Annotated in this window: 51 protein-coding genes and 1 pseudogene (2 of these 52 running past the window's edge); 35 read left to right on the top strand and 17 right to left on the bottom strand. The window is 61.9% G+C overall.

Annotated features, from left to right (window positions below; genetic code table 11):
- Nucleotides 1-503 carry the 3' end of an NAD(+) synthase gene (gene nadE / locus NKH30_RS00765; protein WP_352470634.1) on the top strand. It extends 505 nt beyond the left edge of the window, so the window shows 503 of its 1,008 coding nt (coding positions 506-1,008); the start codon falls outside the window, past its left edge; the stop codon is at nucleotides 501-503.
- Between the two features lie 280 nt (nucleotides 504-783).
- Here nadE and NKH30_RS00760 read toward each other — a convergent pair whose 3' ends face one another.
- The 3 genes from NKH30_RS00760 to NKH30_RS00750 all read right to left on the bottom strand — a co-directional run bounded on the left by NKH30_RS00760 (nucleotide 784) and on the right by NKH30_RS00750 (nucleotide 5,922).
- Nucleotides 784-3,252, bottom strand: a complete 2,469-nt coding sequence (locus tag NKH30_RS00760) for an adenylate/guanylate cyclase domain-containing protein (protein WP_352470705.1) — start codon at nucleotides 3,250-3,252, stop codon at nucleotides 784-786.
- Between the two features lie 81 nt (nucleotides 3,253-3,333).
- Nucleotides 3,334-4,428 (bottom strand): branched-chain amino acid ABC transporter substrate-binding protein, encoded by a 1,095-nt coding sequence (locus NKH30_RS00755; protein WP_352470633.1) that lies wholly within the window; start codon nucleotides 4,426-4,428, stop codon nucleotides 3,334-3,336.
- Nucleotides 4,429-4,806: 378 nt separating this feature from the next.
- On the bottom strand, nucleotides 4,807-5,922 hold the full coding sequence (locus NKH30_RS00750; RefSeq protein WP_352470632.1) for a hypothetical protein: 1,116 nt from the start codon (nucleotides 5,920-5,922) through the stop codon (nucleotides 4,807-4,809).
- A gap of 522 nt (nucleotides 5,923-6,444) precedes the next feature.
- Between NKH30_RS00750 and NKH30_RS00745 the strand changes: the two genes are divergently transcribed.
- From NKH30_RS00745 to NKH30_RS00685, 13 genes are all read left to right on the top strand, one after another.
- Complete coding sequence (locus NKH30_RS00745) at nucleotides 6,445-7,572, top strand: transporter substrate-binding protein (protein ID WP_352470631.1); 1,128 nt, start codon at nucleotides 6,445-6,447, stop codon at nucleotides 7,570-7,572.
- Nucleotides 7,569-8,171, top strand: a complete 603-nt coding sequence (locus NKH30_RS00740; protein ID WP_352455770.1) for an ANTAR domain-containing response regulator — start codon at nucleotides 7,569-7,571, stop codon at nucleotides 8,169-8,171. The genes NKH30_RS00745 and NKH30_RS00740 overlap by 4 nt, the downstream gene beginning before the upstream one ends.
- A 19-nt stretch (nucleotides 8,172-8,190) precedes the next feature.
- Nucleotides 8,191-9,057 (top strand): ABC transporter permease, encoded by an 867-nt coding sequence (locus NKH30_RS00735; protein WP_352470704.1) that lies wholly within the window; start codon nucleotides 8,191-8,193, stop codon nucleotides 9,055-9,057.
- Entirely contained in the window at nucleotides 9,054-9,974 is a 921-nt protein-coding gene (locus NKH30_RS00730) for an ABC transporter permease (RefSeq protein WP_352470630.1), read from the top strand. The genes NKH30_RS00735 and NKH30_RS00730 overlap by 4 nt, the downstream gene beginning before the upstream one ends.
- A 32-nt stretch (nucleotides 9,975-10,006) precedes the next feature.
- Nucleotides 10,007-11,650: an ABC transporter substrate-binding protein gene (locus NKH30_RS00725; protein WP_352470629.1), complete on the top strand. Its 1,644-nt coding sequence runs from the start codon at nucleotides 10,007-10,009 to the stop codon at nucleotides 11,648-11,650.
- Entirely contained in the window at nucleotides 11,640-12,584 is a 945-nt protein-coding gene (locus NKH30_RS00720) for an acetamidase/formamidase family protein (protein ID WP_352470628.1), read from the top strand. The genes NKH30_RS00725 and NKH30_RS00720 overlap by 11 nt, the downstream gene beginning before the upstream one ends.
- Complete coding sequence (locus NKH30_RS00715) at nucleotides 12,581-14,377, top strand: ABC transporter ATP-binding protein (RefSeq protein ID WP_352470627.1); 1,797 nt, start codon at nucleotides 12,581-12,583, stop codon at nucleotides 14,375-14,377. The genes NKH30_RS00720 and NKH30_RS00715 overlap by 4 nt, the downstream gene beginning before the upstream one ends.
- A gap of 204 nt (nucleotides 14,378-14,581) precedes the next feature.
- The gene (locus tag NKH30_RS00710; protein WP_352612447.1) at nucleotides 14,582-15,466 is read left to right on the top strand and encodes a dihydrodipicolinate synthase family protein; all 885 of its coding nucleotides are present in this window, start codon (nucleotides 14,582-14,584) and stop codon (nucleotides 15,464-15,466) included.
- Between the two features lie 39 nt (nucleotides 15,467-15,505).
- Nucleotides 15,506-16,165, top strand: coding sequence for a GntR family transcriptional regulator (locus NKH30_RS00705; protein WP_352470625.1), 660 nt, complete (start codon nucleotides 15,506-15,508; stop codon nucleotides 16,163-16,165).
- Between the two features lie 61 nt (nucleotides 16,166-16,226).
- Nucleotides 16,227-17,564: an extracellular solute-binding protein gene (locus NKH30_RS00700; protein WP_352470624.1), complete on the top strand. Its 1,338-nt coding sequence runs from the start codon at nucleotides 16,227-16,229 to the stop codon at nucleotides 17,562-17,564.
- A 35-nt stretch (nucleotides 17,565-17,599) separates the two neighbouring features.
- On the top strand, nucleotides 17,600-18,502 hold the full coding sequence (locus tag NKH30_RS00695; RefSeq protein WP_245274609.1) for a carbohydrate ABC transporter permease: 903 nt from the start codon (nucleotides 17,600-17,602) through the stop codon (nucleotides 18,500-18,502).
- Entirely contained in the window at nucleotides 18,503-19,324 is an 822-nt protein-coding gene (locus NKH30_RS00690) for a carbohydrate ABC transporter permease (RefSeq protein ID WP_023674179.1), read from the top strand.
- Nucleotides 19,325-19,363: 39 nt separating this feature from the next.
- On the top strand, nucleotides 19,364-20,422 hold the full coding sequence (locus tag NKH30_RS00685) for an ABC transporter ATP-binding protein (protein WP_352612450.1): 1,059 nt from the start codon (nucleotides 19,364-19,366) through the stop codon (nucleotides 20,420-20,422).
- A 138-nt stretch (nucleotides 20,423-20,560) separates the two neighbouring features.
- Here NKH30_RS00685 and NKH30_RS00680 read toward each other — a convergent pair whose 3' ends face one another.
- Nucleotides 20,561-20,956: a hypothetical protein gene (locus NKH30_RS00680; RefSeq protein WP_352830687.1), complete on the bottom strand. Its 396-nt coding sequence runs from the start codon at nucleotides 20,954-20,956 to the stop codon at nucleotides 20,561-20,563.
- 303 nt (nucleotides 20,957-21,259) lie between these two features.
- Here NKH30_RS00680 and NKH30_RS00675 point away from each other — a divergent pair, with 303 nt between their 5' ends.
- The 10 genes from NKH30_RS00675 to NKH30_RS00630 all read left to right on the top strand — a co-directional run bounded on the left by NKH30_RS00675 (nucleotide 21,260) and on the right by NKH30_RS00630 (nucleotide 35,040).
- Entirely contained in the window at nucleotides 21,260-22,354 is a 1,095-nt protein-coding gene (locus NKH30_RS00675; RefSeq protein WP_352993810.1) for an HlyD family secretion protein, read from the top strand.
- Nucleotides 22,351-23,931 (top strand): MFS transporter, encoded by a 1,581-nt coding sequence (locus NKH30_RS00670; protein ID WP_352540091.1) that lies wholly within the window; start codon nucleotides 22,351-22,353, stop codon nucleotides 23,929-23,931. The genes NKH30_RS00675 and NKH30_RS00670 overlap by 4 nt, the downstream gene beginning before the upstream one ends.
- Nucleotides 23,932-24,335: 404 nt before the next feature.
- A complete protein-coding gene (locus NKH30_RS00665; protein ID WP_352830684.1) occupies nucleotides 24,336-27,464 on the top strand; it encodes a PAS domain-containing protein in 3,129 nt (1,042 codons plus the stop codon).
- Between the two features lie 372 nt (nucleotides 27,465-27,836).
- Nucleotides 27,837-30,674: a sensor histidine kinase gene (locus tag NKH30_RS00660; protein WP_352994050.1), complete on the top strand. Its 2,838-nt coding sequence runs from the start codon at nucleotides 27,837-27,839 to the stop codon at nucleotides 30,672-30,674.
- Complete coding sequence (locus tag NKH30_RS00655) at nucleotides 30,671-31,312, top strand: response regulator transcription factor (protein ID WP_352470618.1); 642 nt, start codon at nucleotides 30,671-30,673, stop codon at nucleotides 31,310-31,312. Before NKH30_RS00660 ends, NKH30_RS00655 begins: the two co-directional genes overlap by 4 nt.
- Before the next feature lie 2 nt (nucleotides 31,313-31,314).
- Nucleotides 31,315-31,704 carry a response regulator gene (locus NKH30_RS00650; protein ID WP_352470617.1) on the top strand — a complete coding sequence of 130 codons (390 nt, stop codon included), beginning with the start codon at nucleotides 31,315-31,317 and terminating at the stop codon, nucleotides 31,702-31,704.
- Nucleotides 31,694-32,377 (top strand): response regulator transcription factor, encoded by a 684-nt coding sequence (locus NKH30_RS00645; RefSeq protein ID WP_031211078.1) that lies wholly within the window; start codon nucleotides 31,694-31,696, stop codon nucleotides 32,375-32,377. Before NKH30_RS00650 ends, NKH30_RS00645 begins: the two co-directional genes overlap by 11 nt.
- 560 nt (nucleotides 32,378-32,937) lie before the next feature.
- A complete protein-coding gene (locus NKH30_RS00640) occupies nucleotides 32,938-33,918 on the top strand; it encodes an alpha/beta fold hydrolase (protein ID WP_502893737.1) in 981 nt (326 codons plus the stop codon).
- Between the two features lie 13 nt (nucleotides 33,919-33,931).
- Nucleotides 33,932-34,177, top strand: a complete 246-nt coding sequence (locus NKH30_RS00635; RefSeq protein ID WP_352993806.1) for a hypothetical protein — start codon at nucleotides 33,932-33,934, stop codon at nucleotides 34,175-34,177.
- A gap of 113 nt (nucleotides 34,178-34,290) precedes the next feature.
- Nucleotides 34,291-35,040, top strand: a complete 750-nt coding sequence (locus tag NKH30_RS00630) for a glucose 1-dehydrogenase (RefSeq protein ID WP_352993803.1) — start codon at nucleotides 34,291-34,293, stop codon at nucleotides 35,038-35,040.
- A gap of 266 nt (nucleotides 35,041-35,306) precedes the next feature.
- On the opposite strand, the gene NKH30_RS00625 is transcribed toward NKH30_RS00630, so the two are convergent.
- Entirely contained in the window at nucleotides 35,307-35,534 is a 228-nt protein-coding gene (locus NKH30_RS00625) for a DUF680 domain-containing protein (protein WP_352993800.1), read from the bottom strand.
- Between the two features lie 370 nt (nucleotides 35,535-35,904).
- Here NKH30_RS00625 and NKH30_RS00620 point away from each other — a divergent pair, with 370 nt between their 5' ends.
- From NKH30_RS00620 to NKH30_RS00580, 9 genes are all read left to right on the top strand, one after another.
- The gene (locus NKH30_RS00620; RefSeq protein WP_352592496.1) at nucleotides 35,905-36,696 is read left to right on the top strand and encodes an alpha/beta fold hydrolase; all 792 of its coding nucleotides are present in this window, start codon (nucleotides 35,905-35,907) and stop codon (nucleotides 36,694-36,696) included.
- Nucleotides 36,697-36,762: 66 nt separating this feature from the next.
- The gene (locus NKH30_RS00615) at nucleotides 36,763-37,521 is read left to right on the top strand and encodes an SDR family oxidoreductase (RefSeq protein WP_352470611.1); all 759 of its coding nucleotides are present in this window, start codon (nucleotides 36,763-36,765) and stop codon (nucleotides 37,519-37,521) included.
- Nucleotides 37,522-37,567: 46 nt separating this feature from the next.
- A complete protein-coding gene (locus NKH30_RS00610) occupies nucleotides 37,568-37,969 on the top strand; it encodes a cupin domain-containing protein (protein WP_352470610.1) in 402 nt (133 codons plus the stop codon).
- 51 nt (nucleotides 37,970-38,020) lie between these two features.
- Entirely contained in the window at nucleotides 38,021-38,668 is a 648-nt protein-coding gene (locus tag NKH30_RS00605) for an HD domain-containing protein (protein WP_352681194.1), read from the top strand.
- Nucleotides 38,669-38,934: 266 nt separating this feature from the next.
- On the top strand, nucleotides 38,935-39,456 hold the full coding sequence (locus NKH30_RS00600; protein WP_352449835.1) for a carboxymuconolactone decarboxylase family protein: 522 nt from the start codon (nucleotides 38,935-38,937) through the stop codon (nucleotides 39,454-39,456).
- A 137-nt stretch (nucleotides 39,457-39,593) separates the two neighbouring features.
- On the top strand, nucleotides 39,594-40,031 hold the full coding sequence (locus tag NKH30_RS00595; RefSeq protein WP_352612465.1) for a CBS domain-containing protein: 438 nt from the start codon (nucleotides 39,594-39,596) through the stop codon (nucleotides 40,029-40,031).
- Between the two features lie 127 nt (nucleotides 40,032-40,158).
- On the top strand, nucleotides 40,159-40,893 hold the full coding sequence (locus NKH30_RS00590) for a sensor histidine kinase (protein WP_352612467.1): 735 nt from the start codon (nucleotides 40,159-40,161) through the stop codon (nucleotides 40,891-40,893).
- Nucleotides 40,894-40,947: 54 nt separating this feature from the next.
- Nucleotides 40,948-41,229, top strand: a complete 282-nt coding sequence (locus NKH30_RS00585; RefSeq protein ID WP_352993797.1) for a GNAT family N-acetyltransferase — start codon at nucleotides 40,948-40,950, stop codon at nucleotides 41,227-41,229.
- Between the two features lie 42 nt (nucleotides 41,230-41,271).
- Nucleotides 41,272-41,703, top strand: a complete 432-nt coding sequence (locus NKH30_RS00580; protein ID WP_352612469.1) for a DUF1810 domain-containing protein — start codon at nucleotides 41,272-41,274, stop codon at nucleotides 41,701-41,703.
- A 67-nt stretch (nucleotides 41,704-41,770) separates the two neighbouring features.
- Here NKH30_RS00580 and NKH30_RS00575 read toward each other — a convergent pair whose 3' ends face one another.
- The 4 genes and pseudogenes from NKH30_RS00575 to petA all read right to left on the bottom strand — a co-directional run bounded on the left by NKH30_RS00575 (nucleotide 41,771) and on the right by petA (nucleotide 46,039).
- Complete coding sequence (locus NKH30_RS00575) at nucleotides 41,771-42,682, bottom strand: pirin family protein (protein ID WP_352612471.1); 912 nt, start codon at nucleotides 42,680-42,682, stop codon at nucleotides 41,771-41,773.
- A 26-nt stretch (nucleotides 42,683-42,708) separates the two neighbouring features.
- Nucleotides 42,709-44,226 carry a mechanosensitive ion channel family protein gene (locus tag NKH30_RS00570; RefSeq protein WP_352993794.1) on the bottom strand — a complete coding sequence of 506 codons (1,518 nt, stop codon included), beginning with the start codon at nucleotides 44,224-44,226 and terminating at the stop codon, nucleotides 42,709-42,711.
- Between the two features lie 23 nt (nucleotides 44,227-44,249).
- A complete protein-coding gene (locus NKH30_RS00565) occupies nucleotides 44,250-45,545 on the bottom strand; it encodes a cytochrome b (RefSeq protein WP_352993791.1) in 1,296 nt (431 codons plus the stop codon).
- Between the two features lie 16 nt (nucleotides 45,546-45,561).
- A pseudogene (gene petA, locus NKH30_RS33120) lies at nucleotides 45,562-46,039 on the bottom strand (ubiquinol-cytochrome c reductase iron-sulfur subunit).
- Nucleotides 46,040-46,501: 462 nt separating this feature from the next.
- On the opposite strand from petA, the gene NKH30_RS00550 reads away from it, so the two are divergent.
- Nucleotides 46,502-47,086: a glutathione binding-like protein gene (locus NKH30_RS00550; protein ID WP_352849852.1), complete on the top strand. Its 585-nt coding sequence runs from the start codon at nucleotides 46,502-46,504 to the stop codon at nucleotides 47,084-47,086.
- Between the two features lie 341 nt (nucleotides 47,087-47,427).
- The gene (locus NKH30_RS00545) at nucleotides 47,428-48,483 is read left to right on the top strand and encodes an alpha/beta fold hydrolase (RefSeq protein WP_352612482.1); all 1,056 of its coding nucleotides are present in this window, start codon (nucleotides 47,428-47,430) and stop codon (nucleotides 48,481-48,483) included.
- A 78-nt stretch (nucleotides 48,484-48,561) separates the two neighbouring features.
- On the opposite strand, the gene guaD is transcribed toward NKH30_RS00545, so the two are convergent.
- From guaD to add, 8 genes are all read right to left on the bottom strand, one after another.
- Nucleotides 48,562-49,929 (bottom strand): guanine deaminase, encoded by a 1,368-nt coding sequence (gene guaD / locus NKH30_RS00540; RefSeq protein WP_352612484.1) that lies wholly within the window; start codon nucleotides 49,927-49,929, stop codon nucleotides 48,562-48,564.
- 100 nt (nucleotides 49,930-50,029) lie between these two features.
- On the bottom strand, nucleotides 50,030-50,893 hold the full coding sequence (locus NKH30_RS00535) for an aromatic ring-hydroxylating dioxygenase subunit alpha (RefSeq protein ID WP_352993784.1): 864 nt from the start codon (nucleotides 50,891-50,893) through the stop codon (nucleotides 50,030-50,032).
- Nucleotides 50,894-50,916: 23 nt separating this feature from the next.
- Nucleotides 50,917-52,317, bottom strand: a complete 1,401-nt coding sequence (locus NKH30_RS00530; RefSeq protein ID WP_352993782.1) for an 8-oxoguanine deaminase — start codon at nucleotides 52,315-52,317, stop codon at nucleotides 50,917-50,919.
- A gap of 7 nt (nucleotides 52,318-52,324) precedes the next feature.
- Nucleotides 52,325-53,260, bottom strand: a complete 936-nt coding sequence (locus tag NKH30_RS00525) for an ABC transporter permease (RefSeq protein ID WP_352993779.1) — start codon at nucleotides 53,258-53,260, stop codon at nucleotides 52,325-52,327.
- Nucleotides 53,261-53,270: 10 nt separating this feature from the next.
- A complete protein-coding gene (locus NKH30_RS00520) occupies nucleotides 53,271-54,323 on the bottom strand; it encodes an ABC transporter permease (RefSeq protein WP_502911446.1) in 1,053 nt (350 codons plus the stop codon).
- A 2-nt stretch (nucleotides 54,324-54,325) separates the two neighbouring features.
- On the bottom strand, nucleotides 54,326-55,930 hold the full coding sequence (locus tag NKH30_RS00515) for an ABC transporter ATP-binding protein (RefSeq protein ID WP_352994042.1): 1,605 nt from the start codon (nucleotides 55,928-55,930) through the stop codon (nucleotides 54,326-54,328).
- Between the two features lie 115 nt (nucleotides 55,931-56,045).
- Nucleotides 56,046-57,167 carry a BMP family ABC transporter substrate-binding protein gene (locus NKH30_RS00510; RefSeq protein WP_031211089.1) on the bottom strand — a complete coding sequence of 374 codons (1,122 nt, stop codon included), beginning with the start codon at nucleotides 57,165-57,167 and terminating at the stop codon, nucleotides 56,046-56,048.
- Between the two features lie 27 nt (nucleotides 57,168-57,194).
- A protein-coding gene (gene add, locus NKH30_RS00505) for an adenosine deaminase (RefSeq protein ID WP_352993776.1) crosses the window boundary here: on the bottom strand, nucleotides 57,195-57,671 show its 3' end. The gene runs 564 nt beyond the window's last position; only the last 477 of its 1,041 coding nucleotides appear in the window; the start codon falls outside the window, past its right edge; the stop codon is at nucleotides 57,195-57,197.

Below are 57,671 nucleotides of genomic sequence, written 5' to 3'. Positions count from 1 at the left end.
CTGTCTATCTCGGCGTCGTCGCCGCTACCAATATGAAGCAGCGCACCCGCAAGCAGATTGAATACTATCATGCGGATCGCCTGAACTTCGCCGTTCTTGGAACCCCGAACCGGCTGGAATACGATCAGGGTTTCTTCGTGAAGAACGGTGACGGCGCCGCGGACGTCAAGCCGATTGCCCACCTCTATAAAACACAGGTCTATGCGCTTGCGGCCCATCTCGGTATTCCGGAAGAAATCCGCAACCGGCCTCCGACCACCGATACCTACTCGCTGGCGCAGACCCAGGAGGAGTTCTACTTCTCGCTTCCCTATGACCGTATGGATCTTTGCCTTTACGGTCTCAACAACGGCGTGGCGGCTGAGGTGGTGGGGCAGGCGGCGGGGTTGGCCGCCTCACAAGTGGAACACGTCTGGGCCGATATCATCGCCAAACGCAAGGCGACGCGTTATCTGCACATGCGTCCGCAACTCGTCGAGGAAGTCGAAGAACTCGGTACCTGACCTGCTTCGAGACCGGCCACGTCCCAGGCCGCCGTCATGGCCGAGATGGGCGGGAAGTTGCCGTTCGTCTCATCTGCGAGAACGAGCACGTTGCGCCATATCCGGACCCATGCCAGTGATGCCGTGAATGTTAAGTCTCGGCTCCGATGCCGACGTTCCGCCCGAGTTCGAAGACTGACCGCGACCGTTCTGCGGCCTTCGCATCGACAGCGCCAATGAGCGGCGTCCCACATCCCACTCCTTGTGTCCATTGGGAGGGGTCGTTGTGGACCAAGCCCTACTACCCAGGCTTGTGACGAAGCCGATCCAGCGCGTCTCGAAGTGCATTGGCGGCATCGCCACGCTCGTCAGGGGACATCAGCTCCGGTTCAAGTTCCAACCTGAAGTGCGGCAGCTCGGTCCGAACAGCACGACGAGCGGCCGCCAAATTGGCCTTCAGATCGATGACGCGGTAGGTGGCGACGGGATAGGCGATCCCCTTGACCTGGACTTGCCCCAGTTCTTCACAGTCGATTGCGTCCTTCACTTGCGCAAACGTCTCGTAGGAAATGAGGATTGTCCCCGGCGGCGCCTCCTGCTCCAGGCGCGAGGCGAGATTCACGGCGCCGCCGATTATCGTGTAGTCCATCCGGTCCTCGCTGCCGAAGTTACCGACGGTGCAGTAGTCGGTATGGATGCCGATGCGACAGCGCAGCGGTGTTTCGATCCCCATGTCCCGCCAGACTTCGGCAAGCTCGCTAATCCGCTTTTGCATTGCAAGTGCCATCTGCGCGCAAGCCAGCGCGTCCTCCTTGACGCCGCGAGTCTCGGGATCGCCGAAAAACATCAGGATCGCGTCGCCGACATATTTGTCGATCGTAGCGCCGTGATCCGAAGCAATTTTCGACATTTCCGTCAGATAGTGATTGAGGAGTTGGGTGAGATCCTCGGATTCCATTTTGTCAGTGGTCTCGGTAAAGCCCGCGATATCGGAGAAGCATATTGTCAGTTTCTTCCGCTGGCTGGCGATCCTGACCTCCTGGCGGCCGGTGAATATCGAGCGATACACTTGGGGCGCCAGATACTTCGCCAGCTTGCTGGAAAGCGCCTCCAGAACCACGGATTTCTCGGCGAGGTTCTCCTCCCTTTGCTTCAGCTCAGTGATATCCGAATAGACGGCGACCGTGCCGCCGGCGCTGATCCGCCGCTCGCTGATCATGACCCATCGCCCGTCGCCTCGCCGCTGCACCCAAGGTTCGCCAGGGTTGCGGTGCCGCGAGAGGCGCTCGGCGACCCACTCCTCGACCCGCCCCTCGGCGTCCCTGATGTAGCCGCGCTCAGCGGATCGGCGAATGATTTGCTCGAATATCGTGCCGGGCGTCAGTTCGGTCTCCAGACCGGCGTAGAGCAATTCGCGGTAGCGGCTGTTGCTGAGGACGAGCCGGTCCTCCCCGTCGTACAGAGCGAATCCTTCGGAGATGCTTTCGATGGCATCGATGAGCCGCTGACGAGCTTCCGCAACGTCGCGCAGGTTCTTTTCCTCGACCTCGACGGCAGTATCCCGGAAAAGTCTCAGCGCTTCGGCCATGCGCCCGATTTCGTCGCTGCCCGCGGCTGGCAGCGGCGCACGAAGGTTGCCCCCCGCAATCGCGAGCATGCCCTGGCTCACGGCCCCCAGTCGGGCGAGGAGGCTGCGGTCGACATAGAGCCAGACAACCAGAACCGAACTCAGGAGGCTGAGGAAGGCGGAGCCGAGCACAACCGCGGTGCCGTAGCGCTGGACGAGCGCGGCTTCGCGACCGGACGCAGCGATCTCCTGGTCTGCCGTGGCGACCAGGCGATCGACGCCAGCGGTGAGATTGCGCGACAGTCGATTGTTCTCGGCCAGAAGCCTTTCGCCCTGTGCCAGGACAGCAAACTCGTCCTCCCGCGCCTTGGGGATGCTGTCCTCGCCGTCGGTCAAGCCCTTGAACTCATCGACACGCTGCCGAAAGCGGGTCCGCAGCTTTTCGTCGATCTCCGTGGAAACCTTTTCAAGAGCAGTGAGCGAACGGCGTAGCGGAAAAAGGATCAACGCCAGGTCGCCCGGCGTCGGCGCGTTCGCGACCTTCACCAGCGCGTCGTTGACTGCCGAGATCTCCAGCTGCGCCTTCTGCTGGGGGATGTAGGCCGCAATCGCCTGGACCAGGTCGGCCATCGCCGCTGCGCGTCGATCGGGCGACAGCGACGTGTCGGCCGCGACCGCCCGCCATTGCGGCAGCCTGGAATCCATCACTAGGATGCCGGTGGCGACAAGGCGCTGGCTTCCGGTTGTCGTCGCGGCGAGGCGGTTCAGGAGCTCCTCCTTGCGGGCGACCACGTCGAGCCGGGCGACAACAAGAGAGTCGAGCTCCTTCAGGTTGCGCCTCAGAACAATCGCGGCTTCCTCAATCTCGGCCAAAGGCACTGTGCCCAACGTGGCATCCCGGAGGTCCGTGCGCAGGGCCTCGAGGCGGGACATCTCGAGCGCGACGGCAGCCGAGACCTCGCTGTGCTGAGCCCTGCTTGTCGCTGCCAGCACCGATGGCGCGGCAGCAGCGACCCGTTCGGCCTGGCGCGACAGCTGGAGGGAGGCGAGCGCCGACGGCACTCGATCCGTGGTAATTCGGTCCACGACGTCGCCAACCTGGAGGAAGGCATAAAGCGCCGCAGCCGTTGCCAGCACCGCAAGGGCGCTGATCCCGAAAAAGGCGAGCAACAGCCGGCCACGTATGCCGAGGCGTTCAAGCATCTCGGCGAGTCGGAACAGTCCGGCCACACTGGTCTGCATCAGACTAGACATCTCAGCCGGCACGCCGGCGATCAGCGAACCCTATTCAACCGGCACGTACTCTCCGCCGCGCCAGACGTACCAAACCCAGCTCTGCTTCGTGAGGTCGCCCTTGTCGTCGAAATCGACCCGGCCGATCACGGTGTCGAATTCCTGTTCGTGCAGTGCCGCAATGACGGCCTTCGGCTCCAGCGAACCTGCCTTCGAGACCGCCTGGGCCCAAACCTGGACCGCGCAGTAGCTCAACAGCGTGTAGCCCGCGGGTTCGAAATTCTCCGCACGGAACTGCTCAACGACCGCGGCCGCTTCGGGGCTTCGCCTCGCGTCCGCCGGGAACGTGAAGAGGGTCCCCTCCGCCGCGGGGCCGGCGATCAGGGCAAATTCCTCGGTCGCCAAAGCATCTCCGGATATGAGCTGAACCGTGTAGCCACTGTCGTGTGCAGCGCGAGCAATCAGCGCAACCTCGGCATGATACCCACCCACATATAAGGCGGAGACGCCGGCGGTCCGCAACGTAGCGACCTCGGCCGAATAGTCGTCCTTCCCGGGAATGTATGCGTCGTAAACGGCCTCAGTCACGCCCCGCTTGTGCAGCTGCTTCCTGGTCTCGTCGGCGAGACCCTTCCCATAGGTCGAGTTGTCGTGGAGGATCGCAATCTTCTTGTTGCCCCAGCGATCGGCAAGGTAGTTGCCAGCGATGAAACCTTGCGCGTCGTCGCGGCCAATGGTGCGAAAGACATTGGCACGGCCCTGTTCGGTCAGCTGCGGATTGGTCGAGCCTGGGGATATCTCAACGACGCCCGCCTCCTCGTACACTTTTGATGCGGGGATCGAGGCCCCGGAGCAATAATGCCCGACGACGAGCACGACCCCGTCAGCCACCAGCTTCTTGGCGGCCGCCACAGCTTGCTCGGGATCGCAGAAGTCGTCGACCGAGATGAGCCTCACCTTCTGGCCGAGCACGCCGCCCGCCGTGTTGACGTCGGCCACTGCCATCTCCGCGCCGCGCTGTCCCTGCTCGCCGATCCAGGCGAGCCGTCCCGTCATCGCAGCCGAGACGCCGATCAGCACCTCCGCCCGTGCGGAGCTGAACACGGCCGCGAGAACCAAGATCAGTATGGCGATGATGCGGTGCATGTGTGCACCCCCTTAACTGTAGCTTACGCCAATCCCGTCAAAGCCGACAGCCCCTTCGGCAAGCGCGACTGTCTCGGGCTGCTATTGCAGCGCACACCCAATTTGGCGAAGCAAGCATACACTGGAATGGCGTGTCATAACTTCGTTCGCTGAGGTCGGAATCGCCCGCCAAATCCGGACGTTACCACTGACCGGAGTGAGCGTCGTGATTGGGTCACGGAGCGTCATGCGACGCTCCCAACTGGATGACGGCAAAGGGTCGAACTCGGTCGTTCAGAGTGATTGGGTTTTGACCCAAGCACTCTGCAGCCAAGTGGAAACGCGCCTAAAATAAATAGTTAGAGCGGGATGCCCGCTTCAACTTGAACGCATCCCGCTCTAGCTGAAGCGGCTCCCGATAAGCCGGCTCCACTGCTCGCCCGCAAGGCCGTTCAGGAAGACTTGCGAGTTCTTCATCGCGTCCAAAAGCTCTGGATCGCGTGAATGTACCACCGTTGAGGCAACGGTCAGGAAAGCAATGCGTCGTCCAAGCATCGCCTCCAGAAGTGCAGGTTGAATACGTCCGCGCAGGCCGCTGACGCCGCGCGCGGCGGCGTGATCGATCAGGCAGTCAATCACCGGGCCCGCCTGGCCGGGGAGGGCGAAGATCTGCAGCACGCGACCAATTTCATACTTCCGTGCGTAGTAGGCGAAAGCGCCGACATTGGTGCCGACTGGCGACGTCACACAAACGTAGACAAGCTCCCCCAGATCCGGCTTTTGTGCCGCATCTGTCAGGATGTGGTCGAGTTGATCTTCCGTCCAGTCAGGCCGCAGGGCGAATTGAGCGGTAAACGGTTCGATGAGCCTGGCAAATGCATGGCTGTCGATTTCGGATGTACGAAATGCTCCGTGGCCTGCCCCGTCCACCGCCACACCCGACCAACGTCGTTCGCTGGACGTCATCCTTCTGCAGTAAAATCGGTCGACTGCACGCGCCAGCGGATTGAGCATTCGCGCAAGCGCCATGCGATTGGCGGAAAGGCTGAGCATGAAGGCCGCGGGGCGCATCACACGGACCCAGTCAAGGCTGTATTGCGGCAGGACCACGCCGCGCAGCCGGGTCCACAATTTCACGGAAATATCGTTGGCCGTCTCGCTGAAGGAGATGTCCTGCGGACCATCCAGGTAAGCTTTCAGCAAGCGGGCGCCGGCCAGCGGGTCGTGCTCATGGTCCTCGACCATGAGCGAGCTACAGATGGCCGCGCGTAGTTGTCGGCCGTTGAACGTCATCGGCAGGACGTGGACGCCGACAAATCCGGAGACGCGACCGGCGTCGTTGACATGGACAAGCGACCGGAGGTTGTCTGCGCAACCGGGCGCATCCAGATAAAACCGTTGCATGTATTCCACGAGAGAGGCCGGCGCTTCGGTCCTCTCCTTCAACAGCACGCGCTGAAACATGTTCGCAACTGCCGGGAGGTCGGCGCCTTGCAAGGCGCGAATGACGCTCAAGCCCGGCTCCCGCCACCAAAGTCCCATCCACCGAGCTTCCGGGCCAAGGCGACGCGAGGCACGAGAACATCGGGCGCGCGTTCCAACTCGACGCCCATGAAGCCGTGCAACCTCGGCCAGTTGGCATCGCCCCGGTGACCGAACGGAGTGCTGAATTGCTGCGGCAAGGTGGAACCCTTTGCTTGACCGACGAAAACCGGCGTCATTGCTGCTAGCAGATTCAGGTAAACCGATATTAAAGTCGTTGCTTTGAATGGTAGCGAACCGGGTTTGTCCGGGCCCCATAGCTGGACATCAGCAATTTTGGTTCCTGGCGGACTCTAAACGACCAGCGGCATGAGTTGCGTGCTGCGCGCCGAACCGTTTCGGCTGGCCAAAGTTTCGCGTGGCGGCTCTTGACTGGGAGCGCGGGCGTAATACGGTGAGGACAAATACCGGCTCCGACCGCCGGGCGGCAAGAATGCCTCGTATGCCTCGCCCTGCGGCGGTGGCTGCGGGGCATTGTCATTTTTGAGGCATTGCTTGAAACGGCATATCGACATCGGCATTCTCTATTCGCGGTCCGGCAACTACCGGCTGGTGTCCGAATCCTGCCGTGCGGGTGCGATGAACGCCATCGCCGACGTCAACGGCGATCTCGCTATCCCATTCGAATTCATCCCGATCGAGCGCGACCCGCAGGGCAACATCGATCGCTATGCAAGCGGCTGCGCGGACATTCTCGCCAACAGCGGCGCGCGTCACATCATTGGCTGCGTCACCTCGTGGAGCCGCAAGGAGGTCATTCCAATCCTGGAAAGGGCAGGCGGCACGCTGTGGTACGCCTGCCCGTACGAGGGCTTCGAAGCCAACGAGCATGTCGTCTACACACACGCCTGCCCCAATCAGCATCTCGTACCGCTGCTCGCCTATGTCGTGCCTCGTTTCGGCGCCGATGGCTTCCTGCTCGGTTCCAACTACATCTGGGGCTGGGAGACCAACCGCGTGGCGCGCGACCTGATTGCGGACGCTGGCGGCAAGGTGCTGGGCGAACGCTATCTGCCGCTCGGCGAGGTCGATGTTGCGCGGCTGATCGCGGAGATACAGGCGACGAGACCTGATTTCATTCTGAACAATCTCATCGGCCCTTCTTCTTATGCCTTCATCGCTGCCTATGCGGAGCTTGGCCGGCGCGACCCGCATTTCAGGCCGGAGCGTTGCCCGATCCTGTCCTGCAATCTCACGGAATGCGAATTGCCGGCGCTCAACGGGGCAGGCGATGGCCACCTTTCCGTTGGGCCCTATTTTCACGACATCTCGGGGGCGGATCGCGGTGCGGTTCCAGTGCCTTCCGTCATGCCGGCCTCATCCTTCGAGGCGGCGGCTTATGCCTCGGTGCGCATGCTCGCCGAGATCCTCACCCTTAACCCCGGTGCACAATGGACGGACCTTCCCAAGGTCTTTTCCGAAACATCATTTCGAACGCCGCTGGGCGACATCGCCATCGACCAGCAAACCCAGCATGCTACCTTGCCGGTGCTAATCGGACGTATCGATGGAACATCGTTCAAAACGGTCACACTGACGAAGGGCGTGGCACCCGATCCCTACCTTTCCCGCTATGACCGGACGGAGACGTTCGGGCGGCCACGCCTGCGGGTGGTGTCGTGAGCAAGATGGCGCGTATCCCGAACCTTGGAGGCGCCAGGGCTTTTGTCCTGCATCGTCCACATCCGACCGTGCAGGCGATCACAAGGCAATTGTCGGCCATCGGCCTTGAGGCGATTGGCTTCTGGCCGGAACTGCCGGCCGAAGCCTTGGCGGCGGACTTCGTCTTCTTCGACGTCGATCTCGGCTTTGACGAGCAATTTCCGTGGAAGCCGGGCGAGGCGCCGATGCCGCTGATAGCACTGATCGGCTCCGAGGCGCCGGGGCGCGTCGAATGGGCATTGTCGCACAAGGCCGATGCGCAGTTGCTGAAACCGGTCGGCAATGCCGGCGTCTATAGCGCACTTTTAATCGCAAGGCAGAGTTTCGAGGCGCGCAAGCTTCTGGCCAGCGAGATTGCCTCGCTTCGTCAGCGGGTCGCGGAGCGCCAGACCATCGTACGCGCGGTAGAGGTCTTGTCGAAGGGCGCCGAGGACGGCCGTGCCTATGCGCAGCTCCGCTCGCTGGCGATGAGCTGGCAAATCAGTGTCGAGGAAGCCGCGCGCAGGATCGTGGCGATGACACAAGAAGAAGGCGACGATGACCAATCCGATCGCGCCTGAGCTTTCGGCCGCCGGGCGTATGCCAGCCAAGCCTCGCGCCGGCGTCTGGCGACGTCTGCTAAAACGGCCTCTCGCTTTGCTCGGCCTCGGGATTATTGCCGTTGTCTTGGCCGGCGCCATTCTTGCACCGTGGCTGACAGGCTACGATCCAAACGAGCAGATGTTCGACGGGCTCACGCTTGAAGGCGCGCCACTGCCGCCGGGAGCCCAGTTCTGGCTGGGCACCGACCTGCTTGGCCGCGACCTGCTGACCCGTCTCCTATTCGGCGCGCGCACGTCGCTGATCATCGGCATCGTCGCCAATGGCGTGGCGCTTCTGATCGGCACGCTGGTCGGCATCACCGCCGGCTATTTCCGCGGCTGGATCGGCAGCGCGCTTATGCGCTTCACCGATTTGATGATGGCTTTCCCGGCGCTGCTGCTCGCCATCTGCCTGGCGGCGGTGCTCCAGCCGAGCCTGTGGATCGTCGCCATGGTGATCGCATTGGTGAACTGGGTGCAGACCGCCCGCGTCATCTACACCGAGACAAGTTCGCTCTCCGAACGCGAGTTCATCGATGCCGAGCGCACCATCGGCGCTAGCGCTCCACGCATCCTGTTCCGCCATATCCTGCCACATCTTTTGCCGACGATCATCGTCTGGGGCACGCTCGGTATTTCGACCACGGTGCTGCTCGAAGCGACGCTCAGCTATCTCGGCATCGGCGTGCAACCGCCGACCGCGTCATGGGGCAACATCATCTTCGAGAACCAGACCTATTTCCAGGCCGCGCCCTGGCTGGTCTTCTTTCCCGGTGCGGCTATCCTGGCACTGGCGCTGGCCTTCAACCTGATCGGTGACGCACTGCGCGACATCCTCGATCCGACGCAAAGGGGGCGGGCATGATCGCCTATCTCGGCCGCCGCGTTGTCCAGTCGGTGCTCATCTTGCTCGGCGTCTCTCTGATCACCTTTGCGCTGCTCTACCTGCTGCCCGCCGATCCCGTCCGCCAGATCGCCGGCCGCAGCGCCACACCCGAGACGGTCGAAAACATCCGCCGGCAGCTCGGCCTCGACCAGCCCTTCGTCGTCCAGTATTGGCACTATCTGACCAGCCTTCTCAGCGGCGATCTGGGGCGCTCCTACATTCAGCGCTCGGAGGTCACGGAGCTTATCGTCTCGCGGCTGCCGGCAAGCCTGCTGCTGATGGTCGGCGCCATTGCCTGCGAAGTCGTGATCGGGCTGACGATGGGCCTCATCGCCGCCGTCAAGCGTGGCACCGCCACCGACCAGTCGCTGATGGTCGCCTCCTTCGTTGGCGTCTCGGCGCCGCAATTCGTCGTCGGCCTGATGCTGCTTTATGTGTTCGCGGTGCGGCTCGGCTGGTTCCCGATCGGCGGTTACGGCACCTGGCGTCATCTGGTGCTGCCGTCGCTGACCATGGGAATTCTCGGCGCCGGCTGGTACGCCCGCATGATGCGCTCGTCGATGATCGACGTGCTGCGCCAGGACTACGTGCGTACCGCGCGTGCCAAGGGTCTTGCACGCAGCGCCATTATCCTCCGGCACGCGCTGCCCAACGCCATCCTGCCGGTCATCGCCATGATCGGCATCGATATCGGCATCTTCATGGGCGGCATCGTGGTTGTCGAAAGCGTGTTCGGCTGGCCAGGCATCGGCCAGCTAGCCTGGCAGGCCATTCAGCGCATCGACATTCCGATCATCATGGGGGTCACCCTGGTTTCGGCCTTTGCCATCGTGCTCGGCAATCTCCTGGCCGACACTGTCGCACCGTTCATCGATCCACGCATCAAGCTCAGATGAAAACCAAGAAAACCAGAGAAAGGGAACATGACATGAGAAAATATCTAATATCGACCGTGGCGGCATCGGCGCTTGCGCTGGTGCTTGGCATGACAAGCGTACGTGCCGAAGACGCCGTCGATCCGAATGCCAAGCAGGGCGGCGCGATCACCATCACCTACAAGGACGACGTCGCCACGCTCGATCCGGCCATCGGCTATGACTGGCAGAACTGGTCGATGATCAAGAGCCTGTTCGACGGGCTGATGGACTACGAGCCGGGCACCACCAACCTGCGGCCCGACCTTGCCGAGAGCTACGAGATTGCGCCCGACGGCAAGACCTTCACCTTCAAGCTGCGCCACGGAGTGAAGTTCCACAATGGCCGCGAGATGACCGCCGACGACGTGAAATATTCGCTCGACCGGGTCACCAATCCAAAGACACAGAGCCCGGGTGCCGGTTTCTTCGGCTCGATCAAAGGCTATGACAACGTCGCTGCCGGCAAGGCGGAGAGCCTGGCGGGCATAACCGTCGTCGATCCCTACACGATCAAGTTCGAGCTGACCCGGCCCGACGCCACCTTCCTGCATGTCATGGCGATCAACTTCTCGCATGTGGTGCCGAAGGAAGAAGTCGAAAAATACGGCGCAGACTTCGGCAAACATCCGGTCGGAACCGGCGCCTTCAAGCTCGCCGAATGGACGCTCGGCCAGCGCGTCGTATTCGAGCGCAACCCGGATTACTGGCACGAGGGTCTGCCGCATCTCGACAAGATCACCTTTGAGATCGGCCAGGAGCCGATCGTGGCGCTGCTGCGGCTCCAGAAAGGCGAGATCGACGTTCCCGGCGACGGCATTCCGCCGGCGAAATTCCAGGAGGTGATGGCCGATCCCGAGCAGAAGGCCCGTGTTGTCGAGGGCGGCCAGTTACACACCGGCTATATCACCATGAATACCACCATGGCGCCCTTCGACAACGTGAAGGTGCGGCAGGCGGTCAACATGGCGATCAACAAGGACCGCATCGTCCAGCTGATCAACAACCGTGCGGTGCCGGCCAATCAGCCGTTGCCGCCGTCGATGCCTGGCTATGACAAGGAATTCAAGGGCTATCCCTATGACGTGGCCAAGGCCAAGGCCTTGCTTGCCGAGGCCGGGCATCCCGACGGATTTGACACGCAGCTGTTTGCCATGAACACCGATCCCAACCCGCGCATCGCGCAGGCCATTCAGCAGGATCTGGCGGCGGTCGGCATCAAGGCCAGCATCCAGTCGCTCGCGCAGGCCAACGTCATCGCCGCCGGCGGCGATAAGGCCGGTGCGCCGATGATCTGGTCCGGCGGCATGGCCTGGATCGCCGACTTCCCCGATCCGTCGAACTTCTACGGCCCGATCCTCGGCTGTGCTGGTGCCGTCCCGGGCGGCTGGAACTGGTCGTGGTATTGCAACAAGGCGCTCGACGCCAAGGCGGCCGAAGCCGACTCCATCGTCGACCCGGCCAGGGCTGGCGAACGCGCCAAGATGTGGAGCGAGATCTACGGCAAGATCATGGAAGACGCGCCCTGGGCACCGGTCTTCAACGAGCAGCGTTTCACCATGAAATCAACCCGCATGGGTGGCGCCGACAACCTCTATGTCGACCCGGTCCACATCCCGATCAACTACGACAATGTGTATGTGACCGATGTGCAATAACTGCGACTACACCATCCACGGGCGCCACCATCATTTCGGCTGGGACAATTCCTTTGTCCCGGCCGAACGGGTGGCGCCAGGGGCGACGATCGAGTTCCAGTGCTTGGACTCGTCCGGCGGGCAGCTGACGATGGAGAGCACCATCGACGACGTTGCTTTGCTCGACTTTGCCAAGGTGAACCCGGTCACTGGGCCAATCTATGTCGACGGGGCAGAACCGGGCGATGCCCTGAAAATCACCATCGAGGCGTTCAAGCCATCAGGCTTCGGTTGGACGGCGAACATCCCGGGATTCGGTCTGCTGGCGAATGACTTCTCCCAACCGGCACTGAATATCTGGAAGTACGACGCCGCCTCGCTCGAACCGGCGCTGTTCGGCAAGAGCGGCCGGGTGCCGCTCAAGCCCTTCGCCGGCACCATCGGCAATGCCCCGGCTGAGCCGGGTCTGCATTCGGTGGTTCCGCCGCGGCGCGTGGGCGGCAACCTGGATATCCGCGATCTCGCCGCCGGCACGGTGCTCTACCTGCCCGTAGAGGTCGCGGGCGCGTTGTTCTCGGTCGGCGACACGCACGCCGCGCAAGGCGATGGCGAGGTCTGCGGCACGGCGATCGAGAGCCCCATGAACGCCGTGCTGACGCTCGATCTGGTCAAGGATGCCCGGCTGCGGACGCCGCGTTTCACAACGCCCGGTCCGGTGTCGCGGCATCTCGACGCCAAGGGCTACGAGGTGACAACCGGTATCGGGCCGGATCTGATGGACGGCGCCAGGAGTGCCGTTTCCCAGATGATCGACCTGCTCTCCGGCCGCTACGGCATGGATCCGGTAGATGCCTATATGCTCGTCTCGGTTTGCGGTGACCTGCGCATCAGCGAGATCGTCGACATGCCCAACTGGGTGGTTTCGTTCTACTTCCCCCGCTGCGTCTTTGAATGAAGGTGGAGGACATCAAACGATCCAGGCAGGCCGCCGCGGAGAGTGGCTCTCTCAGGCCGGTACTCAGCGTCTCAGGCCTGAGCGTCGCCGTGCGCGGCGAGGAGGGCGAGCGCGACGTCGTTTCCGACCTGACATTCGGCCTGACGCGCGGCGAAACGCTTTGCATCGCCGGCGAGTCCGGTTCCGGCAAGTCGATGACGGCGCTGGCCATCATGGGCTTGCTGCCGCAGCCGGCGGCACGCATCGGATCAGGCTCCATCCGGCTCGGCGATCAGGACCTCGCGGCTCTCAGCGAGAGCGGCATGCGCCGCATCCGCGGCGACCGTATTGCCATGATCTTTCAGGAACCGATGACATCGCTCAATCCGGTGCTGTCCATCGGCCGTCAGCTCACGGAGGCGATCGATGCACACACCTCGATGTCGCGCTCCAACTCGCGGCTGAGGGCGCTCGAGGCGCTGAAGGCAGTCCGAATTCCGGATGCCGAACGGCGGCTCGAGCACTATCCGCACGAACTCTCAGGCGGCATGCGCCAGCGCGTGATGATTGCCATGGCTCTGGCCCTGAACCCGGACGTGCTGATCGCCGATGAGCCGACGACCGCCCTCGATGTCACGGTTCAGGGTGAGGTGCTGGAACTGCTGCGCGACCTGCAGCGCGAGCACGGCACCAGTGTTATCCTGATCACGCACGACATGGGCGTAGTCGCCGAGATGGCGGACCGCGTCATCATCATGCGTGACGGACGGATGGTCGAGCAGGGCAGCGCGGCTGACATCTTCAATCGCCCGCAGGCCGACTATACACGCGAGCTTCTGGCCGCCGTGCCGCGCATTGGCGGCGGACGGACCGTCGAAGAACGACAAGACGCCGCCAACATGCCGGCCGAGCTTGTATCTGTCAGCGATCTTCACGTCCGCTTCGACCTGCACGGCGGCTTCTTCGGCCGCGTTGACCGCAGGGTGCACGCGGTCGAAGGCGTCAGTTTCTCGATCGCGCCGCACGAAACCCTGTCGCTGGTCGGCGAATCGGGCTGCGGCAAGTCGACGACGGCCAAGGCGATCGCCGGGCTGGTGCCCTACACCGGCAGCATTTTAATCGGCGGCCAGGACTTGTCGGCGCTCAGCCGCAAGGAGCGCAAGGCTGTCCGCCGCAATGTGCAGATGATCTTTCAGGATCCCTTCGCGTCCCTCGATCCGCGCATGCGGGTCGGCGATCTCGTCGCCGAGCCTCTGCTGATCCACGGCCTCGGCGACAGAGAGCAACGGCATGCCCAGATCGCCGCCCTATTCGAACGCGTCGGCCTCTCGGCTGACCAGATGGAGCGCTATCCCCACGAATTCTCCGGCGGGCAGCGCCAGCGAATCTGCATTGCGCGGGCGCTGGCGCTGCGACCAAAGCTGATCATTGCCGACGAGAGCGTCTCTGCTCTCGACGTGTCGGTGCAGGCGCGCGTGTTAAGATTGCTGAAGGAGCTGCAGCGCGAATTCGGCGTCGCATATCTCTTCATCTCGCACGACATGGCGGTGGTCGAGAACATCTCCGATCGCGTGGCGGTAATGTATCTGGGGCAGATCGTCGAGATGGGCACCCGCGACCAGATCTTCTCCAACCCGCGCCATCCTTACACAAAGCGGCTGATCGAAGCCGTTCCGGTTCCCGATCCAGGCCGGCGCCGCGCCCGGTTCGCCCGTTTGGACAGCGAAATTCCAAGCGCTGTGCGGCGCATCGGTGACGAGCCCCGGAAACTCAAGCTCGAAGATGTTGGCGACGGCCACCTCGTCGCCACTTGATCGAGCTTAGGCTGCCTCGTGCAGCCAATCCCGCAGAGGCTCGGGGACAGCTGCATATGTGATGTTCGAGCGGAGGAAAATGATCGGCGATGGCGCTGCCGCGGCAGCGCCGTTCGGCGATGCCGAGTTGGCAACATCACCCGTTTACACCTGACATGTTAGCGTGCTAACGCTACATCCACATTGATTTCAACGGAGATCGTATTGGCTTCCCGCTTTGGTCTTTCGGTTGCCCTGACCACACCCTTCGACCCGTCGGGGCAGATAGCGCTCGCGCCGATGATCGCGCATGCCCGAGCCTGCCTTGGCGCCGGCTGCAGCAGCGCGACGCTGTTCGGCACCACCGGCGAAGGAGCCTCGGTCGGCACCGACGAGCGACGGATCGTCACCGAGGCCATGCTGGCGGCCGGTATTCCGCCACATCAGCTCGTCGCCGCAGTGCTAGTCGATGCAGCCGAAGATGCCGCCGATCAGGCCCGGCACGCTTTGCAGCGCGGCGTTCGCAACATTCTGCTCGCTCCGCCGAGCTACTTCAAGAATGTCGGCGAGGACGGGCTGTTCGGATGGTTTTCCGCCGTCTTCGCCGCACTCGGTCCGCTGGCGCGCGACGTGCTGCTCTATAACATCCCCTCAGTCACCATGGTGCCGCTCCCGCTTGGGCTGATCGGCCGGCTGCGCGCCGCCTTTCCCGCTGTGGTGGCCGGGGTGAAGGATTCCGGCGGGGACTGGAGCTACAGTGAGGCGCTGCTTGAGGCGCACGGCGATCTGGTGATCCTCATCGGCGACGAACGGCATCTCGCGAGAAGCGTGCGCCGCGGCGGACAGGGCGCGATTTCCGGCATGGCTAATTTTGTTACCGGCGAAATCCGGGCAATGGTCGAAAACGGGGGCGACGACCCACGCGTCGAAGACTTCGTGCTCGAATTGCTCAAATACCCGGTCACGCCGGCGGTGAAGGTCATGGTCGCGCGCAAGACCGGCGACGAGCGCTGGCTGGCGGTCCGCCCGCCCCTGGAGCCGATCGATCCGCAGGGACAGCGGCAGCTTGCCGCTGCCTTCGACAGGCTGTTTGCGACAGAGGCAGCCTGACCGACAAGGCCGGGCTGACCGACAAGGAAGCGAGCTGAAGTGGAAGACGGCAGCGAACCGATCACTCTCCGGGAGAAGGCCTATGCCAGCTTCACGCGGCATTTGCTGGCCCGCGATCTGCGGCCGGGGCAGTTCGTGTCACAGCGCGAACTGGTCGCTTTCACCGGGCTGCCGCTGGGTGCCATTCGCGAGATCGTCCCGCGTCTCGAGGCCGAGGGACTGCTGACCACCATCCCGCAGCGCGGCATGCAGATCGCGCATATCGATATCAATCTGATCCGCGAGGCGTTTCAGTTTCGGTTGTTCATGGAACGCGAGGCAGTGGCGCTATTCACGACCAGCGCTTCTGATGCCGAACTTGCCCGCATGCGGCGCGAACATGAAGAGATGCTGGCCCAAGCTCTCGGGCAGGCACCGACGCCGGAAATGGAAGCCAAGGCCCAGAACATCGACTGGGCGATGCACGACACCTTCATCAATGCGCTCGGCAACGAGATTATCGCCAAGGCCTATCTGGTCAACTCGGTGAAAATCCGGCTGATCCACCAGGAGCGTTTCCGCATCGACGGTCGTGTGGTGCCGGTGATGCGCGAACATTTGGCGGTCATCGAAGCCATGGAGAGCCGCAATCCGCAAAGAGCGGTTGAAGCGATCAGTCTGCATATCGACAATGCGCGCCGGCTGGCGCTCCAGATCTGAGGAAATATAGCCGCGCCGCGGTTTGCGGCGCATCCACAACGACAGCAACCGGGAGGAAGAAATGTCGTCCAATCTGTTCAACCCAACCAGGAGGCAACTCCTTGCCGGAACCGCGGCGCTAACCGCTGCCGGCCTTGTGGGGCTTCGCCCCGGCTTTGCCGCAGGCGTTGACTGGAAACGCTTTGCCGGGACGACGCTTGACGTCAATCTGGTGAAAAGCCCGCGCAGCGACACCATCCTGAAATATCTCGCCGAGTTCGAGGAACTGACCGGCATCAAGGTCAATGCCGAGGCAACGCCCGAGCAGCAGCAGCGCCAGAAGACGGTGATCGAGTTGAGCTCGGGCAAGCCGAGCTTCGACGTCGTGCATCTGAGCTACCACGTGCAGAAGCGCCAGTTCGAGAAGGGTGGCTGGCTGGCCGACATCGCCGGCTATCTCGCCGATCCGTCGCTCACCGACCCGGCGCTGGTCGAAAGCGACTTCGCCGAAGCCGGCATGCTGTTTGCCAAGGACGGCCAGGGCGTGCTGCGCTCGCTACCGTTCTCGGTGGACTACTGGATCCTGTATTGGAACAAGGAGCTGTTCGAGGCCAAGGCCCTCAAATACCCAGAGACCTTCGAGCAACTTGTGGCAGCCGCCGAAGCGCTGACCGACCACTCGACCAATACATACGGCTTCGTCGCCCGCGGGCTCAAGAACGCAAACACGCCGGTGTGGACGTCGCTGATGCTCGGCTACGACATGACGCCGCTAGATGACAAGGGCAAGCTGCGCACCGAGGCTCCCGAGGCGATCGAGGCTGCCGCGCTCTATCAAAGATTGATGACCAAGTCCGCCCCTCCGGGCGTTACCGGGTTCAACTGGGCCGAAGCACAGTCGGCCTTCCTGCAGGGCAAGATCGGCATGTGGCTCGACGGCGTGGGTTTTGCCCCGCCGATGGAAAATCCGGAAAAATCGAGGGTGGTCGGCAAGGTCGGTTACGGCGTGATGCCCAAGGGTCCCAAGGCGCATGCCTCGGGCACCTTCGGCGACGGGATTGGCGTTACCGCCGCCAGCGAGAAGAAGGAGGCTGCCTATCTGTTCTGCCAGTGGGCGGTATCGCCAACCATGGGCGCGCGGCTGTTGCAGGCCGGCGCCGGTGTTCCGTTCCGCAAATCCGTGCTGGAGGATCCCAAGGTGCGTGAAGGCGTCACCATGCCGGCAAGCTGGCTTGATGCCGTGGTCGGCTCGGGCAATATCAGTCGGCTGGCACTGCCGGTCATCATCCCGGTCACGGAATTCCGCGACATCTATGGCGTGGCGCTGACCAACATGATTGCCGGCGCCGATCCCGCCGCGGAGCTGAAGAAGGCCACCGAACAGTTCCAGCCGGTTCTCGACAGGAGCGAGCAGGGCTGATGTCGGCCACCACCCCAGAACAGACCGGGGTGACGATGCCGGTTATCGACGGGAGCCAGACGATCCGGCTGGCTCCCAACTACTGGCCATTCGTCGTCCCCGCACTCGTCGTCGTCGGCGCCGTCATCGTTTTCCCCTGGGCTTTCACCCTGTGGATGAGCGTCAATCGCTGGACGCTCGGCCAGTCGCGGAGTTTTGCCGGGATGGAAAACTATCTCCGCCTGGCCAGCGACCCACGTTTCTGGGAATCCCTTGTTCATACGTTGACCTACACCTTCCTCTCGGTTGCAGCGCCGATGCTGCTGGGCACCCTGGCCGCCCTGATCTTCGATGCCAGGTTTCCGCTGCGCGGCTTGCTGCGCGGCGTCTTCGTCATGCCGATGATGGCGACACCCGTTGCCGTCGCACTGGTTTGGACAATGATGTTCCATCCTCAGCTTGGCGTGCTCAACTACCTGCTGTCGCTGGTCGGCATCCCGGCCCAGGAATGGATATTCAACGCCAACACGGTCATCCCGTCGCTGGTTGCGGTCGAGACCTGGCAGTGGACGCCGCTCGTCATGCTGATCGTGCTTGGCGGGCTGGCCTCGGTGCCGCGCGAGCCCTTCGAAAGCGCCGAGATCGACGGCGCCAATGCCTGGCAGCAATTCCGCTATCTCACTCTGCCGATGATCGCGCCGTTCCTGATGATCGCGGTCATCATCCGCACCATCGATGCGCTGAAGAGCTTCGACATCATCTACGCGATGACCCAGGGCGGGCCGGGTACGGCGTCGGAGACCATCAACATCTATCTCTACAACACCGCCTTCTCCTACTACGATATCGGCTACGGCTCGGCCATGGCCGTGGTGTTCTTCATTGTCATCGTGGCCCTGTCGTTTGTCCTGCTGATGCTGCGCCAACGCTCGCAGTGGATCGATACGGAGGGCAAATAGATGAGTTCACGGCTGCTCAACCAGATCGGTCTGTTTTTCGCTGCCCTGGTTTTCGTCTCGCCGGCGATCCTGTTCTTCCTCTGGATGATCTCGCTGTCGCTGAAATTCGAGATCGACAACGGTGCCTATCCGCCGATCCTGATCCCCGAACGCTTCGCCTGGTCGAACTATGTAAAGGTGTTTGAGGAGAACAATTTCCTGCTCTATCTCTGGAATTCGGTTCTGGTGACCGGTACGGCGACCTTGCTGGCGCTGCTGATCGGCGTACCGGCCGGCTATGGCATCGCACGGCTCAAGGCTGAACGATCGGCGGTCGTCATCATGATCGCCCGCATGACACCTGGGCTATCCTATCTCATCCCGCTGTTTCTGCTGTTCCAATGGATCGGGATACTCGGCACGCTGTGGCCGCAGATCATCATCCATCTGGTGGTGACGGTGCCGATCGTGGTGTGGGTGATGATCGGCTATTTCGAGACCACGCCGATGGAACTGGAGGAGGCGGCCAACATCGACGGCGCCAGCTCCTGGCAGGTTTTCCGGCTGGTTGCCCTGCCCATCGCCAAGCCAGGCATCGTCGTCGCCTTCATCCTGTCCGTGATCTTCTCGTGGAACAATTTCGTCTTCGGCGTCGTGCTCGCCAGCCGTGAGACGCGCACACTGCCGGTCGCCGTCTACAACATGCTGTCCTACGAGCAGGTCAGCTGGGGGCCGCTCGCCGCGGCGGCGCTGGTGGTGACGTTGCCAGTGCTGATCCTGACCATGTTCGCGCAAAGGCAGATCGTCGCGGGGCTGACCGCCGGCGCCGTCAAGGGCGGCTGAGGGCGCGTCCTGACATCACTCTTTTCCAGGAAAGATCCAATGGCATCGGTAACAATCAGCAACGTGCAGAAGGCCTTCGGGGCCACCAAGATCATTCACGACGTCAGCGTCGACATCGCCGACGGCGAATTCGTCATCCTGGTCGGCCCGTCGGGATGCGGAAAATCGACGCTGCTGCGCATGATCGCGGGCCTTGAAACGATCTCCGGCGGAAAGATCGCCATCGGCGAACGTATGGTCAACAATCTGCGCGCGCGGGACCGGAACATCGCCATGGTGTTCCAGAATTATGCGCTCTATCCGCATATGACCGTTGCCGACAACATGGGCTTTGCCCTCAAGATCAAGAAAGCCGACCCGGCCGACACCGCTGGCCGGGTCCGGAAGGCAGCCGGCATCCTCGGCCTGGAAAAGCTGCTTGACCGCTATCCGCGCCAGCTTTCGGGCGGCCAGCGCCAGCGCGTCGCCATGGGCCGCGCGATCGTACGTGACCCACAGGTCTTTCTGTTCGACGAGCCGCTCTCCAACCTCGATGCCAAGTTGCGCGTCCAGATGCGCGGCGAGATCAAGGCCCTGCACCAGCGGCTGGGTACCACGACGATCTATGTCACGCACGACCAGATCGAGGCCATGACGATGGCCGACAAGATCGTCGTGCTGCATGACGGCCTGGTCGAGCAGATCGGCGCGCCGCTGGACCTCTACGACCATCCGGCCAACCTCTTCGTTGCCGGTTTCATCGGCTCGCCCGCCATGAACTTCATTGCCGGCCGCATCGAGGAGGGCGTGTTCCGCAGCGCCGGCGGGTTGGTCCTGCCGTTGCCGGAAGGCGCCCAGCCCGCGGATGCCGCAGGACGCGAACTCGTCTACGGCATTCGACCGGAACATATCCGGGCGACGGGGCAAGGCGTGCCGGGCACGATCACGCTTCTCGAGGCGACAGGCTCGGAAATCTTCGCCAGGGTCGACTGCTCCGGTGAAGAAATTTCCTGCCTTTTCCGAGAAAGGCTTGCGCTCAGGCAGGGCGAAGGGGTGGGGATCGAGATCGACCGCGCATGTGCGCATCTGTTCGACGCAGCAACCGGTCGGCGCATCTGACCCAATGGTCTGGTGAATGCGTGGTCGGCCTTAGGTCGGCAACGCGAATTCATCGGCGACCTCGATGGCGCGGCCTTCGCTGGCCGATCTCTGGGCGGGCGAGACCCATGACGACGGCCCACCAGCCGTCTTGCAAGGTCACTTCCACTTTGCCTTGTTCGCGCACCGCAGCGGTGAAGCGGGCGTGCTCGAAATAGTCGAACCGCTATGGTCGCCTGCCTCGAGCAGCCGGGGGTCGACGGGAATCTCCAGCAGGCGTGGTCCAGGCGGATTGCGCGGACTGACGATCAACTGGGGCACTGGCGCAGGGCCAAGCTGGGTCGGCCAGAAACGGCCTGGTCCGGGAACCAGACATTCGATCTTTCCGTCGCCGCCGACAGCGCAGAGTTGCTCCTGGTAGCGGCTGCCCTCGGCAAACATGCAGAGTTTCCAGCATGGCGCGCGCGCCGCGAGGGCGCTCTCTGCGATCATTGCTGCCACAGGATGATCCGGAAACGCTTCAAAGTGAATTTTCTCGTGGGCGGTCTTCGGCACTACGGAGATCCGCGCCGGAGGTTCGCGCGCCTGGTCCGGCTGACTGACAATACGACCTGTGCTGAGGTTCAGTACGAACTACCGATCAGGGCAGATGGGATGTTCGTCCGCGTGATAGCGGCGAGGCGTGAAATCCGCGATCGTTCTGCAGTTCTGCTTTGCTGCAGAGCCGCAGCTCGACGGAGACGTTCTCGTGAACCTGTACTGCGCACCGTGCGTTTGCAGCCTTGCCGAACATCTCGCTCTTCGGGAGGCGGATACCTCCTTCGATAGCGAGCGCATCGACCGGGTGTCGAGGCAATCATGAGCCGAGCCCGCAAGATCGCAATCGCCATCGTCGCCCTTATGGTGATTCCAATGGCAGCTATTTGGAGCTGGCAATGGTTCACGCGGGGCCGGTTCGAGGAAACGACCGATAACGCCTATCTCCGCGGAGACATTACCAGCATCGCGCCGAAGCTCGCCGGTTACGTCGTCGAAGTCGACATAGACGACAATGCCAGTGTGTCAAAGGGTGCTGTCCTGTTTCGCATCGACGACAGCGACTACAAGGCCAAGGCCGAGCAGGTGAAAGCCAACGTCGCCGCCCGGCAGGCGGAAATCGCCAACATCAAGGCGACCCGTGAACTGCAGGACGCATTGATCGCGCAGGCTGAGGCGCAGAAGCAATCTGCCGCAGCCGACCTGCAATTCGCCCGCGCCAACCTGAACCGCTACGTCACGTTGCAGAAGAACGGGACCGCAAGCGATCAGAAGCTGCAGGATGCGCAGGCCGGCCATGACAAGGCAAAGGCATCGCTGGACGGTGCAGAGGCCAATCTGCTGGCTCAAAAATTGAAGCTCGGTGTCCTGGATGCACAGTTGTCCGGTGCGCGGGCAGCCCTGTCCCAGGCACAGGCAGCGCTCGACCTGGCAATGCTCGACCTGGCCAACACCGTCGTGAGGGCCCCGGTCGGCGGCATCGTCGGTAATCGCCAGATCCGTGTCGGCCGCTATGTCACCCCAGGGACAGCAGCCTTGGACATCGTTCCGGTTAACGATGTCTGGATCGTTGCCAACTTCAAGGAAACACAGCTGAAGCAGGTTGAGATCGGCCAACGGGTTCGCGTCATGGTTGATGAATATCCAGATCTGCAAATCGACGGCCTTGTCGACAGCTTCGCTCCCGGTAGCGGCGCGGCATTCAGCCTGCTGCCGCCGGACAACGCCACCGGAAACTTCATCCGCGTCGTCCAACGTGTGCCGGTCAAGATCAGGATGACGCGCAATCCGTTGCCCGGCCGCCTGGTTCCGGGACTCTCGGCTCGTGTTGCCATCACCGTCGGCACCAGGGATGCTCCGGCTGTAGCGCAGGAAATGCAGACAGGCGGGATTGCGGACGGGCGCTCAGCACAATGATGCACCTCGCCGAAACGGCGGCTGTGCAGCGCCATCCCGGTACATTGCGCGCTTGCTTGATAGCAACCGGCGTCGTGCTGGCCGCCTTCATGGACGCGGTCGCATCCACTGCACTGTCCATCGGCCGGATCGACATGCTCGGCGACACCTACGCAACGTTGGACGAACTGGCGATGATCGACGTTGTTTTCATCGCGGCCAAGCTGACGGCGTTCCTTGTCGCTCCGCTACTTGTGACGGCAGCCAGGCCGACCGCCTGCCTGCGCGCGGCGGTTGTCGCCCTTCTGCTGGCATCCGCGGCCTTGACGTTGTCAGTGGACCTCACCTGGATTTGCATCTGCCGCATTGTCCAAGGGCTGGCTGGCGGCACAGTTCTCGTCGCCGGCCAGACACTGCTGTTCTTTCGGTTCCCGCACCGGCATCAGCCGGTCGTTCAGGCGGTTTTTGCCGTAGGCGCCGTCATGGCTCCGACGACCGTCACGCCAGCCCTGCAGGGCTGGCTTGTCGACCATCTGACCTGGGAGTGGATATTCCTGAGCATCATTCCGCTCGGCATCGTCTCCCTTGTCCTGTTGGCGGCGGACGGCGATCGGACCTTTTGGCGGAAAACCAGGTTTCCTGCCGTCAGGATATTGTTGCTCGGCATCAGCGCCGCGCTTTTGACCTACGTCCTGCTGCAAGGCAGCAGGTTCAACTGGTTCGACGACACCGACATCACCTTCCTTGCCGCAACCGGTATGACGGCTGCCGGCCTCCTGGCCGTCTGGGAGACCCGCTTTCGTTCAGAAGGCTCACTGCTGGCCATCTCGCCCCTTGGCAATCCGGACTTTCGCTTTGGCCTTCTCGTCAGCTTCGTCGCCGGCTCTGCCCTTTCAGGCAGCGCCTATCTTATTCCGGCTTTTGCCCTCAACGTGCTCGATTTTACCGCGACGGGCGCAGGAGTGCTTCTGCTGCCCAGCGGAGCCATGCTCGCGCTTGGACTTCTGTTGTCCGGCTTCGTCATCCAAAGGACCGGGATGCGCCCGATCACGCTTGCGCCATTTGGCATTCTGCTCTTCGCAGGTGCCATGTGGCTGCTGTCCGCTTCGACGAGCGGTAGCGGATCACCGGACCTGACCCTTGCTCTGCTGCTGCGAGGATTCGGCCTCGGCCTTCTGTTCGTGGCACTGACGCTGGTTACGCTGCAGGGCCTTGCCGCCAATGCGTTGCCGTTTGGCATCGGGCTGTTCAACTTCGGCAAGCAGGTGGGCGGTCTGACCGGCACAGCCCTCTTGCAAACGTATATTGATCACCAGAATGTCCACAACCGGACGATACTGGCGTCCCACCTCGTCAATGGCGATCCAGCCGTAGACCAGCGCTTGAGAGCAACTGCGAACGCTCTGGCGAACAGTGTCGACAGCACTGCGGCGACAAAGACCGCCCTGCCGCTGCTGCAGCGCGCGCTTGAGAAGCAGGTCGCCACGATCTCGTTCGACGAAGCTTTCTTCGCGCTCGTCCTGCTGTTCGCGGTCGCTGCGCCCTGTCTCATTGTCGCCAAACAATTGCTCGGCCGCCAAGCCGCTCCGCAGAACTAAAACCGCGTCCACGCCCTATACTTTGGAGCAGATGTGTTGGTCGGGAGAGGCTTCCAGATTATCTCATGAGCCGTGTTAACCGGACGAGACAGGGATGACGAATGCAGAGGTTTTTCCGGTTTCACTCTGCAGCCGACGAAGAGGCAGCCGAGCGTCTTACCTGTCCGGCTCGTATTCCCAGTGGTAGGTGTTGATGCATCGATCCGCGTCGCTCCTCGCGCGAGGCCATCGTTAGGGCCCCCGTAGCGGCGATAACTCCGCGCAATGCATGGATTTCCATGAGATGCAGCCGAGGCATGGCGGAACTAGATTTAGGCGGTGAGTTCGCCTGTCCAGATATTGAAAACAAGTGCTATATCAAGCGCTGACCGTCCCCAGGCTTTTTTGTCCGACAGGAGAAGCCAATGACAGCAGCGTCCAACTCACTTGGCGAAATCGACCCCGAAGCAACGCTTGCGCTGCAAATCATTGAGAGCATGCCCGGCCACGCGTGGGCAGCCGATGCCGCCGGAAGATTCACCTATGTCAGCCCAAACACCCTGGCGTTCCTCGGCAACACGCATGAGGGTCTCAACACTTCCGAAGACAACGACGAGTTCGGCTGGCGTCGAGCCGTCCATCCCGACGATTATGATCCTGTAGCCGCCAGATGGCGGCATTGCCTCGAAACCGGCGATCCCTATGATACCGAGCATCGCCTGCGGCGCGCCGATGGCGTCTATCGCTGGTTTCGAAGCTCAGGACGACCATTTCGCGATAGCCAGGGGCGCATCGTTCAATGGTACGGCACGACAATAGACATTGAGGACCAGAAGCGGGCCGAGTCAGCATTGCGCGACCGGGAGCGGGAACTCTCGCAGCTCGTGGATATGGTCCCGAGTCATATCTGGCGGCTCGATCCCGATGGCGAGCCGATCTTCTTCAATGGGCGCATGGTCGACTTTCTCGGCCTCGATGTAGCGGATCTGGACCGACCGGGCATGAGCCGGCTGGCGGCGATGATACAGGCCGCCGTTCATCCGGACGACGCAGCAGCATTCGGCGATGCACTTCGTGGTTGCTTCGCTACCGGTGCGAGCTTCGCCATGCGCTATCGCCTGCGCCGTGCCGATGGCGTCTATCGCTGGATGTCGAGCCGGGCGGAGCCGATGCGCGATGGCGCTGGCCGCATCGTCCAGTGGTACGGCCTCTGTCACGACATAGACGATCAGATGCACGCCGAAGCGGCGTTGCGGCAGAGCGAGCAGCAACTTCAGCACATGATCGACGCCGTGCCGGTCCGCATCTGGAGTGTGATGCCGACCGGCGGGCCGGTCTACTTCAACAAGCGATACCAGGACCATTTCCGCTCCGTTATCGCGAACTTTGACGCGCTCGGCGAGCCGGGAATCGAAACGTTGCTGTACGAGGTGATTCATCCCGAAGATGCTCCCGAGGTGCAGCGCACGTTGCTGCGGTGTTTCGAAACTGGCGGCGGCTCCGCGATGCGGTTTCGCTGGCGCGAAAAAGACGGCACCTATCGCTGGGCTGAGTGCAGGGTCGAGCCGCGACGCGATGACGACGGAACGGTCGTGCAGTGGTACGGGGTTTCTCTCGACATCGACGATGAGGTGCGCGCGCAGGCGGCGTTGCGCAAAAGTGAGCGGCGCCTTCAGCAGCTGATCGACACCGTGCCCGCTTTGATCTGGAGTACGACACGGGAAGGGACGCCTTCCTACGTCAACAAACGGTTCACCGATGTAACCGGGGCCACGCTCCACGACATCACCGCCCCGGACGGCTCGCCGTCGCTGAGCGTGATCCATCCAGACGATATCGACACCGCACGGCAGGCGATCCGCCATTCATTCGCAACGGGCGTGCCTTACGTTCAGAGATATCGCCAGAGGCGGGCCGACGGCGGCTATCGCTGGACCGAGACTCGCGCCGAGCCGCTGCGCGACGAAGATGACAGCATTCTCCAATGGTACGGCGTGAGCGTCGACATCCATGACCTGGTGACCACGCAAGCCGCATTGCACGACCGGGAACGAGAGCTCTCGCAACTCGTCAACATGGTTCCTAGCTACCTCTGGCGGCTATCTCCCAACGGTGAGCCGACCTTCTTCAACAAGCGCCTGATAGATTTTCTCGGCCTGGACATAGCGGACGCGGAAAAGCCGGACACGAGCCTGCTGGCGGCCTTCATTGCCACCGTCGTCCATCCCGACGATGCAGCCAGCCTGAAGGAAGCACTCGACAGCTGCTTTGCCACCGGCGAGCGCTTCTTCATGAAGTATCGCCTGCGCCGTGCCGATGGCGTTTATCGTTGGATGGAGGGCCGCGCGGAGCCGCTGCGGGACCAGGGTGGACGCATCGTCCAATGGTACGGCCTTACGCACGACATCGACGATCAGCTGCGCGTCGAAGAGGCGCTGCGCGAGAGAGAACGGGCTCTCTGGCAGCTCGTTGAAACACTGCCGGCAATGATCGATTGCGCCGCGCCGGATGGCGAACCGATATATCGCAGCCAGCAGCTCCGCGAATTCCTCGGATACAATCTTGAGGAATTGGACGAAGCGGGAAAGTCCCGGCTGGCTGGCACACTCGACGCCGGTGTTCATCCCGACGACCTGACAGGTGTCAAAGAGAGATATGCCGATTGTCTGTCCACAGGCGAGCCGTATGCGCGACGGCACCGTCTGCGGCGCTTCGATGGTGAATATCGCTGGGTCGAGACGCGCGCCGCGCCGATGCGCAACGCTGAAGGCGCCATAGTGCAGTGGAACGTTATCTGCCTCGACATCGAAAATGAGGTGCGGACACAAGAGGAGCTTCGGCTGGCACAAGAGAGACTTGCGCGTGCGAGCCAGGCGGCGAGCCTTGCCGAACTCTCCGCATCCATCGCTCATGAGGTGAACCAGCCGCTGGCCGCCATCGTCGCCAACTCCAACGCATGCCACCGTTGGCTGTCCGCCGAGCCCCCGAACGTCGAGCGCGCGAAGATCACGGCCGAGCGTATCATCCGCGATGCCAACTCGGCGGCGGATGTCGTCAGCCGCATCCGTGCCTTGTTCAGACCTTCGCTTGAAATGAGAACCAGCACGCCGATCCCCAGCGTCGTTGCCGAAGCACGTGACCTTATGGCCGAGGAAGCCATGCGGCGTCGCGTTCGCATGGACATCGACGTCGAAAGCAACCTTCCGCTCGTTGCGTTCGATCGCGTCCAGATCCAGCAGGTCCTGGTCAACCTCATTCGCAACGGCATGGAGGCGATGGACACCACGGCGGGCGACAAGGTTCTTGCAATGCGCGTGCGCCGGATAGAGGACACGATCCAGACCGAGGTCCGCGACCGAGGCCCGGGTCTCGAACGTCCCAACAAGATATTCGAGCCGTTCTTTACAACGAAAGGGAACGGAATGGGCATGGGGCTCGCGATCTCCCGTTCGATCATCGAGTCTCACGGCGGACGCCTTTGGGCGGAGAATAGCATGCCGCGTGGGGCGACATTCATCTTCACCCTCCCGGTTGAAGCGAAAGCTGCGCAATAACTGGCGGCGCTCAGTAAGCGCTTGGTTTTTGGCTCTCGGTGAAGGGGCGCCGCCGCCCCGTGCAATGCATGGATTTCCATGAGGTGCGGTTGGGGCGTGGCGGGATTAGGGTGGCGACGTGAGTCCGTCAGCCCAGTCCAGCTATCAAGAGCAAGTGCTACACGAAGCGCCGACAATCTCCAGAGTTTGTTTGTCCGTTAGGGGCACCCGATGACGATAGCGCCCAACTCACTTGGCGAGACCGATTCCAGCGCAACGCTCGCGTTAGCGCATGACTTGAACCGATCCGGACCGGGAAGTGGCCGACCTTTCGCGACGAATGAACCGGGCCTGATTCGCGGCAACATGATCAGCGATCTTGGAAGAGGCAGGTTGTCGCGCGTCTGGTCGCACCGTCCCCAATTCCTGCATCTGGGGCTTTTTATTACGGCCTATGTCCTGGGCTGCGGCTTCGCCCAGTCGCTCGCAATCATACCTGGAACAGGGATTTCCATTTGGCCTCCGAGCGGGCTTTTCATCGCTACTCTTGTCTTCGCCTCCAGGTATAGCTGGCCGTGGTGGGTGCTGGGGGCCTGTGTGGCAGAACTGTTCAGCAACTTCTTGTGGTTCCACACTCCGCTGCCCGCAGCCTTCCTGATCTTTGCCGGCAACGCTCTTGAAGCGGTATCCGGCGCATGGCTTGTGAACCAGACCTGCAAGCGCCCAGTTCGGCTGGAAACGTTGCGGGACGTTCTCGCATTCGTCGTACTGGCCGCTGGAATTGCGCCAGTTGCAAGCGCAACGGTGGGAAGTGCGGCGCTTGCTTGGTTTGGCATACAATCGCAAACCTTTGTGACGGCTTGGCCGCTGTGGTGGATCGGAGACGCGACGGGAGTCCTGATCGTAGCGCCACTGGCGCTGGTCGTGTTCCAGAACTGGCGCGGCAAAGCGCAGCTCTCGGCAGCGCGATGGATGGAAGCTTGCGTCCTGGGGCTGATCTTTCTTGGTATCGCCGCCCTTTCCTTGAGCGGCTATCTGCCCTTCGCGTACATCATCATGCCGCCTCTTCTTTGGGCCGCGGTGCGTTTTGAGTTCAGAGGCGCCGCCGTAGCATTGACCGTCCTCGCTCTGATCACGGCGGTATTCACGATATCCGGCGCCAGCCAATTTGCCGGCGATCCCGAGTCCCAGAAGCACAACCAGATCATGCTGCAGCTTTTTCTGGCCATCTCTGCATTTTCGGCGCTCGTCGTGGCCGCCATTTCCAGGCAGCATCAGGCGGCGGTGCTCACTTTGCGCCAAAGTGTGGAGACCTTGCGGGAGCGGGAGCGAGAACTCTCGTTGCTGGTCGAAATGATCCCCGCTCACATCGCCCGCATGGCGCCCAACGGCGAACCAACCTTCTTCAGCAAGCGCACGACAGACTATATCGGCCTCAACGACATCGCGGACTGGGACGAGCCGGGCACGAGCCGCCTGGCGACCTTGGTCGCGGCAGCCGTCCATCCCGACGATGGACCCAGGATGAGAGAATGGCTCAGCCGCTCGCTCGCCACCGGCGAACCCTATCCCATGAGGTATCGCCTGCGTCGCGCGGACGGCGTGTACCGCTGGAGGGAGGGCCGCGCCGAGCCGCTGCGGAACCAGAGTGGGACGATCGTGCAATGGTACACGGCCAGCATCGACATCGACGATGAGGTGCGCGCGCAGGAGGCATTGCGCGACCGGGAGCGGGAGCTCTCACAGCTTGTCGACATGGTTCCGAGCCACGTTTGGCGCCTGACGCCGGACGGCGAGCCGACCTTTTTCAACAAGCGAATGGTCGACTTTCTCGGCCTTGACGTAACGGATTTGGACAAACAGGGCATCAGCCGGCTGGCGGCGATGATAGCGGCCATCGTCCATCCGGACGACGCAGCAGCATTCGGCGATACGCTCAGTCACTGCCTCGCCACCGGTGAGCGCTTCTCCATGAGGTATCGCTTGCGCCGCGCCGATGGCATCTATCACTGGATGTCGAGCCGGGCGGAGCCGATGCGCGATCACGCTGGCCTGATCGCGCAGTGGTACGGCCTCTGTCACGACATAGACGATCAGATGCAAGCCGAAGAGGCCCTGCGGCGGAGCGAATTGCAGCTTCAGCAGATGATCGACGCTGTGCCGGTCCGCATTTGGAGCGCGGTGCCGACCGGCGGGCCGGTCTACTTCAACAAGCGATACCAGGACCATTTCCGCGCCGTCATCGCCAATTTCGAAACACTCGGAGAGCCGCGCATCGAGGAATTGCTGCAAGAACTGGTTCATCCCGAAGATGCTCCCGAGGTGCTGCGCACGTTGCTGAGCTGTTTCGAAACAGGCGGCGGTTCCGCGATGCGGTTTCGCTGGCGCGAAACAGATGGCTATCGCTGGGCGGAGTGCAGGGTGGAGCCGCGGCGTGATGAAGACGGGGCGGTTGTGCAATGGTACGGGGTTTCCCTCGACATCGACGAAGAGGTGCGCGCCCAGGAAGCGCTGCGACAAGCCTCCGACAAACTCGCGCAAGCCACTCAGGCTGCAAGTCTCGCCGAGCTTTCCGCTTCGATCGCGCACGAGGTGAATCAGCCGCTGGCCGCGATCGTCGCCAATTCCCATGCATGCCACCGTTGGCTGTCCGCCGCCCCTCCGAACGTCGAACGCGCGAAGATTACGGCCGAGCGCATAATCCGGGACGCCAATTCGGCGGCGGACGTCGTCGGCCGCATCCGCGCGCTGTTCAAGCAATCCACCGAGACGAGGACCAATGCGACGCTCAGCAGTGTCATCACAGAGGCACGCGACCTCGTGGCCGAGGAAGCGATGCGGCGGGGCGTTCGCACCAGCGTTGATGTCGGAAGCGACAGTCCGCTAGTCGCGTTCGATCGCGTCCAAATCCAGCAGGTTCTGGTCAATCTCATCCGCAACGGCATGGAGGCGATGGACTCTGGTGCGGATGACGGAGTTATCAGCATCCGCGTGCGCCATATCGGGGATGTTGTCCAGACCGAAGTCAGAGATCGCGGCCGGGGCATCGAGTTTCCCGACCGGATATTCGAACCGTTCTTTACCACGAAAGAGCAAGGGATGGGCATGGGACTAGCGATCTGCCGTTCGATCATCGAGTCGCACAGCGGGCGTTTATGGGTCGAGAAGAACGAACCACGTGGAGCGACGTTTATCTTCACGTTGCCGATTGAAGCGAAAGCGGCGTCATGACGACGGACGGCCAAATTGTCTTCATCGTAGATGACGATGAACGCATTCGGGAGGCGCTCAGCGAGCTGCTGGCTGCACACGGCATGTGTGCCGTAGCGTTCGGATCGGCGGGCGATTATATCCGCGCTGACAAGCCGGACGTCCCTGCCTGCCTCATCCTCGATATCGAGTTGCCGGATATTAACGGCCTCGATCTGCAGCGGCAGATTGCCGAGGGCGATCATCCACCGATCGTTTTCCTGACGGGACATGGCGATATCCCGTCCTCGGTGCGTGCGATCAAGCACGGCGCCGTGGATTTCCTGACTAAGCCCTTCAGCGATGCAGACCTCATGGCCGCAATCCATGCGGCGATTGCCCAGGATCGGGTACAGCGATCGGAGCGCGCCGAGCTGGGCGTGTTGAAGCAACGTTATCTCGAGCTGACGCCGCGCGAACGTGAGGTGCTGCCGCTGGTGGTCAGCGGTCTGCTCAACAAGCAGGCGGCCGCTGAACTGGGGATCAGCGAAGTTACGCTGGAAATTCATAGAAGGAACGTCATGCAGAAGATGGTCGCGGCGTCGCTCGCCGACCTCGTTCGCATCGCCGAGCGATTGGGAATACCGATCACGCACTCGCGCCGGGCAGGGGGGAACTGAGGGTGAGCAAGCGGAGGCCTGTCGTGGCGATTGTCGACGATGACCCAAGGCTGCTCGAGTCGCTGGAGGACCTTCTGGAGTCCGCCGGCTATGTGGCCCGCAGCTTCTCGTCGGCAGGGTCGTTACTGGTCAGCGGCCTGTCTGGATTGGACATGCTTATCACCGACATCGGGATGCCCGGCATGGACGGCTTTGAACTTCGCGACTTGGTCAAGAAGGCGCGTCCGGATCTGCCTGTGTTCCTGATCACCGGCCGCCACGAGATAGTGGATCAGCACCGCGCCAAGGGCATTGGCAGGCTTTTCCGCAAGCCGTTCGATGGCCAGGCACTGCTTGCGGCGATCGGCGACGCTTTGCGCAACCCAGAAACGGAGGCTAAACATGAGAGTTGACCAATTGCCCTTACCGAGATCGACGCCGTCATCACAGCAGCGAAGGGCTGAAGCCGAGCAGCCGCTGGTCATTATTGTCGATGATGATGCCTCTGTTCGGGAGGCGCTGTCTGAATTGATCCTGTCGGCGGGTTTCCTGCCGGTGTGCTTTACCTCAACCCGTGAATTGCTTGACGCCGACGTGTTGGAGAGCCCCGGCTGCTTGATCCTCGACGTGCGCATGCCAGGGACGAGCGGTCTCGATCTGCAGCACCATCTTGCGAAAAACGGCAACCCCAAACCCATCATCTTCCTGACCGGGCATGGCGACATCCCGATGACTGTCCAGGCGATGAAGGCCGGCGCCGTGGACTTTCTCACCAAACCGGTGCGGGATCAGACGCTGCTTGACGCTGTGATCGCCGGCATTGCGGTGGATGCCAAGCGGCGGGCGGATGCCGTGATCGTCAAGCGCAACATCGAGCGCGTCGAGACGCTGACGCCGCGCGAGCGCGAGGTCCTGCGTGAAGTGGCGCGCGGGCGCCTCAACAAGCAGATCGCCTTCGACCTCGGCATCAGTGAAGTGACGGTCAAGCTTCACCGCGGCAATGTCATGCGCAAGATGGAAGCCGCTTCCATCGGTGAGCTGATCCGGGCGTGGGAAACGCTGCCCGCGCCGATGCGCGAGGTCTAGAATTTGGCACAAGCCGATCCATGCCCCATCCAATAGGATCGCCCGGCGCGCCGGGCCATTTCAGGTGCTTTCTCAGCGCGCCCAGGCCTTCCTGCCTGTTGATACGCTCGTCCTGCTGCGGGTGATCCTGATGTACATCGGTGGTCCTGTTTGGTGTTTCGCGGCAAGGCCCGCGCCAAACATCGGTTACTACTGAGCGGCGCTCTTTGGCAGCGCCAGCCTGACCGAAAAACGCGCAACATTTCATGCAACAGCAACTGACGCCGGCCATGCCGCGTCGGTCCCCGCGCCGCTACCCAAGCCTAATTGACGTGTGTCTATAAGAGCTTGCCTTAGCCCGGCCCTATCTTCGGCGTGCCTGCCCTGCACCTTGGCATCGTATGACAGATGCCTCCGTAGAGTAGGTTCGCGGCCCGGATCGGTGCATCCTGTTCCTCGCAAGCCATCACGACCGTCGCGTTTCTACCGCTCCTCGCTCGCTCCTCCCCGAACGCGACCGCTCAGGCCGACTCGACGGTCGTGATGGTGAGCAGGACGTTCAAAGCACATGGATGGACACGATGAACAAAGACGGACTTTTCTCCGTCGGCGGATCTCGCCGCGATGTCATGTTGGCAGGCCTGATCTCTACGGCAGCCGCCGGACTGCCCCGCGCTGCTTCGGCAACGAGCCGAAAACAAAACCTTCCCTCTTCCCCCTCAATCAAAGGAACCAAGACGATGAGCACCATCACGACCAAGGATGGCACCGAAATCTACTATAAGGATTGGGGCAAGGGTCCTGTCGTCACGTTTTCGCACGGCTGGCCGCTGAATTCCGACGCCTGGGACGGCCAGATGCTCTTTCTTGCCCATAACGGCTTTCGCGTCGTTGCGCATGACCGGCGCGGCCATGGCCGATCGAGCCAGGCCACGTCCGGCAACGACATGAACGGCTATGCGGACGATCTTGCAGCCGTGATCGAGGCGCTGGATCTCCGGAACGCCACGCTGGTCGGCCATTCGACCGGAGGAGGCGAGGTTGCTCGCTATATCGGACGGCACGGGACGAAGCGGGTGGCCAAGGCTGTTCTTATCGCCGCTGTTCCGCCGATCATGGTGAAGACGCCGGCCAATCCGGAAGGCCTGCCGATCGAGGTATTCGACGGCATAAGGGCTGGCCTCGTCAAGGATCGGTCGCAGTACTACCGGGACCTCGCACCGTTGTTTTATGGCGCGAACAGGCCAGGCGCCAAGGTTTCCCAGGGGACTCTGGATCAGTTCTGGCTCTGGAGCATGCAGGCGGGTCTCGTGAACGCGTACGAAAGCGTCAAGGCGTTCTCCGAGACCGATTTTACCGAGGACCTCAAGAAATTCGACGTACCAACCCTCGTCCTGCATGGCGAAGACGACCAGATCGTCCCCGTCAAGGACTCGGCAGTCAAGTCGGCCCGATTGATCAAAGGCGCAAAGGATATCTATTACCCCGGCGCGCCCCACGGGATCACGGCCACGCACCAAGATCAGGTCAATGCTGACCTGCTCGCCTTCATCAAAGGATAGCTTCTGTCGGCTCATGTCCCGGATTGTGGAACCGAACCACTGCGCCATCGAGCTGGAGCGCTGGCACGGGCGCGAAACATATGCTGCGCCACGGCTGCCACTCGGGCAACTGCGCCTGTGCAGCCCGGAGGCGATCGCCGGCGTTCGACACTACGTCGCGCTGTCGGGGGTCGCCGCCGCGCGCTTGTTCTGCCTTGATGGCCAAAGCGCTCTCCAAGACGTCAAACTGGCTAAGCACCGGGAGTTTATCAATCGCTAGCCGTTTGCGATTGCCGCTCATTTTGGCGGTCTCAATTAGGCGTGAAATTTTCTTGGCCAGCAGTTGCGACTATCGCAGCAGCACCGGCGCTATTTTTCGAAGGCAGGAACGAAATGGGCGTACTCTCGGGCAAGATCGCGGTGGTCACCGGCGGGAACAGCGGGATCGGACTATCGGCTGCAAAAATCTTTGCGGCCGAGGGCGCGCAAGTCGTCATTACCGGCCGCCGGCGGCAGGCGGTCGAGGAAGCGGTCGCACAGATCGGGGCAGGCGCGCTGGGCATTCAGGGAAATGTGGCCGAGGTGTCGCACCATGACGAGGTAGCGCAACAGATCCGTCAGAGGTTCGGGGCGCTCGACATCTATATGGCGAACGCCGGCATAAACACCATCACGCACTCGGCCGACGTCTCCGAGGCGGAATATGATGCGCAATTTGCCGTCAATACGCGAGGCGTCTTCTTCGGCGTCCAGAAGCTGATTCCGATCATGCGGAATGGCGGCGCAATCATCCTCACAGGCTCGCTGGCCAGCGAGAAGGTTCTGGACGGTCATGCTGTTTACGCGGGCTCGAAGGCGGCCATAAATGCCTTTGCGCGCGCTTGGGCGATCGAACTGAAGTCTCGCGGCATCCGGGTCAACGTGCTCAGCCCAGGTCCGGTGGATACGGCTATTCTCGATAAGCTAGGCATACCGTTTGAGCAGCGCGGGCTGTTTGAAAAGGCGATGGCAGAGGCAATACCCCTGGGCCGGATGGGGCAGCCGGAAGAGCTGGCAAAAGCCGCCCTGTTCCTTGCCTCGGACGCGAGCAGTTTCGTAACGGGCATCAATCTGCGGGTCGACGGCGGGATGGCAGTGCTCTGAGCCACGACTGCGATGTCGTCGCGCCAATAGACTTCCGAATAAATGGCTGAGCAATCGGTCATCCTCAAGACGATTTTCCGGGAAGCTGCCGCACGAGTCGCGCCAAATAGGTCGGAGGCGAGACGTTTTGTCGACGTGGCGCAAATTGAGCCACGTAAGCAGCAAGTCGCATTGCAGGGATCGACGCGCAAGAGAGAAGTCGGCTCGCCGATACGGCGGAAGGACCGAGGTCTCGCCCCGGTCCTTCAATTTTCTGTAGGTCGGGATCAGTGACCCCAGATGCCCTGGCCGTATTCATCGTTGGGAACAGTCGGCTTGCGTACGGTTTTCGGCACCCCGATATCATTGTTCATTTTTTTGATCGAGGATGTATACATGTTGTAAGACGCAGTCGCAGGCTGCTGGGATCCGTTTGATCCATAGTGGTCGCTTCCGGCAGTGGCGCTTCCTGCTGGAATAACAAGCACGGCGACAGCAAGGACTGTCATTTTCATTTCAGTAACTCCATTGATGGCTTGGATGGTATTCACCCATACAAATATAAATGTCGTGACGCAGCGACACGATCAGACGGTCCGGCTGTTTGATCCATACGAAGGCATTGGGCGATTCAGGCCGAAGGCCAGGGACTATGTCGTTGACGAGAGGAGGCTTTGCGGCGCGCCCTCAGTGTCTGTTCCGGCGACCGCCGACAATGCACACCCGGCATAGATACCTCAATTTGCTGCAGGGCACCTGATCTCCCCGGTGACCTACCCTGCACCTTGGCATTGTATGACAGACCCTTCCGCACAATAGGTTGGCGGGCCGCGTCGGCGCATTCTCCTGAGCATTGGTCACCACAGGCGACACGGGAGAAAGCAAATGCGAAACATAACTCGAGTCCTGGCCCTCACCGCAGCGCTTGCCGCGTCGGGCGGCGGGATGGCGCAGGCCGCGAATTCTCAGCCCAAGCCGACGATCGTACTGGTGCACGGCGCCTTCGCGGAATCGTCGAGCTGGGATGCAGTCATCACCAAGCTCAGCAAAGACGGTTATGTGGCGATAGCCGCAGCTAATCCGCTCCGCGGCGTTGCCAGCGATGCGAAAGCAGTCTCAGCCATCGTCCGGTCGGTTTCCGGGCCGGTCGTGCTGGTGGGGCATTCCTATGGCGGGCCCGTCATCACCGAGGCCGCCAATGGCAATCCCAATGTGAAGGCGTTGGTCTACGTGGCGGGTTTCGCGCCCGATACGGGCGAATCGAGCCTTACGTTGTCCAGCATGTTTCCCGGTAGCACCTTGGGGAGCGCGCTTGCTCCAGTCGCGTTGCCGGACGGCGGACAAGACCTCTTCATCGAGCCGGCCAAGTTCCGCGCGCAGTTCGCCGCCGACGTTCCGCAAGAGCAGACTTTGCTGATGGCTGCCACTCAACGCCCTGTTGCGCAGGCGGCTCTGGCTGAAGCCTCGGGCGTCGCCTCATGGAAGACGCTGCCGTCCTACATGATCTACGGCTCGGATGACCGCAACATCCCGGCAGCCGTCATGAGCTTCATGGCCAAGCGTGCGCACGCGGTAAAGACCGTCGTCATCGAGGGTGCGTCCCACGCGCTCATGGTTTCGCATCCCGACGAGGTCACGTCACTCATCGAGGATGCTGCTGCATCGGTCAGTCAGTAGCAGGCCGGAAACGCCCAGCATCCGATCGAGCAACGAAAATAGACACGCAACACCAGGAGACCAGACATGAAGATCGTCGTCATCGGCGGAACCGGGCTGATCGGTTCAAAGACCGTGGAGAGACTGCGAAACAAAGGCCACGACGTACTTGCGGCGTCGCCGAATTCGGGCGTCAACACCGTTACGGGAGAGGGTCTGGCGGCCGCGCTTGCCGGTGCGCAGGTCGTCATCGACCTCGCGAACTCGCCGTCGTTCGAGGAAAAGGCTGCCCTGGAGTTCTTCTCGGCATCCGGGCGTAATCTTTTTGCCGCCGAAACGGCCGCCGGCGTCCGTCATCACGTGGCGCTGTCGGTCGTCGGTACCGACCGGCTGCAGGGCATGGGCTATTTCCGCGGCAAGTTGCTTCAGGAAAAGCTGATCAGGGAGTCCGGAATTCCCTACACCATCGTTCACGCCACTCAATTCTTCGAATTCACCGCCGCCATCGCAAACACGGGCGCCGTCGGGGATACCATTCATATGTCGCCGGCCTACTTCCAACCCATGGCGGCTGATAATGTTGCCGATGCGATGGCGGACGTCGCGCTTGCCGCGCCGTTGAACGGCATGATCGAAATTGCCGGCCCGGAGCGTGTTCGCATGAGCGAACTTGTCGAGCGCTTCCTGAAGGCCACCAAGGACCCGCGCAAAGTCGTCCCGGATCCCGGCGCGCTCTACTACGGCCAAGTGGCAATCGACGATCGAACGCTGGTGCCCGGCGAGAACGCGCGCATCGGCGCCGTGCGTTTCGATGATTGGCTCAGCCGATACACACCACCGAAGTAAGTAATCATCGGATAGGCCCGCCATTCGCACAACAAGGAGACCAGACATGATCAAAACACTTCTCTGCGCCGCGCTCACCGCCGCTTCCGTCACCGCAGCAATGGCCAATGACGCCGCCAGCGTGAAGCTTGTCTACGACCAGGCTCTGCCAAACGTGCCCGGCAAGAGCATGAAAGCCGTGCTCGTCGAGTACGCGCCTGGGGGTACGTCGCCGGCTCATACCCATCCCAAATCCGCGTTCATCTATGCCACGGTCCTGCAGGGGGCGATCCGAAGCCAGGTCAATGACGGGCCGGTGAAGACTTATCGCGCCGGCGAGAGTTTCTCGGAATTCCCTGGCGACCGTCATGCCGTCAGCGAAAACGCCAGCAAGACGGAAGGCGCTCGTCTGCTTGCTATTTTCGTCGTCGACACCAGCGAGACGGAACTGACGACGAACGCGAAATGAAATCGTAGCCCCCAGGACCATCGGGGCGTACGCGAAGGGACGGTCAGTGACATGAATTCGATCGCCATCCGCACACTTGCGGGGATTTTGGTCCCCGATACTCCGCTTGTTGGCCGAGCGATCGAACATGCCCGCGCTCGATGTGAACCCTACCTGTTCAACCACGTGGTCCGATCCTGGCTTTTCGCGGCCCGGATCGGACAGATTCAGAATATCCAGCACGACGCGGAGGTTGTTGCGGTTGCAACCCTGTTGCATGACGTCACGCTCAATGAGGACTTCGCCGGGCCGCGCCGTTTCGAAGTGGAAGGCGCCGATCTCGCCCGCGCCTTCGTTCGGGAGGGCGGCTTCGACGAGCGGCGCGCCCAATTGATCTGGGACAGCGTCGCCCTCAACTCGACGCCGTCGATTGGCCTCTACAAGGAGGCTGAGGTGGCGCTGTGCACAGCCGGCATCTGCCTCGATGTCGTCGGCTTGCAATACAGCCTCGTTTCGTCAGCCGAGATTGCAAAGATCGTTGGCGAATTTCCGCGCCTCGGGATGAAGCGGCGGATGACGCGATGCTTTTGCCATATCGCCGAGATCAGGCCCGAAACCACCTACGACAACTTTGCCCGGGACTTCGGCGAGCGCTTTGTTTCAGGCTACAAGGCGACTTCGGCAGTTGATCTTGTGATGAACGCTCCCTTTGAAGAGTGAACGCAGTTTCGATCCAGGTTCTATCGACACCGGTCGGTTCAGCCTTGCCCTTCAAGTGACCCAAACGCTGTGCGTCTGTCGGATGCATGCGGCAAAGCGAATTGCCGAGGGCAGCGGTCAGGTGCCAATTTCCACCTCCTATACTTCGGTTTAGGCGCCCCAACCCAATCGAGTGGCAATACATATCATCGGCACGATAGCAACAGTTCCTCTCATCGGTCATCCTTACGCTGCAATGGATTGCAAACACCTCAAGGAGATAAGTAATGAATATTGCAGCGCCACCGGTCGCTCCGAAAGGAAAAGCCGTCGCCCAACGCGCGAGTTATGCGGAGCAGTCGCCGGAACTTCTAAAGAAATTTATTGAATTTCTTGGTGCGACGCGAGAGGGGTCGATCGAAGAGCCAATCCGCGACCTTGTTGCAGTCCGAGCCGCGCAGCTGAACGGGTGCACCTTCTGCCTCGATATGCACGTCAAACAGGCGAAGATCCATGGCGAGCGCGAACTGCGCCTTTACCACCTGGCAGCCTGGCGGGATTCGACCTTGTTCGTTCCTCGCGAGCGCGCAGCCTTGGCATGGACGGAAGTCTTGACCAAGCTGCCCGAGCAGGGTGTCCCCGACGAGATCTACGATCGAGTCAGGTCGCAGCTTTCCGAGAAGGAAATCTCCGATCTGACCTTCGTTGTCATGGCGGTCAACTCTTGGAACCGTCTGAATATCGGCTTCAAACCCGTCCCGGGCTCGGGCGATGCGAAGTTTGGCCTGAGCAAAGCAGCACTGAGCTAATCTTTGGAATGGGTCAGAATGGCGCTTGTTTGCGCGCCATTCTGACCGGCCGGACGAAGGCGCCGAGCTCGGCAACCAACACTGGAACCGATCCCAGCCCCGCGGCCGCGGCCGCGAGGCGCTCTCAGGAGGGCGTCATGCGAATTGACAATCTGCATCCAGTAATATCGGCCCGTCTCATGGTGGTCGATGTCGACGCTCCACTCCGCAGTGCGGCACTCTCACTTTCCAGGCCCGCAATAGGCCTGGTCGTGGTGTGCCACGGCAGTGGGGAGGCGGCAGGCGTGCTGAGCAAGTCCGACCTTGTCCGCCATCTGGCGAATTCAGGGCCAACAGAAGCGCCGATTGCGGCTTTGATGAGCAGGTCCATCGTGTCCTGTGGTCCCGATGATGATCTTCATTCAGTCTGGCAGACCATGGCCGCGCAAGGCCTGCAGAATGTGCCGGTGCTCGGGGCCGACTCGAAACCGCTAGGCGTCCTCGATATCCGTGATGCGATGAAGGCGCTCTTCAAACAAGAGGAACTGCAGGAACGGCTGCTTGCCAACTACATCAGCGGGATCGGCTATCAATAGAGCATCGTCTCGCGATTGAATATACGGAAGTATGTATCGGCGTCTTCTTAGATATAATGGAAAATAAAAGCCATAAATTATAGCGTGTTGAAGCCAATAGGTGCCGACTTAGCCAGCGGGGAACGAAATGTTTCGTCCGGACATAAAAGAAGATGTCTTCGACGGCCCGCCCGATGGCCCTGGAAGTGGTATGTCCGTGCAAATGTCGACGGCCGGCATCGTCCATGACCTGGGCAATCTCATTCAGGTCGCCTCGTCGGCGTTGAACCACCTGGCCCGCGATCCGAGCATCCAAGCGGCTCCGGCGCTCGGGCCTGTAATAGCCGGCGCCAAGACGGCTTTGGAGCGGGCTGGTGGCCTTGTCCGGCAAACCATCAGCCTGGCCCGAGAGAGCCACGCGGAAATCGAATACACAAACGTAGGTGCTTGCCTGGCTGAGATCGAAACCCTCGTACGGAGCGCCTTGGATGCCAATTTCGGTCTTGAGCTTCGGGTTGGGTCCGACCTGCCTTTGGTGAGATGCGATCGCTTTGGATTGCAAAATGCGGTTCTGAATCTTCTGTTCAACGCGCGCGATGCAATGCCTGACGGCGGTTTCATCTCGATCGATGCCGGCTTGGCCTCTGAAAACTCTGCCGCCGGTCAGGTAGACATCCGCGTCGCGGACAACGGTATCGGGATGACCAGCGAGACGATGGTCTGCGCCTTCGATCCGTTCTTCACCACCAAAAGCGAAGGCCTCGGCGGCGTCGGTTTGCCGATGGTGAAGCACTTTGCCGAGCAATCAGGCGGAAGCATCGATATTCAGAGCACACTTGGGGCAGGCACGACCGTCACTCTGCGGTTGCCTGCGATGCGATAGCGGCCCGCCAATCTGCCTCCGGTGACAAACGTGACATACAATCGAGAGATAAAGATGGATGCACAAGTCGTCGAAAACGTCCAACAGCACCGTTTCGAGCTGCCGATCGCCGGCGATATGTTTGCGGCGGCCTATTATCGGCTCGAGGGCGGGAAGGTTGCGCTGATACACACCGAAGTCCCGTCGGAATTTTCCGGACAAGGGATCGCGTCGCAATTGGCCCAAGGAACCTTCCAACTGCTCCGCAAGACCGGCCGTAAAGCGATCTTGAAATGTCCCTTCATGAGCCGCTTTTTCGCCAAGCACCCGGACTATGCAGATGTCGTCGGCGGCTAGTCATGGGCACGAATGTTGAGGGTTTCCCAAGGATCTATCCAAATGCCTGACGAGTATGATTTGCAGAGATTCGTCAGCGCACAGGATCCGGTCTACGACGACGCGCTGGCCATTCTACGTCGAGGGATGATGTGCACTCCCTACATGGAGTTCATCTGCCCAAGGTTGGCCACAAGGCGAAGTGGTACAGCGCCTGAGCCATATGCAATCACATCGCTCGACGAAGCCAGCGCCTATCTCTCGTTTCCGATCCTCGGAGGCCGTTATCGGGAATGCGTTGGCACCCTGCAACGGCTCTCCGGCCTAAGCGCTCGCGCTGTCTTCGGTGACGTTGATGCGAAGAAGTTGCACGCGTCCCTCACGCTGTTTTCCGAAGCAAGCAACGACGAGTTCCTGCTCGAGACAATCTTCGACGTCTGGTTCGACGGTTTGCTCGATGAGGAAACGATGAACGATCTCTACTTGATGTCGTAGTGGTCTGCCTGCGCCACCCGGCGTAAAGCTGTCGCGGCGCTGAGGTCACCATCCGCTGCCTTATCCCTCACACGCTGCCATCTGGTAGAGGCATGAGCTCGTGCTCTCCCGGCACGCCGGGGAAGCGGCGTTCGCGCCAATCCGCCTTTGCCTGCTCGATCCGTTCGGCTGAAGAGGAGACGAAGTTCCAATAGATACGACGTGGCTCGGCCAGGGGCTCACCTCCTATCAACATCAGTCTCGCCGCATGGAAGGCAGGCGCCTGCAGCACAATCTCAGCGCCGGGCGCCAGAGCTACTAATTCGGCCTCATGAAACGTACCGAGTTGGCCGACAATTCCAACCTCACCGGCGACGATGTAGATCGCACGCTCACGGTGTTCGGGTTTCACCTGGTAGCGCGCACCGCTCGTGAGCACAATTTCGGCATAGACCATGTCGGAGAACGTCCTTACCGGCGAGACCAACCCGTCGGACGCGCCGGCGATCAACGTAAACTCGACGCCGTCGGCACAGATCCTCGGTATTTCGGGAGCGCCAAAATGTGCGACGTCGGCGGCAATTTCTTCATAGCGGGAGGGGAGGGCGATCCAAGCCTGAGCGCCGAAGAGATTGCTTGCCGACGCCCGGACTTCCGGTGGCGTGCGCTCGGAATGGACGATGCCCGACCCGGCCGTCATCCAGTTGACCTCGCCAGGACGGATGGTCTGCACTTTTCCCAAATTGTCGCGATGGACGATCTCGCCATCGATCAGGTAGGTCACGGCCGCAACGCCGATATGCGGATGCGGTCCCATATCGAAACCGTGACCTGCGTCGAATATAGCGGGGCCGAAATGGTCGAACAGGATGAAGGGCCCGATCATCAGGCGATCCGAGGACGGCAATACGCGCCTTATCTTCAGTCCGTCCGCAAAATCACGGATAGCTGGCTGGATGAGTGTATCGATGCCTGTGATACCGCTTTGGCGGATGGTCATGGATCTCTGTCCTTCTGCATGCCTTGTCAGCCAGGTGCTCGAACGCGCTTGAACGAAGCGGCTCGAAAGACTGTCTGAATGGCTTTGAGGAGCGCGAATTTGGAGCTCGCGTGGTGCTGTCCGGCGATGCCGCTTTCATTAAAAGCCGACACCCTCATCGACAGGATCGCGGCAAGATCTTCGGCCATTTCGGGCCTGTCGTGCAGCAGCGGCGCAAAGCTTTCCTGGTCTATGTCGTAAACCGTGACAGGGGTCATTGCCCGCAAACTCGACATCTCGCCAATACCGGCGAGCAAGCCGGTCTCGCCGAAGAAATCGCCAGGTGCAAGCCGGGAGATCTCCTGCAGTTGATCATCGTCCTCGCCAATTTGCCGGACGATGACGCCCGTCCGAACGATCATGAGCGACGGCAGCATCTCTCCCTGTCGTGCGATGATTTCGCCCTTATGGTAGGTGCGAACCGAGGCCGCTTTGGCGAGCGAACCCTGCTCGGTATCCGTTAGCGCCGAGAATACCGGTATGGAATTGATGAGTTCGATCGGGGTGAAGCCTTGGGAGGCCGCCGTCTCGTGGCCCGGCCGGTTGGTCATGGCAATCGAGCCTGAAAATGGCTCCGCCAGCAGCATGCCGGTCGACTTTGAATGGCGATAAATGAGATCGAAGATTTCGTTCCGAGCGGCACTTCGCTGGTCGATACTTGCGACGCGAAAAAACAACTCGATCTCGATAGCTGTGGCATCCAGGCTTCTGATGGTGACCGAAGGCGAAGGGTCCTGGAGGATCGAATTGCAGCTCAGCAAGACAGTGCGCATGAGGTCTACGATGATCGCCGGCGTCTTCGTTGGCGCCACCTTGACGGTTACGGCAAGTCCATGGCTCTCGTCCGGACCGCTTAGATTTGTTACCCCGATCTTGGCGAGAAGGCTGTTTGGCAGCGCCACGACATTGTGTGTCGGGGTCAGAAGTTGGGTCGACCGCCAATTGGTCTCGATAACGCGGCCTTCGGTTCCGTCGCCCAGAATGATCCAGTTTCCAAGCACGTAAGGGCGGCCGAGGTTAAGCGCGATCGCCGAAAATACGTCACCAAGCGTATTCTGGAGCGCCAGTCCCAGGATGACGGCAAACACGCCCGACGTGGCAATGAGCGTTCCGACCGGCACTGCAAAGACAAACGCCAGGATCGACAGGAACATTCCAGCGTAGACGACACCGACCACGACGTCCTGCAGGAGACGTGCCTCGCGCGGCTTTCGCTCGAAGACGAGATAGATACGGACAAATCCGATCAGCGCCCAGCCAAGGTGAACCCACCAGAGCAGCTTGACCGAGCCGATGAGGATCGCTCCTCCGGTTGTCTCGTTGTCCCGTGCGGCTTCGTACGGCACGACGCGCAGGTGGAGAACCATGGCCGACATCGCGACGAAAAAGGCGAGTTGGACGACCAGCTTCGCATCGGCGAAGCGTCTGGGGATGAGAGACCAAACGACGATCCCGGCGAGGCCGAGCAACACGATGTAGACCAGAGGAGAGTTCCACCAGTTCATGAACGATCACCGCGATGCCCGGTTCAACGTTTGGTCTCCGGCCCGGCGATCGGGCCTCTGGCGCTGGCCTTGTCTTTTTCGAGAACTGCTTCGGTGATCGAATTCGGCAGCCGTCGCGGCTTTTCGATCAGCCCGAGCACCGGCATGGCGATGATGAAGAACGCAAAATAGTAAAGCGTCGCCAGTTGGGACATGACGACGTATGCGCCTTCCGCCGGCCGGGAGCCGAGCCAGCCGAGAAAGAGGGCATTGGCAACGAACAGCCAGAAGAGCACCCTGTACCAGGGCCGATAGACCGCCGAGCGCACCTTCGAGGTGTCGAGCCACGGCACCAGGAACAGCACGGCGATCGAGCCGAACATCGCGAGCACGCCGCCGAGCTTGGAATCGATCGGCCCGATATTGAAGGTGATGGCCCGCAGGATCGCGTAAAACGGCAGGAAGTACCATTCCGGCACGATGTGGGCCGGCGTCTTCAGCGGATTGGCGATGCTGTTGTTGTCGGGATGGCCGAGGTAGTTCGGCAGGTAGAAGACGAAATAGGCGAAGAAGAACAGGAACACGAGGATGCCGAAGGCATCTTTGACGGTGGCATAAGGCGTGAAGTCCACGACATCGGTTTTCGATTTGACTTCGATGCCGGTCGGATTGTTCTGGCCGACGACGTGAAGCGCCCAGATATGCAAGGTCACCACGCCCACAAGCACAAATGGCAGCAGGTAATGCAGCGCAAAGAAACGGTTCAGCGTCGGATTATCGACCGCGAAGCCGCCGAGCAAAAGCTGCTGGAGCCAGTCGCCGATCAGTGGGACGGCGGTGAAGAAGCTGGTGATGACAGTAGCGCCCCAGAACGACATCTGTCCCCAAGGCAGCACGTAGCCCATGAAGGCCGTCGCCATCATCAGCAGGAGGTTGGTGCAACCGAGCACCCACAGCAGCTCACGCGGCGCCTTGTAGGAGCCGTAGTAAAGCCCGCGGCAGATGTGGATGTAGACGGCAATGAAGAAGAACGACGCGCCGTTGGAATGGAGATAGCGCAGCAGCCAGCCCGAATTCACGTCGCGCATGATCTGCTCGACCGAGTTGAAGGCCAGCCCCGTATCAGGGGCGTAATGCATCGCAAGGATGATGCCGGTCAGGATCTGTGAAACCAGCATGATCGTGAGAATACCGCCGAACGTATAGGCATAGTTCAGGTTGCGCGGGACGGGATAGACGATGAAGCTGTCATAGACCAGCCGCGGCAGCGGCAGGCGGGCGTCGAACCAACGTTCGATTCTGGTTTTGGGCGTATAGGTCGAGTGTTTGCCGCCGCTCATCGAAATGCCCCCTGCCTCAGCCGATACGGATCTTGGTGTCGGAAACGAATTGGAACACCGGCACCGCCATGTTCTCGGGTGCCGGCCCCTTCCGGACGCGGCCGGCGGTGTCGTATTGCGAACCATGGCAGGGGCAGAACCAGCCGTCGAAATCGCCTTCCTGACCATGCGGGATGCAGCCAAGATGGGTGCAGACCTGGATCATCACCCACCCAGGCTTCCTTGCCCGGCATAGTTCGATTGGCGTCGGTTGCCGGCGCATCGGCCGGCAGGTTGGCGTTGCGGGCAATTGGATCCTTGAGCTCGGCGAGACTGACTGCCTGGCCGTCCTTCCTCTCTTTTTCGGTGCGGTTGCGCACGACAACCGGTTTGCCGTGCCAGTCGATGATCAGCGACGTTCCCGGCGTCAGCGAGGAGACGTCGACCTCGATCGCGGCGGGCGCCTCGACGCGCAATGTGTGCTCGGCTGTGGAGGTTTCGGAAAGGTCGGCCATGATGGCGACTCCTATTGTCGGAAGCTGCGTCATCGCGTTGGTGGCAATCGAGCAAAAGCAGACCACGGCTTTCGCGTTTCCAGTCTGCTCGTGCCGCGCGGAATATGCCGGCCGTGGCCGGGTGTGAGCCATCGTGCCAACGGCACGTGCGTCCAATACTTTCGTTTAGGATTTCCTGAGCGAAGGACTGGCCGGGCTGGCGATGATGCCATCATGGAAGGTTCTGGATTCCTCCAGATAACCGTTGGCCGCTGAGCTGGCATACGTCCCGGCATTGCGCACAGCGATCCCGAACTTCACCCGACCATACCTCGGCATAGGCACGTCTAGCTGTCGGTGTCGTAGTCGTCGTCTCCGCCAAGTGCGAGTTTCTGGAGCGGTTGTCTCGCGTGGCGCGGGGCAGGTTTTCCGCTCGGCGACGACCAATTGCGGGATTCAATCGGGTTCAGAAAGGGAAAAGCGGTGAAACTCTACTACAGCCCTCTCGCCTGCAGCCTGGCGGACCACATCGCTCTGGAAGAGGCCGGTGTTTCCTTCGAGCGCGAAAGTGTGAACCTCAAGACCAAACGGACAGGCTCCGGGGATGATTTCACTACCGTCACGCGCAAGGGCTATGTTCCAGCCCTCGTGCTGGATAGCGGCGAAACGCTGACGGAAAATATCGCCGTCCTCGACTGGATTGCGTCGCAATACCCGCCACTGGCAGTGGCGGGGCCGTTGGGCCGTACCCGCCTTCTCGAAGCGCTGACCTACGTCTCAACTGAAATACACCGAAGCTTCAAGCCGATGTGGCACCAAAGCAGCGATGCCGAAAAGGCCAGGGCGAGCGCGACGATTACGAGCCAACTCGAGTTCGTCGCTGACGGGCTCGAGACCGACTATCTGTTCGGCGACAAGCCCAGCGTCGCGGATTTTTATCTTTTCGTGATGCTGCTTTGGGCGGCCCGCTTCCAAGTCCCTGTTCCCGCGCCTTTGCAAGCCCTTCGCGTCCGAATGGCTGCCCGACCGGCCGTGCGCATCGCAATGGATCGTGAGGGCCTCGTCTGAAGCCGAGGGCGACTTCGAGCATAAGACCAGATGCAACATGTCCTCTCGCCCAAACAGAAGATCAGGAGTCATTCTCATGCTGCCGTTCCTGCGGATGCTACATCTACATCCAGCCGCTTCCAAGCGCGGGGACGGCCTAGGTCTCGAATTTCTGAGGAGGGAAATCGAGGAAACGCTTGACCTGACCGGCATTCACTCAGAGTTCGCCGCACTGCCTCCTGGCCGAGTGTTACAGTGGTTGGTCCGCCGCAGTCACCATCGAAATAGGCAACATTTCCTGTCGGCCGATGAGGCGGGCGGTCCGGTCGTTCCTGCTTGTTGGTCATTACAGAGGCTTCATCATGAATGCGAGTAAGGCTCGCGACACGGTCGATCATCGCCGCCGGCGCATTGTTGGTGCTGCAGCAATGACGTTCGCCGCCACCGAACTCGGCTTGAGCGAGCCGGCGGCCACTTGGACGGTCGAGGCGAGGGCATCTGCTACGCAAGCCACGCAGAAATCATTCGGCTCGCTCGGGCAGGTCAATGCCGGAAATCTGAGCGTCGGATATGCGGAGCTGGGGCCCGCCGAAGGTGCCCCAGTGATCCTGCTTCATGGCTGGCCTTATGACATTCACACCTACGCCGATGTCGCTCCCCTGCTTGCCGCAAAGGGGTACCGCGTGATTGTGCCCTACCTGCGCGGCTACGGCACTACGCGCTTCCTGTCGGACGAGACGATGCGCAACGGCCAGCAGTCGGCGCTCGCCGCGGATACGATGGCCCTGATGGATGCGCTGGGGATCGAAAAGGCCACGATCGCCGGCTGCGACTGGGGCGCTCGAACGGCCAATGTCGTTGCCGCGCTCTGGCCTGAGCGTTGCAACGCGATCGTCTCGGTGAGCGGCTATCTCATCGGAAATCAGCAGGTCGGCATGGTGCCGCTGGCACCGGAGGCGGAGCTTCAATGGTGGTATCAGTATTACTTCGCCACGGATCGCGGCCGCGCCGGCTACGAGAAATACACGCGCGATTTCGCCAAACTCATCTGGCAACTCGCTTCGCCGCAGTGGAATTTCGACGATGACATCTTCCAGCGCAGCGCCGCAGCACTGGACAACCCGGATCACGTCAGCATCGTCATTCACAATTACCGCTGGAGGCTCGGCCTGGCACAGGGCGAGCCGGAATATGACGTTCTGGAAAACCGGCTGGCCGAAGCTCCCGTGATCACAGTGCCGACCATTACCCTTGAGGGCGATGCCAATGGCGCACCCCATCCCGACAGCAGTTCCTACGCCAAGAAATTCTCGGGCAGATACACGCACCGGATCATCACCGGCGGTATCGGCCACAACTTGCCTCAAGAAGCCCCGCAAGCCTTTGCCCAGGCTGTCATCGACGTCGGCGAATACTGATCAAAATCCATGACGTGCCCCCGACCGTAAGGAATAAAACGGGAAGAGTCCTGGTTCTCGGCACAGCCTCCGGTCCGCTTAGGCGAGAACAGCTCTCCCGCCGACCCAGACCGACGCGATGTTGGCCCTGGAAGCGGAGTAGACGATCTTCTGAAGGATGCCGTCGCCGTCGTCGAGTTCGTCCCACAGGTGAATTGTGCCTCTGGGCGCGGCGGTGTCGACCAGGATCGCATCGAAATGGTAGCCAGGCGAGAATCGCCCCACAGGCAAGCCGAGTGCCACGCCACCGCCTGCCGTCGCCAGGTGGAAGGACTCGCGAAAGTCGACGCGTGCTGTTCCGGCCGTGCCGCGCGTCTCGGCCGCTAGCGCCGGGTCGGTGCCGGTTTCCAGCATGCGCGACGACATGACCGTCGCGCGCATCGCATCGAACATCGAGGCGCTCGGTCCCCCGGAAATGTCGGTGCCGAGCCCGACCTTGACACCCTTCTCGAGGGCCGCCCTCAACGGGAACACGGCGCCTGCGAAGTAGGCGTTGGAGACGGCGCAGTGCGCCACGGCCGCCTTGCGCACGCGGATCGTCTCCATGTCGGCAAGCGTAATGAAATTGGCGTGCGCGAGCACGCTGCCGGCGCGCAGCAGGCCAAAGCGATCAAGGCTAGACGTGTCGCTGATCCCGTGGCGCTGCAGCACGTAGCCATGCGCCCAGTCGCTCTCCGAGCAATGCGTCTGCACATGGCAGCCGCATTCCTGCGCAAGCGTGCCGAGCCCTTTGAGGGCGGCGTCGGTACAGGAGGGGATGAAGCGCGGCGTAATGACCGGCTTTACCCGTCCCGTGGCATTGTCCGGATGCCCATGCACGTAGTCGATCAGAGCGCGCGTGCCATCGATGGCCGCGTCCGCCGAGGTATCGCGATAGTAGGCCGGGCACTCGTCGGGATTGTCCATCGCCACTTTGCCGACCAGCGCACGTTGCCCCCGTTCGAGGCAAATGTCGACGAGCAGCCTTGTCGCGTCCTGGTGGATGGTTGCGAAGTAGAGCGCTGTGGTCGTGCCATTAGCGATCAGGTCGTCGACCAGCAGGCCGTAGCTGCGCCGCGCGAAGGCGAGATCGGCGTAGCGCGCCTCCAGGGGAAACGTGTGTTTGTGGAGCCAGGCCTCGAGCGGCACGTCCAGCGCCCTGCCGAGCTGCGGATATTGCGGCGCGTGCACGTGAAGATCGACGAAGCCGGGCAGCAGATAACTCTGCGCCGGCAAGGTCGCCAGCGAACCGGTCCGGCGCGCGGCCTCCAGCGCCTCGCCATAGCCGGCATCATGCGGATGCAGCACCGAGGCGATGATGCCTGATTGATCGATTGCGATCAGGGCATGGAGCAACTCTTCCACGAGCCCGCGCTCCGGCGCGTGAAAGCCGCTGGCCAGAAGCGTCTTGCCGCTCAGGTCGCTCACCTGTCCTCCGCCGAAGAACAGCTACGCACTGCCGTCGCGAAGCGCCAGAGCGCGATTGCCCGTCCGTCGATGCCGATGACAATATCGGAAGGGCTGCCGCTCATGCGGCTTGCGCCGTCGTGCCGTAGGTGATGCCCTTCTCCTTCAGCCAGCGGCGATAGGCGATCGACGAGCCGTCGGCCCGCGTCGGAATTTCCGCGCGCGGCTCGAGCGGCAAAAGACGTGGCCGCTGGTTCTCCAGGATGATGCGGTCCTGCAGGAAGATGAGCTGCTGGAACTGCACAAGTTCGGTCGTAGTCGATACGTCGTCGATCAGGAACATGACGGGGTGCGCGCGGCAGCGGTCCGGATCGAGGGGCTGCACGAACAGACAGATCACGTCCCACCGGGTAGCCGAGTTGGGGCAGGTCTTGTAGAGCATCACCGCGAAAGGATTGGCGACCCGGTACATGTATTGGGTCATGATGCCACCGGTCGCCGAGAGTGCTGCCTGCGGCTGGAAGAATTCGCAGTTGGTCGCCCACACCTCATCCACGTCGCGGCGGATTTCGGTTGTGTAATGCCGCACTTCCGTGTGCGGCTCGGCGCCCAATATGTCGGTATGGACGAAGGGGAAATGCGCCATGTCGAGGAAATTCTCGACGATGCGCAGGCCGGACGCCTTTACCGCGATCGCTCCGCAAACGACAGGCCGGCGGTCGTCCTCATAGGCCTCCGGGATCGACAGCACATCGCCGGCCGGCATGCCGAGCGTGATCCATAGATAGCCGTAGCGTTCCTTGGCCGGGACTTGGCTGCCGTCGCCGGCACGCGACACATTGACCGCGCCTGCCGTATCGCGGGCTACCAACAGATCGACGCCCAGAAGCCGGTTCGGCATCGTGCCGACCGGAATCTCGTTCAGCGCGTCAATGCAATACCATTGGTCGAGGGCCGCCTGCTCCGCAGCTCGCTTAATGGTCATTGTTGCGTCCTTCCTGTGCTATCTCACTGCCGATAGATGCGGTCCATCACGGCCCGGTGGTCGGCCATCGCCGCCTCGACATCGAAAGAGGCGAAGTCGCCTCTCGCGATAATCTGCCGGCCGTTGATGTAGGAATAGTCGACCTTGAAGGGTCCGCAAAGCACCAGCGCGGCGAGCGGGTCGCGCTCGGTGCCGGAAAGGCCGAGTTGGCTGCGTTTGACCGCGATGAAGTCGGCGCACATGCCGGGCGCGAGATGGCCGATGTCATGGCGGCCGAGCAGGGCAGCGCCACCGCGCGTCGCCATTTCGAGGGCCTCGCGCGCGGACAGCGCCGTCGGCGTGCCGCCGAAACCGCCGCGGCCGCCGGGCTTTTCGGAGAGGTAGTGGTGCGGCGCGACACGCTGAAGCATCAGCGCCAGCCGCGCTTCCATGAACAGGTTCGACGTGTCGTTCGAGGCCGAGCCGTCGACGCCAAGGCCGACCTTCACGCCCTTGTCGAGCATCTCGCGGATCTTCGCGATGCCCTGGCCGCAGCGCATGTTAGCCGACGGGCAATGGGCGACCCCGGTGCCGGTTTCGGCGAAGCGGTCGATCTCGTCGCTGGTCATGAAAATCGAGTGGGCGAACCAGACGTCGTCACCGAGCCAGCCGACGGATTCGGCGAACTCGACCGGCCGTTTGCCATAGATTTCGAGGCAGTACTTCTCCTCGAAAAGCTCTTCGGCAAGGTGCGAATGCAGGTTCACGCCCTTGTGGCTGCGCGCCAGTAATGCCGCATCGCGCATCAACTCCGGAGTCACCGAGAACGGCGAGCAAGGAGCCAGGATGATTCGGCTCATTGAATGCCGCGACGCGTCGTGATAGCCGCCGATCAGCCGTTCGGCATCCTTCAGGATATCCTCTTCCTTTTCGACGCAGCGATCCGGCGGCAAGCCGCCCTGGCTTTCGCCGCGCGACATGGCTCCACGCGCAGCGTGGAAACGCAGACCGATATCGCGGGCCGCACCGATCGTCGCGTCGAGCGTGCAGTTGTTGGGCAAGATGTAGAGGTGATCGGAGCTGGTCGTGCAGCCCGAATGGATAAGCTCGGCCATCGCTACGCGCGCCGAGACACCTATCGCATCGTCATCGAGCTCGGCCCAGATCGGATAGAGCGTCTTCAGCCAGACAAGCAGTTCGTCGTTCTGAGCCATCACACGGGTGAGGTTCTGGAACATATGATGATGCGTGTTCACCATGCCCGGCATGACGACATGGCCCGATAGGTCGAGCACCTCGTCGGCACTGGAGCCACTGAGTTCCGCGGTGGTGCCGACCGCTTCGATGACGTTGTCGTCGATCATCAAGGCGCCGTCGGAAATCTCGCGGCGCGTATCATCGAAGGTGGCGAGCAGATCGATGTTCTTGACAAGCAGGCGGGGCATGACGGTCTCAACGCATGTCGCGGAAATAGGGTTCGCCGAGAGCAGCCGGCGCGGCCATTACCCGGCGCATGCGCTGCCAGGCAAGCACCGGCACGATGATCAGGGCGATCGTGCCGAGATAGGGCAGCATCGACAGGATCGGCGCCGCGATCGGCCAGTTGCGTGCTTGGCCGACGAAGCCGAGCGAGGTGATGAGACCGAACAGCAGAGCGGCCAGCACGGCGTTGAGGGGCCGGTAGCCTGCGAAGATGACGAGAGAGACGGCAATCCAGCCGCGGCCGGCCACGACGCCTTCCGACCAGGAGGGAACGAAGGCAAGCGTGAGGTAAGCGCCGGCGCCGGCCGCCAGCGCCGAGCCCGCGGCGACATACCAGAAGCGGATGCTTTGCACCGAAATGCCGGCGGCGTCGGCTGCCGCGGGGTTTTCGCCCACCGCGCGCATGTTCAGCCCGTGGCGCGTGCGGAACATGATGTAGTGCAGCACAACCGGCAGGACGATGTAGATCAGGTAGACAAGGATGTTCTGCGTGAAGATCGCGCGACCGAGCAGCGGGATGTCGCTAAGATAGGGAATAGCGATCGGCGCGAAGGTCGCCGGCGCCGGCATGCCGGAATAGGCGCGACCGATCGTTGCGGCCATGCCGGTGCCCATCAGCGTCAGCGCCAGGCCGCACAACACCTGGTTCGCTTTAATGACGACGGTGCCAAGAGCGAAGACGCAGCCAACGAGGAAACCAACGGCAAGCGCAAGGACGAAGCCGAGCATAGGGTGCGGCGTGGCGACGACGACCGCGATGCCAGTGATTGCACCGAGCGCCATAAGCCCTTCGACCCCGAGATTGACGACGCCGGCGCGCTCGGAGAGCGTCTCGCCCAGCGCCGCCAGCGCCAGCACGCCGCCGGCGAGAATGGAGGTCTGGATCAGTCCGGCGATCATGTCCATGGGTGTTTCCTCAGCTCGCGACCGGTTCGGTCCGCGTGATGCGGTAGTGAGCGAGTTCGTTGCCGATCGCCGTGAAGAACAGGATCAGTCCGGTGATGGCGAGCACGGCCGAGACGGTGATGCCTTGCGTCTGCAGGATGATGCCCGAATTCAGGATGACGCCCATCAAAGCCGCGCCTGCGAGCACGCCAAGTGAGGAACCGCGCGCCAGCACCGCGACCATGATGCCGAGATAGCCGAAATTGTTGGAAATGCCGCCCTGCAGGCGATGCACCGTGCCAGCTACTTCCAGCATACCGGCGATGCCGGCGATCGCTCCCGACATCAGCAGGACGACGATCAGGCGGCGGCGGAACGGCATGCCCGCATAAAGCGCCGCGCTCGGGTTCGACCCAGCGACCCGCACCTCGTAACCCCAGCGCGTGTAGTTGAGCAGTCCTGCGATGACAAAAGTGAGCAGGATCGCCAGCGGGAAACCGTAGTGCACGATACCCCAGAATTCAGGCACGTCATGCGGCAGACGTGCAGTGGTCGCGAGCGCATGGCCGCTCGGGTCGAGCCATGGTCCGGTGGCGACGTAGTAGACCATCAGCGTCGCCACGAAATTCAGAAGCAGGGTGGTGATGAGTTCGCTGACATCGGCGTAGGCGCGCGCCAGCGTCGGCACCAGTATCCAGAGCAGCCCGCCGAGCGCGCCAGCGATGAACATAACAGGCAGGATCAGCCAGATCGGGCCGGGAATGAACAGCGCGACTGCCGTGGCGCTGAAGGCGCCGGCATAGAATTGGCCCTCCGCGCCGATGTTCCAGGCGCCGATTCTCAGCGCTACCCAGACCGACAGGCCGGTCAGGATCAGGGGAGTGACCAGAAGTCCGACATCTTCCAGCCCGAAGCTCGAGCCAAAAGTCGAGTTGAGCACCTCCCAGGCGAGTTCGACGGGAGCATTGCCGCGAGCGGCCAGAACCAGGCCGGCGATCCCCAGTGCCAGCACGATCGCCAGGGCACGTGCCGCAAAGGCAACGGAGGGCTGCGCGGATGGAACGCGCTGGAGCTTGATCGCCAAGGTCAGTGCTTCCCGGCAGCGGCCTGGGCGCCAGCACTGGACCGCATCTGCCCGCCCATCATCAGGCCGATTTCCTCGATGTCGGTGGAGGCAGTCTCCACCGCGCCCATGATCCTGCCATGGAACATTACGGCGATGCGATCCGACAGGTTGAACAGCTCTTCCAGCTCCTCGGAAATGAAGAGCACACCGACGCCGGCATCGCGCAATTCGACGAGATAGTGCATCATCGTGTTGATCGCGCCGACATCGAGGCCACGGCTCGGATAGGCGGCGATCAGAACCTTGCTTGCGATGCGCATCTCGCGGCGTGCGACGAGGCGCTGCTGATTACCGCCGGAAAGGTTGCGCATGGGCATGCCGAAATCGGGCACCGCAACGGATGCCGCTTCGGCGATCGTGCGCGCAAGAGCAGCCGCAAGGCGCGGTCGGAACGCGAAGCCCTTTGAAACAGGCGCCGACGCATATTCGCGGATTATGGCGTTGTCGGTGATTGAAAGCGCCGGCGCCAGGCCGCTGTGCAGCCGGTCTTCGGGAATGTGGCCGACGCCGAACTTCGCGTAATCGACCGCGCCGGCGGTCGTGACGCCCTTTCCGCCGAGCAGTATCTGGCCCGAGTGGATCGGCCGCAAGCCGGTGACGACCTGGGTCAGCTCCTTCTGGCCGTTGCCGGCCACACCGGCGATGCCGAGAATCTCGCCGGCATGGATGTCGAGCGAAACCTCGTCGAGAAGGATGCCGCCCACGTCGTCACGCGCGACGACGGATTTGAGGCTGAGCACCGGCTCGGCGGAGATGCCGGCCGCGCCTGGCTGCCTGGCACGCAGATTGCTGAGCACGATCTCACGGCCAACCATCAGGCGCGCCAGCATCTTCTCGCCGCAGTCCGCGGTATTTTCGGTGGCCACCTTGCGGCCGCCGCGCAGCACGGTGATGCGGTCTGATATTTCCAGGACCTCGTCGAGCTTGTGGCTGATGAAGATCACCGCATTGCCCCGGGACACGAACTGCTTGAGCGCCTTGAAGAGCTCGCGCGCTTCCGCCGGGGTAAGCACTGCAGTCGGCTCGTCGAGGATCAGAACACGGGCATTGCGCGCGAGCACGCGTAGGATTTCCACGCGCTGCTGCTCGCCGGTCGAAAGATCGGCGACGCGCGCGGATGGCCGTACCGCGAGGTTCAGCTTCTCGGCCAGTGCGGCAGTCCGCGCCTCGAGCACCGACGAGCCAATACGCTTGGGCGTTTCGGACCAGCCGAGATGAATATTCTCGGCGACCGTGAAGGCGGTCACCAGCTTGAAATGCTGGTGGACCATGCCAATACCGGCGGAGATCGCGTCGACTGGAGATGCGAAACGCTTGGCATAGCCGTCGACGACGATCTCACCGGCATCCGGCTGATAGATGCCGGTGAGGATGTTCATCAAGGTCGATTTGCCGGCGCCATTCTCGCCGAGCAAGGCGTGGATCTCCCCCGGCATCACGTCGAGGTCGACATCCTGGTTGGCAACGACGCCGGGGAAATATTTGCTGATGCCCTTGAGCAGCACGAGCGGCGGCGCGCCGGAGCCAGGCTCGTAACGTCCCGGGGAGGTGGACGGCACCTCCATGCCGCCGTAGCGGTGCTCGCTCGAAGCATGATGAACTGGAACAAAATCATTCATCCCGCTTAGCTCTTTGCCTTCTGCCGCATAGTCTATCCGAAAACTCTGCAATCCTTCGGGATTACGCTTGGAGGCCGCTGACGCCTTCGATCGACCAATCCCAGTTGTAGAGTTCCTCTTCGGTCATGCGATGGCCGGCAGCCACCTTGACGTTGCCCTTGGTGTCCTTGATCTCGCCCTCGAACGGGCTCCAGCCGCCGAGAATCTTATCGCGCACGGCATCGGCCTGCTTTGCGACCTCGGTGGGCACCGTCTCGCCCCAGGCATCGCGGTCGATACCGCCGCCCATCGGCAGGATGGTCTGCGATGGCGTCCACTTGCCTTCGAGGCGCAGGCGCACCTGGTCGACATAGAATTTCTTGAAGTCGATGGCGATCGAGGAGACGTAGGCCTTCGGCCCGTAGCGGCGGATGTCGGTATTCCACATCACGGCCTTCGCGCCGCGCTGCTCGGCCACCTGCAGATAGCCTGCTTCGTCCATGATGCCGAACAGAAGGTCGGCGCCGTTGTCGATGAGCGCGGTGCCGGCCTGGGTGGCAGCCTGCGGATCGAACCACGAGTTGATGACGATGGTCTGCATCGTGGCGTTTGGATTGACCGAACGGGCGCCCATCAGGAAGGCATTGGTGCCGGAAAAGACCGACGGAACAGGGAAGGAGGCGACGTAGCCGAGCTTGCCGCTCTTGCTCATCAGGCCCGCGGCGACACCGGTGACGTAGGTCGGGTACCAGTGGGCGAGATAGTAGGTCGAGAGATTTTCGAGCGGGTTGCGGCCATCGCATTCATAGAAGGCGACGTCCGGCGAACGCTTGGCCACGTCGTAGAGGAAGTCGCCATAGTTGGAGGTGGCAAACACCATGTTGGCACCTTCCGAGACGAACTGGCGGAAGGTGCGGGTCGCGTCGGCCGAATAGGGGATGCTTTCGACGAACAGCGTCTTCAGCTTCGGGAACGCTTCCTGCACGGCCTTCATGCCCTGGTCGTGGCTCCAGGTCCAGCCTTCATCGGTCACCGGACCGGTGTGGCCGAAGGCGATGACCGCGTTTTCCTCGGCGACGGCGGCGAGCGGCGTCTGTGCATGGGCGGGCGTGATAAGGCCGGATTTCGGCAGGAGCAGCGAGGCGCCGGCCGCGGCGCCCATGTTGAGGAAGCCTCGGCGGGAGAGATTGCGCAGGTCGATCATGCTTCGGTCCTTTGTTCCGTGTCGTGTTCAGTTCGGGAGAGACAGTTCGGTTTCCATGAGGCGGTCGATTTCTGCCGACCAGTCGGCCAGCCATGCCTGCTTGATGTCGTCGTCGAGCCATGCTGCGGACAGGCCAGCCCGCGCGATCCGCTTCAGTGCCGGCGGCCCGAGCGCAAAATTTTCGGCGATCAGCGCGTATTCGCGGTCGAGCGTCGTGGCGAACATGGGCGGATCGTCGGAGTGGATCGTCACGGTAAGCCCGGCCTCGATCATGCGGCGGATCGCGTGGTCGGGCGCGGCGAGGTCACGCCAGACGGTGGTGGCCAGCGTCGTGCTCGGACAGCAGGTGAAGACGATGCCCATCTCCTTGCACTGCTCCATCAGCGCCGGATCGTCGACGACATGGTAGCCGTGGTCGACCCGTCTCAGGCCGAGGACGTCGACGGTATCGCGGACATAGTCCGCCGGGCCATCCTCGCCTGCATGGTTGGTGACATTGAGCCC

Source organism: Mesorhizobium sp. M1273, assembly GCF_040318195.1.
GTDB lineage: Bacteria > Pseudomonadota > Alphaproteobacteria > Rhizobiales > Rhizobiaceae > Mesorhizobium.
Note: the sequence above shows the minus strand (reverse complement) of the source record. Positions and strands in the feature narration are given on the sequence as shown.

Bases quoted from the DNA above. Each gene is read 5' to 3' on its own strand.
- NKH30_RS00760 (WP_352470705.1), bottom strand. From the start codon at position 3,252: ATGCTTGAACGCCTCGGCATACGTGGCCGGCTGTTGCTCGCCTTTTTC.
- NKH30_RS00755 (WP_352470633.1), bottom strand. From the start codon at position 4,428: ATGCACCGCATCATCGCCATACTGATCTTGGTTCTCGCGGCCGTGTTC.
- NKH30_RS00735 (WP_352470704.1), top strand. From the start codon at position 8,191: ATGCCAGCCAAGCCTCGCGCCGGCGTCTGGCGACGTCTGCTAAAACGG.
- NKH30_RS00730 (WP_352470630.1), top strand. From the start codon at position 9,054: ATGATCGCCTATCTCGGCCGCCGCGTTGTCCAGTCGGTGCTCATCTTG.
- NKH30_RS00725 (WP_352470629.1), top strand. From the start codon at position 10,007: ATGAGAAAATATCTAATATCGACCGTGGCGGCATCGGCGCTTGCGCTG.
- NKH30_RS00720 (WP_352470628.1), top strand. From the start codon at position 11,640: ATGTGCAATAACTGCGACTACACCATCCACGGGCGCCACCATCATTTC.
- NKH30_RS00715 (WP_352470627.1), top strand. From the start codon at position 12,581: ATGAAGGTGGAGGACATCAAACGATCCAGGCAGGCCGCCGCGGAGAGT.
- NKH30_RS00700 (WP_352470624.1), top strand. From the start codon at position 16,227: ATGTCGTCCAATCTGTTCAACCCAACCAGGAGGCAACTCCTTGCCGGA.
- NKH30_RS00695 (WP_245274609.1), top strand. From the start codon at position 17,600: ATGCCGGTTATCGACGGGAGCCAGACGATCCGGCTGGCTCCCAACTAC.
- NKH30_RS00690 (WP_023674179.1), top strand. From the start codon at position 18,503: ATGAGTTCACGGCTGCTCAACCAGATCGGTCTGTTTTTCGCTGCCCTG.
- NKH30_RS00685 (WP_352612450.1), top strand. From the start codon at position 19,364: ATGGCATCGGTAACAATCAGCAACGTGCAGAAGGCCTTCGGGGCCACC.
- NKH30_RS00675 (WP_352993810.1), top strand. From the start codon at position 21,260: ATGAGCCGAGCCCGCAAGATCGCAATCGCCATCGTCGCCCTTATGGTG.
- NKH30_RS00670 (WP_352540091.1), top strand. From the start codon at position 22,351: ATGATGCACCTCGCCGAAACGGCGGCTGTGCAGCGCCATCCCGGTACA.
- NKH30_RS00665 (WP_352830684.1), top strand. From the start codon at position 24,336: ATGACAGCAGCGTCCAACTCACTTGGCGAAATCGACCCCGAAGCAACG.
- NKH30_RS00655 (WP_352470618.1), top strand. From the start codon at position 30,671: ATGACGACGGACGGCCAAATTGTCTTCATCGTAGATGACGATGAACGC.
- NKH30_RS00645 (WP_031211078.1), top strand. From the start codon at position 31,694: ATGAGAGTTGACCAATTGCCCTTACCGAGATCGACGCCGTCATCACAG.
- NKH30_RS00640 (WP_502893737.1), top strand. From the start codon at position 32,938: ATGAACAAAGACGGACTTTTCTCCGTCGGCGGATCTCGCCGCGATGTC.
- NKH30_RS00635 (WP_352993806.1), top strand. From the start codon at position 33,932: ATGTCCCGGATTGTGGAACCGAACCACTGCGCCATCGAGCTGGAGCGC.
- NKH30_RS00630 (WP_352993803.1), top strand. From the start codon at position 34,291: ATGGGCGTACTCTCGGGCAAGATCGCGGTGGTCACCGGCGGGAACAGC.
- NKH30_RS00625 (WP_352993800.1), bottom strand. From the start codon at position 35,534: ATGAAAATGACAGTCCTTGCTGTCGCCGTGCTTGTTATTCCAGCAGGA.
- NKH30_RS00620 (WP_352592496.1), top strand. From the start codon at position 35,905: ATGCGAAACATAACTCGAGTCCTGGCCCTCACCGCAGCGCTTGCCGCG.
- NKH30_RS00615 (WP_352470611.1), top strand. From the start codon at position 36,763: ATGAAGATCGTCGTCATCGGCGGAACCGGGCTGATCGGTTCAAAGACC.
- NKH30_RS00610 (WP_352470610.1), top strand. From the start codon at position 37,568: ATGATCAAAACACTTCTCTGCGCCGCGCTCACCGCCGCTTCCGTCACC.
- NKH30_RS00605 (WP_352681194.1), top strand. From the start codon at position 38,021: ATGAATTCGATCGCCATCCGCACACTTGCGGGGATTTTGGTCCCCGAT.
- NKH30_RS00600 (WP_352449835.1), top strand. From the start codon at position 38,935: ATGAATATTGCAGCGCCACCGGTCGCTCCGAAAGGAAAAGCCGTCGCC.
- NKH30_RS00595 (WP_352612465.1), top strand. From the start codon at position 39,594: ATGCGAATTGACAATCTGCATCCAGTAATATCGGCCCGTCTCATGGTG.
- NKH30_RS00590 (WP_352612467.1), top strand. From the start codon at position 40,159: ATGTTTCGTCCGGACATAAAAGAAGATGTCTTCGACGGCCCGCCCGAT.
- NKH30_RS00585 (WP_352993797.1), top strand. From the start codon at position 40,948: ATGGATGCACAAGTCGTCGAAAACGTCCAACAGCACCGTTTCGAGCTG.
- NKH30_RS00580 (WP_352612469.1), top strand. From the start codon at position 41,272: ATGCCTGACGAGTATGATTTGCAGAGATTCGTCAGCGCACAGGATCCG.
- NKH30_RS00575 (WP_352612471.1), bottom strand. From the start codon at position 42,682: ATGACCATCCGCCAAAGCGGTATCACAGGCATCGATACACTCATCCAG.
- NKH30_RS00570 (WP_352993794.1), bottom strand. From the start codon at position 44,226: ATGAACTGGTGGAACTCTCCTCTGGTCTACATCGTGTTGCTCGGCCTC.
- NKH30_RS00565 (WP_352993791.1), bottom strand. From the start codon at position 45,545: ATGAGCGGCGGCAAACACTCGACCTATACGCCCAAAACCAGAATCGAA.
- NKH30_RS00545 (WP_352612482.1), top strand. From the start codon at position 47,428: ATGAATGCGAGTAAGGCTCGCGACACGGTCGATCATCGCCGCCGGCGC.
- NKH30_RS00535 (WP_352993784.1), bottom strand. From the start codon at position 50,893: ATGACCATTAAGCGAGCTGCGGAGCAGGCGGCCCTCGACCAATGGTAT.
- NKH30_RS00530 (WP_352993782.1), bottom strand. From the start codon at position 52,317: ATGCCCCGCCTGCTTGTCAAGAACATCGATCTGCTCGCCACCTTCGAT.
- NKH30_RS00525 (WP_352993779.1), bottom strand. From the start codon at position 53,260: ATGGACATGATCGCCGGACTGATCCAGACCTCCATTCTCGCCGGCGGC.
- NKH30_RS00515 (WP_352994042.1), bottom strand. From the start codon at position 55,930: ATGGAGGTGCCGTCCACCTCCCCGGGACGTTACGAGCCTGGCTCCGGC.
- NKH30_RS00510 (WP_031211089.1), bottom strand. From the start codon at position 57,167: ATGATCGACCTGCGCAATCTCTCCCGCCGAGGCTTCCTCAACATGGGC.